This is a genomic window from Streptomyces sp. NPDC090077 (genome assembly GCF_044747545.1).
GTDB lineage: Bacteria > Actinomycetota > Actinomycetes > Streptomycetales > Streptomycetaceae > Streptomyces.
The window spans coordinates 167,269-224,939 of record NZ_JBIVEG010000004.1 but is presented as its reverse complement, the minus strand read 5'-3'; the positions used below and the strand labels follow the sequence as shown (position 1 = coordinate 224,939).

At 75.0% G+C, this 57,671-nt stretch carries 43 protein-coding genes and 1 pseudogene (1 of these 44 running past the window's edge); 26 read left to right on the top strand and 18 right to left on the bottom strand.

Annotation, left to right across the window (positions count from 1 at the left end):
• Positions 1-9: 9 nt before the first annotated feature.
• The gene (locus ACIPW5_RS09650; protein WP_401242704.1) at positions 10-1,779 is read right to left on the bottom strand and encodes an enoyl-CoA hydratase-related protein; all 1,770 of its coding nucleotides are present in this window, start codon (positions 1,777-1,779) and stop codon (positions 10-12) included.
• Positions 1,780-2,462: 683 nt separating this feature from the next.
• On the opposite strand from ACIPW5_RS09650, the gene ACIPW5_RS09645 reads away from it, so the two are divergent.
• From ACIPW5_RS09645 to ACIPW5_RS09575, 15 genes are all read left to right on the top strand, one after another.
• Positions 2,463-3,740 carry an MFS transporter gene (locus tag ACIPW5_RS09645; protein ID WP_401242703.1) on the top strand — a complete coding sequence of 426 codons (1,278 nt, stop codon included), beginning with the start codon at positions 2,463-2,465 and terminating at the stop codon, positions 3,738-3,740.
• Positions 3,741-4,012: 272 nt separating this feature from the next.
• On the top strand, positions 4,013-7,795 hold the full coding sequence (locus tag ACIPW5_RS09640; protein WP_401242700.1) for an amino acid adenylation domain-containing protein: 3,783 nt from the start codon (positions 4,013-4,015) through the stop codon (positions 7,793-7,795).
• Positions 7,792-9,087, top strand: a complete 1,296-nt coding sequence (locus ACIPW5_RS09635) for an ATP-grasp domain-containing protein (RefSeq protein WP_401242698.1) — start codon at positions 7,792-7,794, stop codon at positions 9,085-9,087. Before ACIPW5_RS09640 ends, ACIPW5_RS09635 begins: the two co-directional genes overlap by 4 nt.
• Before the next feature lie 11 nt (positions 9,088-9,098).
• Positions 9,099-10,067, top strand: coding sequence for a peptidase (locus tag ACIPW5_RS09630; protein ID WP_401242695.1), 969 nt, complete (start codon positions 9,099-9,101; stop codon positions 10,065-10,067).
• A gap of 3 nt (positions 10,068-10,070) precedes the next feature.
• Positions 10,071-11,891 (top strand): asparagine synthase (glutamine-hydrolyzing), encoded by a 1,821-nt coding sequence (gene asnB, locus ACIPW5_RS09625; RefSeq protein WP_401242693.1) that lies wholly within the window; start codon positions 10,071-10,073, stop codon positions 11,889-11,891.
• An 8-nt stretch (positions 11,892-11,899) separates the two neighbouring features.
• Positions 11,900-12,730, top strand: coding sequence for a hypothetical protein (locus ACIPW5_RS09620; protein ID WP_401242691.1), 831 nt, complete (start codon positions 11,900-11,902; stop codon positions 12,728-12,730).
• 12 nt (positions 12,731-12,742) lie between these two features.
• Positions 12,743-13,657, top strand: a complete 915-nt coding sequence (locus tag ACIPW5_RS09615) for an aminotransferase class IV (protein ID WP_401242688.1) — start codon at positions 12,743-12,745, stop codon at positions 13,655-13,657.
• A gap of 65 nt (positions 13,658-13,722) precedes the next feature.
• Positions 13,723-14,673, top strand: coding sequence for an AEC family transporter (locus ACIPW5_RS09610; protein ID WP_401242686.1), 951 nt, complete (start codon positions 13,723-13,725; stop codon positions 14,671-14,673).
• 40 nt (positions 14,674-14,713) lie between these two features.
• Entirely contained in the window at positions 14,714-15,676 is a 963-nt protein-coding gene (locus ACIPW5_RS09605) for a TauD/TfdA dioxygenase family protein (RefSeq protein ID WP_401242683.1), read from the top strand.
• A 60-nt stretch (positions 15,677-15,736) separates the two neighbouring features.
• The gene (locus tag ACIPW5_RS09600) at positions 15,737-16,705 is read left to right on the top strand and encodes a cyclase family protein (RefSeq protein WP_401242680.1); all 969 of its coding nucleotides are present in this window, start codon (positions 15,737-15,739) and stop codon (positions 16,703-16,705) included.
• A 123-nt stretch (positions 16,706-16,828) separates the two neighbouring features.
• Positions 16,829-19,582 (top strand): SpoIIE family protein phosphatase, encoded by a 2,754-nt coding sequence (locus ACIPW5_RS09595; RefSeq protein ID WP_401242678.1) that lies wholly within the window; start codon positions 16,829-16,831, stop codon positions 19,580-19,582.
• A 36-nt stretch (positions 19,583-19,618) separates the two neighbouring features.
• The gene (locus ACIPW5_RS09590) at positions 19,619-21,169 is read left to right on the top strand and encodes a sugar ABC transporter ATP-binding protein (protein WP_401242675.1); all 1,551 of its coding nucleotides are present in this window, start codon (positions 19,619-19,621) and stop codon (positions 21,167-21,169) included.
• Complete coding sequence (locus ACIPW5_RS09585; RefSeq protein ID WP_401242672.1) at positions 21,166-22,230, top strand: ABC transporter permease; 1,065 nt, start codon at positions 21,166-21,168, stop codon at positions 22,228-22,230. The genes ACIPW5_RS09590 and ACIPW5_RS09585 overlap by 4 nt, the downstream gene beginning before the upstream one ends.
• Before the next feature lie 41 nt (positions 22,231-22,271).
• Entirely contained in the window at positions 22,272-23,432 is a 1,161-nt protein-coding gene (locus tag ACIPW5_RS09580) for a substrate-binding domain-containing protein (protein WP_401242669.1), read from the top strand.
• Between the two features lie 133 nt (positions 23,433-23,565).
• A complete protein-coding gene (locus ACIPW5_RS09575) occupies positions 23,566-24,981 on the top strand; it encodes a hypothetical protein (RefSeq protein ID WP_401242668.1) in 1,416 nt (471 codons plus the stop codon).
• Between the two features lie 34 nt (positions 24,982-25,015).
• On the opposite strand, the gene ACIPW5_RS09570 is transcribed toward ACIPW5_RS09575, so the two are convergent.
• The 8 genes from ACIPW5_RS09570 to ACIPW5_RS09535 all read right to left on the bottom strand — a co-directional run bounded on the left by ACIPW5_RS09570 (position 25,016) and on the right by ACIPW5_RS09535 (position 38,644).
• Positions 25,016-26,359, bottom strand: coding sequence for a M1 family metallopeptidase (locus tag ACIPW5_RS09570; RefSeq protein ID WP_401242666.1), 1,344 nt, complete (start codon positions 26,357-26,359; stop codon positions 25,016-25,018).
• A 34-nt stretch (positions 26,360-26,393) separates the two neighbouring features.
• A complete protein-coding gene (locus ACIPW5_RS09565) occupies positions 26,394-30,350 on the bottom strand; it encodes a Pls/PosA family non-ribosomal peptide synthetase (RefSeq protein WP_401242664.1) in 3,957 nt (1,318 codons plus the stop codon).
• A 368-nt stretch (positions 30,351-30,718) separates the two neighbouring features.
• On the bottom strand, positions 30,719-32,842 hold the full coding sequence (locus ACIPW5_RS09560) for a prolyl oligopeptidase family protein (RefSeq protein WP_401242661.1): 2,124 nt from the start codon (positions 32,840-32,842) through the stop codon (positions 30,719-30,721).
• Positions 32,839-34,314, bottom strand: a complete 1,476-nt coding sequence (locus tag ACIPW5_RS09555; RefSeq protein ID WP_401242659.1) for an MFS transporter — start codon at positions 34,312-34,314, stop codon at positions 32,839-32,841. Before ACIPW5_RS09555 ends, ACIPW5_RS09560 begins: the two co-directional genes overlap by 4 nt.
• Entirely contained in the window at positions 34,311-35,225 is a 915-nt protein-coding gene (locus ACIPW5_RS09550) for a DUF6895 family protein (RefSeq protein WP_401242656.1), read from the bottom strand. Before ACIPW5_RS09550 ends, ACIPW5_RS09555 begins: the two co-directional genes overlap by 4 nt.
• Positions 35,226-35,227: 2 nt before the next feature.
• Positions 35,228-36,490 carry a radical SAM protein gene (locus ACIPW5_RS09545; RefSeq protein WP_401242655.1) on the bottom strand — a complete coding sequence of 421 codons (1,263 nt, stop codon included), beginning with the start codon at positions 36,488-36,490 and terminating at the stop codon, positions 35,228-35,230.
• A complete protein-coding gene (locus tag ACIPW5_RS09540) occupies positions 36,490-37,449 on the bottom strand; it encodes a DUF6895 family protein (RefSeq protein WP_401242652.1) in 960 nt (319 codons plus the stop codon). The genes ACIPW5_RS09545 and ACIPW5_RS09540 overlap by 1 nt, the downstream gene beginning before the upstream one ends.
• Entirely contained in the window at positions 37,421-38,644 is a 1,224-nt protein-coding gene (locus tag ACIPW5_RS09535) for a glycosyltransferase (RefSeq protein ID WP_401242650.1), read from the bottom strand. The genes ACIPW5_RS09540 and ACIPW5_RS09535 overlap by 29 nt, the downstream gene beginning before the upstream one ends.
• Positions 38,645-39,172: 528 nt before the next feature.
• Here ACIPW5_RS09535 and ACIPW5_RS09530 point away from each other — a divergent pair.
• From ACIPW5_RS09530 to ACIPW5_RS09505, 6 genes are read left to right on the top strand one after another with little or no spacing between them, the layout of a single operon-like run.
• The gene (locus ACIPW5_RS09530; protein WP_401242647.1) at positions 39,173-40,258 is read left to right on the top strand and encodes a radical SAM protein; all 1,086 of its coding nucleotides are present in this window, start codon (positions 39,173-39,175) and stop codon (positions 40,256-40,258) included.
• Positions 40,255-40,917, top strand: coding sequence for an iron-containing redox enzyme family protein (locus ACIPW5_RS09525; RefSeq protein ID WP_401242644.1), 663 nt, complete (start codon positions 40,255-40,257; stop codon positions 40,915-40,917). The genes ACIPW5_RS09530 and ACIPW5_RS09525 overlap by 4 nt, the downstream gene beginning before the upstream one ends.
• Positions 40,914-41,126, top strand: a complete 213-nt coding sequence (locus ACIPW5_RS09520; protein ID WP_401242642.1) for an aroma-sacti cluster domain-containing protein — start codon at positions 40,914-40,916, stop codon at positions 41,124-41,126. Before ACIPW5_RS09525 ends, ACIPW5_RS09520 begins: the two co-directional genes overlap by 4 nt.
• Before the next feature lie 40 nt (positions 41,127-41,166).
• Positions 41,167-44,325, top strand: a complete 3,159-nt coding sequence (locus ACIPW5_RS09515; protein WP_401242639.1) for an ATP-binding protein — start codon at positions 41,167-41,169, stop codon at positions 44,323-44,325.
• Positions 44,322-45,155, top strand: coding sequence for a S8 family peptidase (locus ACIPW5_RS09510; RefSeq protein ID WP_401242636.1), 834 nt, complete (start codon positions 44,322-44,324; stop codon positions 45,153-45,155). The genes ACIPW5_RS09515 and ACIPW5_RS09510 overlap by 4 nt, the downstream gene beginning before the upstream one ends.
• A gap of 25 nt (positions 45,156-45,180) precedes the next feature.
• A complete protein-coding gene (locus tag ACIPW5_RS09505; RefSeq protein ID WP_401242634.1) occupies positions 45,181-45,753 on the top strand; it encodes a GAF domain-containing protein in 573 nt (190 codons plus the stop codon).
• 30 nt (positions 45,754-45,783) lie between these two features.
• Here the strand turns inward: ACIPW5_RS09505 and rpsR are convergent, their stop codons facing one another.
• The 4 genes from rpsR to rpmG are packed head-to-tail and all read right to left on the bottom strand — an operon-like array spanning position 45,784 to position 47,659.
• Positions 45,784-46,020, bottom strand: coding sequence for a 30S ribosomal protein S18 (gene rpsR / locus ACIPW5_RS09500; protein ID WP_401242632.1), 237 nt, complete (start codon positions 46,018-46,020; stop codon positions 45,784-45,786).
• 51 nt (positions 46,021-46,071) lie between these two features.
• The gene (locus tag ACIPW5_RS09495; RefSeq protein WP_401242630.1) at positions 46,072-47,214 is read right to left on the bottom strand and encodes a CobW family GTP-binding protein; all 1,143 of its coding nucleotides are present in this window, start codon (positions 47,212-47,214) and stop codon (positions 46,072-46,074) included.
• The gene (locus tag ACIPW5_RS09490; protein WP_401242628.1) at positions 47,211-47,459 is read right to left on the bottom strand and encodes a type B 50S ribosomal protein L31; all 249 of its coding nucleotides are present in this window, start codon (positions 47,457-47,459) and stop codon (positions 47,211-47,213) included. Before ACIPW5_RS09490 ends, ACIPW5_RS09495 begins: the two co-directional genes overlap by 4 nt.
• 35 nt (positions 47,460-47,494) lie before the next feature.
• The gene (gene rpmG / locus ACIPW5_RS09485; RefSeq protein WP_133895600.1) at positions 47,495-47,659 is read right to left on the bottom strand and encodes a 50S ribosomal protein L33; all 165 of its coding nucleotides are present in this window, start codon (positions 47,657-47,659) and stop codon (positions 47,495-47,497) included.
• 69 nt (positions 47,660-47,728) lie between these two features.
• Here rpmG and rpmB point away from each other — a divergent pair, with 69 nt between their 5' ends.
• Both rpmB and rpsN read left to right on the top strand, forming a co-directional pair.
• Positions 47,729-47,965, top strand: a complete 237-nt coding sequence (rpmB, locus tag ACIPW5_RS09480) for a 50S ribosomal protein L28 (RefSeq protein WP_401242625.1) — start codon at positions 47,729-47,731, stop codon at positions 47,963-47,965.
• Complete coding sequence (gene rpsN, locus ACIPW5_RS09475; protein WP_401242624.1) at positions 47,965-48,270, top strand: 30S ribosomal protein S14; 306 nt, start codon at positions 47,965-47,967, stop codon at positions 48,268-48,270. Before rpmB ends, rpsN begins: the two co-directional genes overlap by 1 nt.
• Positions 48,271-48,492: 222 nt before the next feature.
• Here rpsN and ACIPW5_RS09470 read toward each other — a convergent pair whose 3' ends face one another.
• Both ACIPW5_RS09470 and ACIPW5_RS09465 read right to left on the bottom strand, forming a co-directional pair.
• On the bottom strand, positions 48,493-49,761 hold the full coding sequence (locus ACIPW5_RS09470) for a cation:proton antiporter (RefSeq protein WP_401242621.1): 1,269 nt from the start codon (positions 49,759-49,761) through the stop codon (positions 48,493-48,495).
• Positions 49,762-49,767: 6 nt separating this feature from the next.
• Positions 49,768-50,238: a cation:proton antiporter regulatory subunit gene (locus ACIPW5_RS09465; RefSeq protein ID WP_401242619.1), complete on the bottom strand. Its 471-nt coding sequence runs from the start codon at positions 50,236-50,238 to the stop codon at positions 49,768-49,770.
• A 257-nt stretch (positions 50,239-50,495) separates the two neighbouring features.
• On the opposite strand from ACIPW5_RS09465, the gene ACIPW5_RS09460 reads away from it, so the two are divergent.
• Positions 50,496-51,449, top strand: coding sequence for a HAMP domain-containing sensor histidine kinase (locus ACIPW5_RS09460; RefSeq protein ID WP_401242616.1), 954 nt, complete (start codon positions 50,496-50,498; stop codon positions 51,447-51,449).
• Positions 51,446-52,111, top strand: coding sequence for a response regulator (locus ACIPW5_RS09455; RefSeq protein ID WP_401242614.1), 666 nt, complete (start codon positions 51,446-51,448; stop codon positions 52,109-52,111). Before ACIPW5_RS09460 ends, ACIPW5_RS09455 begins: the two co-directional genes overlap by 4 nt.
• On the opposite strand, the pseudogene ACIPW5_RS09450 reads toward ACIPW5_RS09455, so the two are convergent.
• A pseudogene (locus ACIPW5_RS09450) lies at positions 52,078-54,224 on the bottom strand (SpoIIE family protein phosphatase). The gene ACIPW5_RS09455 and the pseudogene ACIPW5_RS09450 sit on opposite strands and share 34 nt — an antisense overlap.
• 199 nt (positions 54,225-54,423) lie before the next feature.
• On the opposite strand from ACIPW5_RS09450, the gene ACIPW5_RS09445 reads away from it, so the two are divergent.
• The gene (locus ACIPW5_RS09445) at positions 54,424-56,355 is read left to right on the top strand and encodes an ABC transporter permease (protein WP_401243135.1); all 1,932 of its coding nucleotides are present in this window, start codon (positions 54,424-54,426) and stop codon (positions 56,353-56,355) included.
• Positions 56,356-56,372: 17 nt separating this feature from the next.
• Here ACIPW5_RS09445 and ACIPW5_RS09440 read toward each other — a convergent pair whose 3' ends face one another.
• Entirely contained in the window at positions 56,373-57,140 is a 768-nt protein-coding gene (locus ACIPW5_RS09440; protein ID WP_401242612.1) for an HAD hydrolase family protein, read from the bottom strand.
• On the bottom strand, positions 57,140-57,671 hold the 3' end of the coding sequence (locus ACIPW5_RS09435; protein WP_401242609.1) for a type IV pilus twitching motility protein PilT. It continues 644 nt past the right edge of the window; only the last 532 of its 1,176 coding nucleotides appear in the window; its start codon lies off the right edge, out of view; its stop codon occupies positions 57,140-57,142. Before ACIPW5_RS09435 ends, ACIPW5_RS09440 begins: the two co-directional genes overlap by 1 nt.

The following is a 57,671-nucleotide window of genomic DNA, read 5'->3' as shown; positions in this document are numbered from 1 at the left end:
CCCTTCTTGCTAGCAGGGCCGCGGGCCGGGTGCCCTGTCGGAGGGGGCCGGTCCAGTGACGGGGGGACGGCGCGCGGGCAGGGGCGCCGTCTGCCGGCCGGGGACGGGGCGGGCCAGGTGCGGCGGCGTCCGGTCGGCGGGCTCCTTGCGCGCGAAGGCGCGGCGCAGCGCGTGGTAGGGCGCCGCCGGGTCGTCGAAGACGGCCCGCATCCGGGCCAGCTCCGCCTCCCGGTACGCGGCGAGCGGGGTGGCGGCCTCGTCCCGGTCGCGGCGGGCCTTCTTGCGGGCGATGGCGGACTGCGTGGCGGGCGAGGCGGCGAGGCGGACCGCGAGCCGGGCGGTCTCGTCCGCGAACTCCTGCGGGCCGCGGTCGAGGGTGCGGTCGGCCAGGCCGAGCCGACGGGCGGCGGCGGAGCCGATCGGCAGGGCGTCGGCCATGAGGCGTTCGGCCACGCCGGTGCCGGTGCGGCGGGGCAGGGTGTAGGTCCAGTACTCGGATCCGTACAGCCCCATGAGCCGGTAGTGCGGGTTCAGGACGGCGCCGGACCTGCACCAGACCTCGTCGGCGGCGAGGGCGAGCAGGGCCCCGCCGGCGGCGGCGTTGCCCGCGACGGCGGCGACGACGAGCCGGTCGGTGGTGGTCAGGACCGCCTCGACCAGGTCGTCCATGGCGTTGATGTTGGCCCAGGACTCCGCGGCGGGGTCGGCGGAGGCCTCGATGACGCCGAGGTGGATGCCGTTGGAGAAGAAGTCGCGGGTGCCGCCGAGGACGAGGACGGAGGTGGGGCGGGAGCAGGCCTCGCGGTAGGCGGCGAGCAGGCGGCGGCAGTGGCCGGTGCTCATGGCGCCGCCGGGGAAGGAGAAGGTCAGGAAGCCGGCCCCGCCCTGCTCGCGGTAGCGGATGTCGGTCCAGGTGCGGGTGCCGGGCGGTCCGTCGGGCGGAGCCGGGACCTCGGGGAGGGCGGGCAGCCGGTCGCCGAGGGCGAGGACGGCGGGGAGCTTGACGGGGGCGGGTTCGCCGGCGGCGCGCCTGGCCCGGAGTTCGGGGATCCAGACGGCGCCGTCGCGGGTGGCCCGGCAGACGGCTCCGGCGCGGGTGGCGAGCAGCCGGCCGGGGGTGCCGCGCAGGGTGTCCTCGGGGTGGCCGCCGTGCAGGAACCACTGGCCGCCGAGGAGGTCGTCGAGGACTCCGGGCCGGGAGTCGGCGGCGCGCAGGGCGCGTACGACGGCGTCGGTGGTGTCGTGCTCCCAGTCGATCCGGCGCTCCGGCTGGCGCAGGTAGGGGCGTGCGGTGGCGGCGCCCTGCGGGGCCGGGACGTGGGTGCCCGAGGCGAAGCGCTCCACGGCGAGCAGGACGGCGGCGAGGGCCGCGTCGGAGACCTCGCCGCGGTAGGCGTCGCTCTTGCCGACGGGCGGGAGCGCGCAGTCGGCCGTGGCCCAGACGTCGCCGGCGTCCATCTCCTCGTCGGCCTGGAGGACGGTGACGCCCCACCGGGTCCGTCCCTCGGTGACGGCCCGGTCCAGGGAGGAGGGGCCCCGGTCGCCCACGGGGCCGGGGTGCACGACGAGGCAGGTGTACGCGGACCAGACCTCGCGCGGGAGGGCCGTCTTCAGCATCGGTGCGAGGACGAGGTCCGGGTGGTGGCGGCGGACGCTCTCGGCGAGGTCCGTGCCGGGCAGGGCGAGTTCGACGGCCACGCTGTGTCCGTGGTCCCGCAGTTCGGCGTGGACCCGTTGGGTGAGGCTGTTGAAGGCGCTCGCGACGAGCAGGACGTGCACGTGATCTCCCAGGCGTCCGGAACCCCGCGATCGGCGGGCGGTGCGGGTACGGCCGGTGGCGATCGTGGGCCCGTGCCCGGCGTCGCGGGCCGAAGCCCGGCAGGGGTGTCACCCGGAAGGGGGTCCGGGCGCCGCCACCTGGTGGAGCGGCGGACCCTGCCGGGCGCCGCCGCGCGCCGCGTCGGTCGGGGTCCGGTCGGGACGGCGGGGGCGGTCCTGTTCCCCGCGCCCTGGGCCGCACCCGAACGAGCACGGACCGGCACGGCCGATGCCGGGCGACGACGGCGGAAACCAGCCAGGGCGCGCGCCTCCAGGGCCGCGAGCCGGTTCGACGGCCTCCTCCGCGCCGACCTCCCCGCCGGGCCCCGCGCCCGCCCGCCAGAAGGGCCCGCCCACCCCTCTTTAGGCGGAATCAAACCCTCCGGCCCTATACCCATACCGGCCGGTAGGGGTAGGGCGTCGACCGTATCTGCACATGATTTTTCTTCGGGCTTTACCCGATCCGGGGATTTCGCCCATGTGACCGGGGTCACAGGGATATTTCCTGGACAGCCCGATGTCGATCAAGTTTCGATATGGCCTGCGGCGCCGACGATCTCGGCCCGCGACCACGGGGAAATTCCCGAATCTTGTCGTTGGCAACGGCGCTTAACGAGGGGTGGGGGCGTGTCAGTGATCCTGGCGTGCGCACGAGGAAGAATCACGACGTCGGAACGCGGGGACCGCACAGCGGCAACACGATGCTGAGCCGGCTGCTCCCGCCCGCCGGCCCGGCCCGCGTCCTCACCGGCATCACCCTGGTGCACACCCTCGGGCAGGGCCTCTGGATGGCACTGAGCGCCATCTACGCGACCACCGTGCTCGGGCTGTCGCCCGGCCGCTTCGCCGTGGGCGTCGGCATCGCCGCCGGCATCGCGCTGCTGGTCAGCACGCCCACGGGGCACCTGGCCGACCGCATCGGACCGCGCTCGGTGCAGATCTGCTCCTTCCTCGCGCTCGGGCCGCTCACGGCCGCCCTGCTCGTGGTCGACGGCTTCGCCTCGTACCTGCTGGTCATCAGCGCCCAGGCGGTGGCCTACAGCGCCAGCCGCAGCGCCCGGATGGCCATGGTCGCCGGGCTGGTGCCGCCGCAGGACCGGGTCTCGGTCCGCGCCTACCTGCGGGCCACCAGCAACGTGAGCGTCTCCGTCGGAGCCGCCCTGGCGGGCCTGCTGCTCGCGGCGGACTCGGTGCGGGCGTACCAGGCGGCCGTCGTCTTCAACGCCTCCACCTACCTGGCGACGGGGCTGCTGACCCTGCTGCTGCCCGCCGTGGCGGCGCAGCCGGCCCGCCCCGGACCGGCCCTGACGGTCCTGCGGGACCGGCCCTACCTGGCCTTCGTGGTGCTGGACGGCCTGCTGTCCATGCACAACCTGCTGCTCGACGTCGTCCTGCCTCTGTGGGTGCTGCACCGCACCCACGCACCCCGCTGGATGATCGCGGCGATCCTGCTGACCAACACGGTCGCCGTGGTCCTCCTCCAGGTCAGGGCGGCGCGCGGGACGGACGAGCCGACGGCTGCGGCCAAGGCCTCGCGGTCCGGGGCGCTGTGCCTCGCGGCCGCGTGCGTGATCTTCTCCTTCAGCGGGGGAACCTCCGCGGCCGTCGCCGGGGCCCTGCTGTTCCTGGGCGCGCTGGCGCACGTCCTGGGCGAGATCCGGCAGTCCGCGGGCAGCTGGGGCATGTCGTTCGCACTGGCGCCCGAGCATGCCCAGGGCCAGTACCAGGGCACCTACGCCATGGGTTCCGACCTGGGCAAGATGATCGCCCCGGCGCTGCTGACCTGGCTCGCCGTCGACCACGGGGGCCCCGGCTGGCTGGTCATGGCCCTCGGGTTCGCGCTGGCCGGAGCCGCCATGCCGCGCATCGCGGCATGGGCGCGCCGGGAGCGGGAAGCCGCTCCGGACGCCGTCGCCGCGTGAGCCCGCACCCGGCCGGCACGGGCATCGGCCACTGACCGCCGTTTCCGTTCCGGTTTCTACTTTCCACCATTCACCATTCACTCACCTTTCCTTTCCCGCGTTTTCGCGCACCGCTCCGGACATGACCGATTTCGGGCCGGTGGATTCTCGGGATACGCAAACACCCCGCCACGGAGCATTCAATTGGGCGGGGCCGGATATCTGCGCGGCGTGTCCATTCGGCATGCCCGGCGCACGCCAGTCGAACGAAATGCAACGAGGGGACCATCACTGTGGGCGACATTTCCGCCGACTCACCTCAGGCCCTGCACCTGCCCGTCCGCGACTCCGGGCACGGCGCCCCGGACGGCGCGGGCCGGGGTACGCACTCCTGGTCCGGGGCCACGTGGCCGCCGGACGGGCCGACCGGAGCCGGGCCCGCCGACCTGTGGCACGCGGCGTTCGCGGTCCTCGTGCACCGCTACAGCGGTCAGGACGACGTCCTGCTGGGCCGGGCGGGCGGCGCGCACGGTGCGCCGGTCGCCGTCCGCTCCCGCCCCGCGCCGGAGCAGTCCCTGCCCGCCCTCGCCCGGGAGTTCGCCGCCGCCCACCACGAGGCCGTGCGGACGTCCGTGCCCGGCACCGCGGCCGACCTCGGCGGCGGCCTGCGGGCGGGCTTCCTGGAGTCGGACGGCACCACCCCCGTACCGGAGGGCTTCGCGCTCCTGCTGGAGGCCCGGCCGGCACCGGAGGGCCCGCTGTTCACCCTGCACTACGACCGGGCCCTGTTCCCCGGCACCCTGATCGCGCGGATGGCCGCGAACCTGGACACCCTGCTGGCGGACGCCGCCGCCCGCCCCGGGACACCCGCGGCCGAGCTGGCCCTGCTGTCCCCCGAGGAGTACCGCCGGGTCGTGCACGGGTTCAACGACACGGCCCTGCCCTACGACCGCGACACCCCGCTGCACGCCCTCGTGGCGGCCCAGGCCGCCCGCACCCCCGACGCGCCCGCCGTCGAATGGCGGGGCAGCACGCTCACGTACCGGGAGCTCGACCGCCAGGCCAACCGGCTGGCCCGGTCCCTGGCCTCCCACGGGATCGTCCCGGGCTCGCGGATCGGCCTCTCCCTGGGCCGTACGCACCACGCGGTCGCCCTGCTGCTCGCCGTCCACAAGGCGGGCTGCGCGTACGTGCCCCTCGACCCCGCCTACCCCGCGGACCGGCTGGCCGCCATCGCCTCCACCGCCGACCTGGCCGCCGTCGTCCACGACGGCGACGGGGCGCCCGGGTGGCTCGGCGCGGGGGGCGTGCGCGCACTGCCGTGGCAGGAGCTGCGGGAGAAGGCGGACTCGGAGGACGAACGGCCGCCGGCCGTCACGGTCGACCCGTCCGCCACCACCCACCTGATCCACACCTCCGGCTCCACCGGCCTCCCCAAGGGCGTGGTGATCAGTCACCGCAACGTGGTGGCCCTGCTGGCCTGGGCCCGGCAGACGTACGGGGCCGAGGACCTGCGACGCGTCCTCTTCTCCACCTCCCTCAACTTCGACCTGTCGGTGTACGAGCTGTGGGCCCCCCTCACCCGGGGCGGCTGCGTCGTCGTCGTGGACAACGTCCTCGCGCTCACCGAGGACGAAGGGCTGCGGCCGACCCTCGTCAACACCGTGCCCAGCGCCCTGAACGTGCTGCTCCAGCGCGGGGCGGTGCCCGCCTCCACCCGCGTGCTGAACGTGGCCGGCGAGCCGCTGTCCCGGGAGCTGGTGAACGGGGCCTTCGCCGCCACCGCCGTCGAGCGGCTCTACAACCTCTACGGGCCCTCCGAGGACACCACCTACTCCACCTGGAAGTGCTTCACCGGCCCCACCGACGGCGCACCCACCATCGGCGTGCCCGTCCACAACACCACCGCGTTCCTGCTGGACCCGCTCGGCCGGCCCGTCCCGCTGGGCGCCACCGGCGAACTCCACCTCGGCGGCGACGGCCTGGCCGCCGGCTACATCAACGACCCCGAACGCACGGCGGCCTCCTTCGTCGACGCCCCGGCGCACCTCGGGGAGGTGCAGGGCGGGCGGCTGTACCGGACCGGCGACCTGGCCCGGTGGACGGAGGAGGGCGAACTCCGCTTCCTGGGCCGCCGGGACAACCAGGTGAAGGTGCGCGGCTTCCGGATCGAGCTCGGCGAGCTGGAGGCGGCACTGCGCGGCGTCGTCGGGCTGCGGGACGTCGCGGCGCTGGCCGTGCGGAGCGGGGACGACACCCGGCTGGTCTGCTACGTGGGCCTGGAGGGCGACGAGGTCGCCGTCGAGGCCATGGCCGCCCACCTGCGGGCCAAGCTGCCGCACTACATGCAGCCCGCGAGGATCGTCGTCGAGGAGCGGCTGCCGCGGCTGCCCAACGGCAAGGTCGACCGCAAGGCCCTGGGCGCCCGGGACGTCGACTGGGGGCGGCCCGACACCGGCACGGACGTCTTCGACGACCCGGACGAGGCCGAGGTGGCCGCGGTCTGGTCCGATCTGCTCGGCCTGTCCCGGGTCTCCCCCGCCCTGGACTTCTTCTCCGTGGGCGGCCATTCGCTGCTCGCCACCCTGCTGGCGGCGCGCCTGTCCGACGCGGCCGGACGGCCCGTCCGGGTGGCCGAGATCTACCGCCACCGCACCCTCGCCGAGCAGGCCGCCCTGCTGCGCCGCACCCGCGCGGAAGCGGCCGCGGCCCCGGCCGAGGCGGGCCCGGCGCAGCGGCTGCGCGCCGTCGCCGAGACCCTGCGCGAGTCCGCGCACGGCCACGGGGTGCCGGGGGCCGGCGCCGCCGTGTTCCTGGACGGCACCCTGGAGCTCACCTACCACGGCGTCACCGACACCGTCTCCGGCGCCGCGTACGGGGCGGACACCCGCCAGCGCGTCACCTGCGTCACCAAGCCGATGCTGGCCTTCGTCGCGCTGCGCCTGGTGGACCGGGGCCTGCTGGGGCTGGACCAGCCGCTGGACGAACTGCTGCCGCAGGCGTTCCGGCGCCGCGACGGGGGCACCGTGAAGGTGACCCTGCGCCACCTCCTGTCCCACACCAGCGGGGTCGACGACTCGTACGAGGTCTGGCACGACACCGGCCTGCCGGACCTCGGTTCCTACATCGCCACCCTGCCCGCCTACGGCCAGCTGTTCGAGCCGGGCGAGGTGTTCGCGTACTCGGCGGTGGGCACCTCGATCGTCGCCGCGCTGATCGAGGAGCTGCTCGGGGTGCCCTGGCGGCGCGCCGTCACCGAGCTGCTGCTCGCCCCGCTCGGGATCCGGGAGGTCCCCGAGACCCTCACGGAGGGCGGCCACTACGGGGGCGCCGTCTCCGTCGGCTACGTGTGGACCGAGAAGGAGAAGGGCTACCTGCGCCACGACCCGCCGCCGCAGACCATCGCCGACGACGCGGCCGGCTCGTTCTCCGTCTGCCTCACCCTGGAGGAGCTGGCGCGGATCGCGATGCTGGCCGTCGACGACGGGGTGGCCCCGGGCGGGGAGCGCCTGCTCTCGGCCGGGCTGGCGCGGGAGATGCGCACGCCGCAGGTGCCCGTCCCCGGCCACCACTTCATGCACGCCTGGGGCCTGGGCTGGCTGATGTTCGGGCCGTCCGCCTTCGGCTTCAACTCCAACGGCAGCGGCCACCACAACTTCATCCAGATCTTCCCCGAGGAGCGCTCCTTCCTGCTGCTGCTCGCCAACGCCTACCCGGCCTTCGGCCTCTACGAGGACCTGCTGCGCTCCCTCACCGGCGAGGGCCTCATCCGCACCGGCCGCCCGTTCGAGATGGAACTCGCCGACTGCGCCGGGCTGTACGCCTCCGACGGGTACCGGCTGGAGGTCCTGCACGGCGAGGCGGAGCACCTGCGGTACGCGTACGCGGAGCGGCAGCCGGACGCCTCGTGGCTGTGCCTGGACGAGGGCGACCTGGTGCTGTCCGGCGCCGGGGGCTTCAGTTCCATGTCCGAGAGGAACGTCCTCGCCGGTTCGATCTCCTTCATCCCCACCCCCGGTACCGCCGTCCCGGGATTCGTCCGCATCGGCCAGCGCTTCGCGAGGAAGACACGATGACCGACCCGAACCACCCCCCGCACCCGTCCGCACCCGCCGCCCGGCACGTGGTCTTCGTGACCTGGAAGACGGGGAACGCCCCGGCGTTCGAGGCCGCCAAGCGGCTCGGCCACCACGTGACGCTCATCCGCTCGCTGCTGATGGAGCAGGCGCAGAACGTCGACTTCGACGCCTCCCCGTACGCGCGTTTCGTCGACCGGGTCCACGTGCTGAAGGACGCCACCGACTTCGCGGCGCTGCGCTCCTGCGTCCTGGACGTCCACCGGGAGCGGCCGGTGGACGCCTTCGTCGCCACCGTCGACGCCCTGGTGGTGCCCGTCGCGCGGATCGCCGAGGAGATCGGGGTGCCCTTCACCGACGCGGGCGCCGCCGAGGCGGCCAAGCAGAAGAACCGCTGCCGGGAGATCCTCGCGGCCGCCGGGGTGGACACCACCCGGCACGCGCTGGTGGGCGGTTTCGAGGAGGCCGCCGCCTTCGCGGACGCCGCGGGCTACCCCGTCGTCGTCAAGCCCGCCCGCGGTTCGGGGAGCGAGGGCGCCCACGTCGTCGCGGACGCGGACCGGCTGGCCGGGGTCCTGGCGGAGGCCGCGGACGACGCGTACGCGGCCGGGATCCTCGTCGAGGAGTACCTGGAGGGACGCTTCCTGTCCGCCGAGATCGGACTCGTGCACGGGCGGTTCCTGCGGCTCGCGGTGAGCGAGCGCTCCACCTGGGACCGGCACGAGGCCCTGGAGACGGGGACGACGATCCCGGCGGGCATCTCCGCCGAGGAGCACGACCGGGTGATGCGCTTCGCGGAGGAGGTGGTCTCCGCGGTCGGGCTGCGGCTGGGGATCTTCCACGTGGAGGTCATGCTGGGCACGGACGGCACGCCCCGGCTGATCGAGCTCAACCCCCGCATCATGGGCTCCTGCCTGCCCAACCTGTTCCGGCTCGCGGGCGGCGGGGACATCTTCGAGCTGCTCGTGCGGATCCATCTGAACGAGCCGATCGAGCGCGGCCCGACGGTCTTCGACAGGTACGCGACCGTCCGCTGGTTCGGCGCCGCCGACCGGGTGCCCGCCCCCGAGCGGGTCCCGGACCTCGGCTGGGCCGCCGAGGAGTACGGCGACAGCCTGCACGCGCTGACGGTCCGCTTCCCCGAGGGGGACACCCTGCCGCCCTGCCGGGGCAACCTCGGCAACTTCGGCGAGGTGCAGGTGGTCCACCCCGACCGCGCGACGTCCATACGCATCGCCGAGGAGGTCGTCGGGGGCATGGCCGACCGGCTCGGCATCGAGGTGACGAGGTGAGGACGACGACCATGACGACCACGACCGCCTTCTTCGACCAGACCCGCCGGCAGCTCGCCCGGCTGGGCCTCCCGGACGGGGACCCGCAGCTCGCGCCGGACTCGGACGCCGTCTTCGCGGACGGCGGGCACTTCCGCATCGAGGTGCCGACGGTGAACTCGGTGCAGGCCGCGGAGCGGCTGCTGCGCGAGAGCCGCCGCCGCGGCTTCACCGTCAACCGCATCACCGAGACCCGGGGCATGTACCGGCACACGGCCCGGGAGATCGGCGAGTACGTCGCGCTCGGCGAGGAGTTCGGGGCCGAGGTCCTGATGTCGGTCGGCCCGCGCGCCACCAACGACATCGGCGCCGGGGCGCAGACCCCCGAGGGCGCCCGGATCGGCTACCGGCTGCGCGGCCAGGAGCAGATCGTGCGCGCCGTCGAGGACGTCAAGCGCGGGATCGGGCTGGGCGTGCGCGGGTTCGTCGTCTACGACGAGGGCCTGCTGTGGGTGCTGGGGCGGCTGCGGACCGCCGGCGAGCTGCCGGCCGGGATCCACCTGAAGGTGTCCGCGCACTGCGGGCAGGGCAACCCGGCGTCGGCGCAGATGCTGGAGATGCTCGGCGCGAACAGCTTCAACCCGGTGCGCGACCTGACGCTGCCGATGATCGCGGCCCTGCGGCAGGCGGTGACGGTCCCGCTGGACCTGCACGTGGACAACCCGCGCAGCTCGGGCGGGTTCATCCGCACCTACGAGGCCCCCGACATCGTCCGGGTGGCGGCGCCGGTGTACCTGAAGACGGGCAACAGCGCCCTGGAGGGCCACGGCGTCAGCCCGACGCCCGCGCAGCTGGACGACATCCTGCGGCAGGTCGAGCTGGTCACCGAGTTCGTCGGCCGCCACCACCCCGGGGCCCGGCAGAGCCGCGCCGGAACCGCCGCCCGCTCCTTCGAGGCGGCCGGGAGCGTCCCCGCCCCCGGCCGCCGGACGGAGGGCTGAGGGATGTGCCGCATCCACGGCTGCTTCGGCGGGGAGCCCGCCGGGCGGGAAGTGCTCGACGCCGTCGCGGCGGCGATGGTCGAGGGCGGGCCGGACGCGCAGACCGTCCGGCGCGGTGACGGCTGGGCGCTCGGCAACAACCGGCTCGCCATCCAGGGCATCGCCGCCGGCGACCAGCCGTTCGTACGCGGGGCGCTGTGCTGCGTGTTCAACGGCGAGATCTACAACCACCGGCAGCTGCGCGCCGAGCTGACCGCGCACGGATATTCCTTCGAGGGCGACTGCGACGGCGACGTGCTGCTGCCGCTGTACGAGCTGTACGGCGACGCCTTCACCGGGCGGCTGGAGGGCATGTTCGCCATCGCGGTGGTCGACGAGCGCGAGGAGCCGTGCCTGAAGCTCTTCACCGACCACGCGGGCATGAAGTCGCTGTACTACTACGTGTCCGACGACGGCCGCCGGCTGTGCTTCGCCTCCGAGCTGCGGGCGCTGGCCCGCTTCCCGGACTTCCCCGACGCCCTCGACCCGCTCGCGGTCGACCGCTACCTCGGCGGGAAGGCGGTCTGGGGCCCGGGCACCGTGTACACCCGGGTCCGCACCCTGGAGCCCGGCTCGGTGCTGCGCTTCGCGAACGGCCGCGAGACCCTCACCCGTACGGCCCTGGAGCCCGCGGAGATCGACTGGCCGGGCGGCGCGCCGTCCGTCGACGCGGCGGCGGAGCTGCTGGACGGGCTGCTGCGCACCGAGATGGGCCGGATGCTCGACGCGGACGTCCCGGTGTGCGTGATCACCAGCGGCGGGCTCGACTCCAGCTACACCACCGCGCTCGCCGCCCACCTGGTGTCGGACGTGGCCTCGTTCAACATCGCCTACCGGGGCGACTGGCCGGCGGACGAGCGCCACTTCGCGGCGGAGGTGGCCCGCCACTGCGGGACCGAGCACCACCAGGTGCTCCTCGACCCCGCCTCCTTCCCCGCGCTGGTCGAGCGGTTCACCCGCCACCTCGACCAGCCGAACAACGCCCCGCACAGCCTGAGCACCTTCGCCCTGTTCGAGGCCGTGCACGACGCCGGGTTCAAGGTGGCCCTGACGGGCGACGGGGCGGACGAGCTGTTCGCCGGGTACGCACGCTTCACCAAGGCCGCCCGGGACGGCGATTCCGCCTGGCACCGCGCCTACCAGGACACCATGGCCGTCGCCGGCCCGGCCGCGCTCGGGCGGCTGTACACGCCCGGCTACCTGGAGCACGTACGGGCGGCCGGGGGCCACTTCGGGGACCTCGGCGGCGACGAGCTGGCGCGCCGGGTCCGCTCCGGCCCGCACGGGAAGCTGGAGACACTGCTGCGCTACGACCAGGCAGAGCGGTTCCCCTACTACATCCTGCGCCGGGTGGACCACCTGAGCATGGCGCACTCGGTGGAGGCCCGGATCCCGTTCCTCCAGCCGTCGGTGGTGCGCCTGGCGCACGCGCTGCCCGCCGCCGTGAAGGTGGCCGGTGACACCGTGAAGGCGCCGGTGGCGCGGGCGGCCCGCAGCTGGGTGCCGCGCAGCGTGATCGACCGGCCCAAGCAGCCGTTCACCCTGCCGGTGGCGGCGATGATCCGCCCGGGCGAGGCGCTGTACGACATGATCGGCGACCTCCTCCTGGGCCCCGGCGCCCGCTGCGGCGACTACGTCCGCCGGGACGCCGTCCACGAGCTCTTCCGCACCCAGACCGAGAGCCCGGGGGCGCACGCCGCCGAGCTGCTCTGGTCCCTCCTGATCCTGGAGACCTGGCTCTCCTGCCGCGGTCTGAACCCTTCCCCGCTCCCCGCCCAGAAATGAGACCGGAAATGACCGAAACGCCCGGGTCCCGGCCCGCCGTCACCTCCCTGCTCGCCGGCGTCACCAAGGCGGACATCCGCCGGGACCCGTTCCCGCACGTGGTGATCAGCGACGCGCTGCCGCAGGAGCTGTACGAAGCGCTGGCGAAGTCCATGCCGACCGCGGAGTACATCGGCGAGCGGATCGGCAAGCCGATCACCTCGAACGAGCGCTACAACTACATGTCCGAGATGGTGCTGGCCGACGGCACGATGGCGCAGGTGTGGAAGGACTTCGTGACCTACCACTCCTCCCCGGCCTTCTACGAGGAGTTCCTCGACCTCTTCCAGGAGGACCTGCTGGCCAACCTCCCGGACGCCGAGGAGCAGGTGGGCCCGCTGCGCGAGCTGCGGGTGGGCCGCCGCAACCGGGACTCCTTCGAGACGCACGACATCCTGCTGGACTGCACGGCCGTCATCAACTCGGCGGTCACCGGCCGCCCCTCGGCCTACCGGGGCCCGCACGTGGACAAGCCGCACAAGCTCTTCGGCGGGCTGTTCTACATGCGGCTGCCCGAGGACGACGCGACCGGCGGCGACCTGGTGCTCTACAAGTACCGGCCCGGCGCGCACAAGTTCCACACCAGCGCCTCCGAGTACGGTGACAACCGCTTCGACATCGACCCGCAGTACGTCGAGGAGGTCACGACCGTCCCCTACCGGAGCAACACCCTGGTGCTGTACCCGATCAACCCGCTCGCCCTGCACGGGGTGTCGGTGCGCAGCCTGACGCAGCACCAGCGGCGTTTCATCGCCCTCGTCGGGGACCTGCCGCGGCAGCTCTTCGACCTGGCGCTCTGAGGAGGGGCAGTCGTGATCCCCTTCGACCAGCGCACCGGCAAGATCTGGTACGACGGCGCCCTCGTGGACTGGGGCGACGCCCGGCTCCACGTGCTCAGCCACGGACTGCACTACGCCTCCAGCATCTTCGAGGGCATCCGCGTCTACGACGGCGAGCCCTTCATGCTGGAGGAGCACGTCGCGCGCCTCGGTGCCTCGGCGCGCATCCTCGACTTCGAGCTGGAGTACGCCGAGGAGGTGCTGTGCGCGGCCACCCGCGCGGTGGTCGCCGAGGCGGGCATCACCGAGGGCTACGTACGGATGAACGCCTGGCGCGGTTCGGAGATCATCCAGACCGCGGCGCTGAAGACGTCCGTGCACAGTTCGGTGGCGGCCTGGGAACTCCCGGCCGGCTACTACGCGGCGGAGGACGCCGTGGACCGGGGGATCTCCCTGGTCACGGGCCGCTACCGCAGGCCTTCGCCGGAGTACGCCCCGGTCAAGAGCAAGGCCGCCGGGAACTACATGATCGGCACGGTCAGCAAGAACGAGGCGCTGCGGGCGGGCTTCGACGACGCCCTGCTCCTCGACGACCGCGGGAACTTCGTCGAGGCGACCGGGGCGCACCTGTTCTTCACCAGGAACGGGGCGCTGTACACCCCGACGACCCGCTGCACCATCGACGGGATCACCCGGGCGTGCGTGCTGGCCATCGCCGCACGGGAGGGGATCGAGTGCGTGGTCACCGACCTGGCCCCGGCGTTCGCGGGCGAGGCCGACGGCGCGTTCCTGTGCGGAACCGCGTGTGAGATCCTCCCGGTCGGCCGCCTCGATGATCATCACTACGACGTCGCCGGCAACGCGGTGACGGGCAAGATCGTCACGGCTTACCGGGACCTGGTCCGGGGGCGCGCCGAGGTGCGCTTCCCCGGCGCCGGGGCCCGGTAGGAAGCCGTCGCGACAGGGAATCAGGCCTGCTCCCCGGAGGGGGCCGCAAGAGCAAGGGCACGTGCATGGGAGCGGTTGATGCTCTGGAAAAACTCGCACCGGTGGTGCTGGCCTTCGGCTGCGGGGTCGTCCTGGCGCGGCGGAAGGTGGTGCCGGCCGAGAGCTCGAAGGTGTTCGCGGACTACGCGTTCCTCTTCGCCGTGCCCTGCTTCCTCTTCGGGAACATCTACCGCAGCGACCTCGGGGCCCTGTTCAACTGGCGGGCCATCGGCGGTTACGCGGCCGCGGCCTGCGCCGCGGCCGCGCTGATCGGGGCACTGGCCTGGTTCCTGGGCGTACGCGACCCGCGCGGCGTGGCGCTGCGCATCATGGCGGCCGTCCAGGTGAACACGGCCTACTTCGCCGTGCCGGTGTTCATCATGCTGTTCGGGAACGCGGCGCCGATCTTCCCGGTGCTGCTGTTCCAGGTCTGCGTGCTGTCCCTGATCATCATCTCGATCATGGAGCTGGGGCGTCCGGACCGGGTCGGGAGTCCGGCCCGGCGGCTCGGGTCCGCCGTCGCCGCCTCGCTGATGACCCCCGTCGTGATCGCCTGCAACGCGGGCATCGTGCTCAACCTGCTGCCCGTCACGGTGCCCGGGGTCGTGCTCGACAGCTTCACCTTCGTCGGCGACAGCGCCTCGCCCGTCGCGCTGTTCGCCCTCGGCCTGCACCTGGGCGGAAGCGGGATCAAGATCCGCGGCACCACCGCGGAGGAGGTCTGGATCACCGGCTTCAAGTGTGTGGCACTGCCGCTGATCACCTACGCGGTGTGCCGGTTCGTCTTCGGGGTGGAGGGCGAGTGGCTGAGCTACCTCGTCCTGATCGCGGCGATGCCGGCGCCCCAGAACCTGTTCATCTTCGCCCAGCGCTACGACGTCGGGGTCGACATGTCGGCCTCCCTCGTCATCAAGAGCTCGGTGGTCGCGCTGCTGTTGCTCCCGCTGTGGACGCAGCTGGTGGCCCATCCGTCCTGAGACGGCCCGAGCCGTACCGATCTTCCAGAAAGGCACAACCGTGACGCAGACCGTGCAGCACTCCAGGATCTCCGTCGAGCAGGTCGCCGGCCGCATCGGGGCCGAGATCTCCGGGGTCGACCTGGGCCAGGAGCTCGACGAGGCCGTGGTGGCGGAGATCCGCCGGGCCGTCCTCGCCCACCGGGTCGTCTTCTTCCGGGGCCAGGACATCACCCACGCCCAGCACATAGCCTTCGGCCGCCGCTTCGGCGCGCTGACCCGCCGCGAGGGCAAGAAGCACGGCGTGCACCCCGAGGGGCACCCGGAGATCCTCACCGTCGACCCGAAGGCGGACACCGAGCGCTACGGGGCCGACTTCGAGGAGCACTACCGCCGCAAGTGGTCCTCCCCGCTGGCCGGCTGGCACAGCGACCTCACCCAGGCCGTGAACCCGCCCAGCCTCTCCATCCTGCGGGCCGAGCGGACCCCCGCCTTCGGCGGCGACACCCAGTGGACCAACACGGTCGCCGCGTACGAGGGCCTGTCGGCGCCGCTGCGCGAGTTCGTGGACGGGCTGACGGCCGAGCACGCCTTCTTCACGGCCGTGCACCTGCGCCACTCCGACGAGCGGGACCGCGAGATCCTGGGGATCTACTGCGAGGACCCGCAGGTGGCCGTCCACCCGGTGGTGCGGGTCCACCCGGAGACCGGCGAGAAGGCCCTGTTCGTCAGCCCCGGCTCGACCACCCGGATCACCGGGTTCACCGAGCTGGAGAGCCGCCACCTGCTGGAGCTGCTGTTCCAGCACCTGACCAGCGCCGAGTACACCGTCCGCTTCCGCTGGGAGCCGGGCAGCATCGCCCTCTGGGACAACCGCAGCACCTGCCACTTCGCGCCGACCGACTTCGCCCACCTCGACGTCGACCGGGTGATGCACCGCGTGACGGTCCTGGGGGAGCCGGCGCAGGGGCCGCGGGGGTTCGTCTCGCAGCTCGTGGAGGGGGAGCCGATGCGGGCCTGGTAGACGGCGGGCCCCGGCGGGCATAGAGGTCGGGCCACGGACGTACGGACCCCGGAGTGCCCCATGAGCCCCAGTGCCGCCGCTGCCCCCGCTCCCCCGCCGCAGGGCCCTCCGGGGGCGGCGGCCGTCTCCCGCCGGGAGTTCGACGCCCTGTTCGAGGCGGTCCGCACCTGGGGCCGCTGGGAGGAGGCCGGGCGCGGCGCCTGGAACCGGGTGACCGCCGACCACGTGCGCGGGGCCGCCGCGCTGGTCCGCTCGGGGACGGTCGTGCCCCTGGGGCGGCCCTGGGACACCGCCCCCGGGCCGGACAACGCGCGGCCGGCCCTGCACCACATGACCGACCTCGGCGACGTGGAGGAGCCGGAGCCGTCCGCGTACAAGGACTTCCTCGGCGCGGACTACCACGGCAAGTCGGTCAGCCACCTCGACGCGCTGTCGCACATCGGCTACCGGGGGCGACTCTACGACGGCCGGGCGGCTCACGAGGAGGCCGGTGCCGGGGGCGTGCGGTTCGGCTCCGTGGCGGACCTCGGCCCGCTGGTCGCCCGGGGCCTGCTGCTGGACCTGCCCGCCGTCCTCGGGGTGCCCTGGCTGGAGCCGGGGCACGCGGTCCGGGCGCGGGACGTCCTGGCCGCGGAGGAGGCCCTCGGCGTGCGGATCGGGGAGGGCGACGCGGTCCTGCTGCGCTCCGGACGGTTCCGCCGCCGCCGGGAGCTGGGCCCCTGGGACCCGGCGACGGGCAGCGCCGGCTGGCACGTGGACGCGGTGGCGCTGCTGGCGGAGCGGGCCGTGGCGCTGCTCGGGGCCGACGGGGACAGCGACGTACGGCCCTCGCCGGTGGAGGGTCTGCACTCGCCCGTGCACACCCTCGCCCTCACGGCGATGGGGGTGCCGCTGCTGGACAACCTCGACCTGGAGGCGCTCTCCGCCGCCTGCGCCGGGGCGGGACGGCACGCGTTCCTGCTCGTGGTGAGCCCGCTGAACGTGCCGGGCGGTACGGGTTCGCCCGTCAACCCGGTCGCCGTGCTGTGACCGGCTCCCGCACGGGCGGCCCGGCTCCCGCACGGCCGTCCCGGCCCCCACGCCCCGACAAAACCTGAGGAATATACTCAAAACCGGGCCATCGAGACTGCTCCGACGAGGGATGTGGTGCACATGGGCGTCGTCGACGACCGCACCGGCCCCGTGCAGTCCCGCGACCGCTTCCTGCACGGCGGCTCGGCCGAGTCGGTCGTGCGGAGCGTGCGCAGTCCGATCCTGAGTTCGTGGCAGCGCAGCATGCTGCTGGGGCTGTCCCCGGACCAGACCGAGCTGCCGTTCACCGAGGACTTCGACGCCGACGGCCCCGTCGTCCGTGCCGCCTCACCGGTGCTCGACCGGCTGGCGTCGCTCTTCGCCGGCAGCCGGATGAACATCTGCCTCGCCGACGGCCACGGCACCGTGCTCGAACGCCGCTTCGGCGACAAGTCGCTGGCCGGCCGGCTCCCGGCCATCCAGACCCAGCCCGGCTTCGTGTTCGCCGAGCGGGTCGCGGGGACGAACGGGATCGGCCTGACCCTCGCGGAGCGCCAGCTCGTCCAGGTCAACGGCGCCGAGCACTTCGCCGAGCGCTCCCAGTCCAGCGCCTGCACGGCGGCCCCCATCCGCGACCAGCTCAGCGGGCACATCGAGGGCGTCCTGTGCCTCGGCTACCCCTACACCGACGCCGACCCGGCCCTGGCCGCCATCGTCCGCCGGGCCGCCGAGGCCATCGAACGGAGGCTGATGGAGCAGAGTTCGGCGCGCGAGCGCGGGCTGCTCCAGGCCTACCTGGAGGCCGGGCTCCGGGTCCGGGCGCACGGGGACGCCCTCGACGGGCATCCGGTGGCCCTGGCCGAGCTGCTGCTGAGCGAGCTGGAGCAGAGCGACCACACGACCCTCAAGGAGAAGGCCACCGAGCTGCTGTCCGCCGCGCGCCGGGCGGCCGAGGAGGTGTCCCTGTCCCACGGCCGCCGGGTCACCCTCGTCAGCCGGCCCGTGACCGGCCCGGACGGGGTGGAGGGGATGGTCGTCGAGGCGCTGCTGCCCGACGAGGAGGAGCACCACGCCCCCGCCCCCGCACCCCTGCACGCCCACGCCGCCCCGCCTCCGGCCGGGAGCCCGCCCGCCGGCGCCCCGGCCTCCCGCTCCGGTACCGGAGGGGTCCGGGGGCTGGTGCTGGTCGGCGAGCCGGAGGTGGGCAAGTACGCCGTCGCGGCCCGCCGGCGCCTGGAGCTGCTCGCCGAGGCCAGCACCCGGATCGGCACCACCCTCGACGTGGGCCGCACCGCCCGGGAGCTGGCCGAGACCGCGGTCCCGAGACTGGCGGACTTCGTCACCGTCGACGTGCCCGAGTCGGTGCTGCGCGGCGAGGAGTCCGGCGACCCGACCGGGGAGCTGCACCGCACGGTGGTCCACGGCATCCGCGACGACTGCCCCTTCTACCCGGTCGGGATGCGGCTGGAGCTGCGCCCGACCACGCCCCACATGCGCTCCCTGGCCACCGGCCAGCCGGTGCTGGAGCCCGAACTGAAGGCGGCCTTCGGCTGGATCGCCCAGGACCCCGAGCACTCCGAGCTGCTCCTCGCCCACAACGTCCACTCGCTGATCACCGTGCCGCTGCTCGCGCGGGGCGTCGTCCTCGGCGTCGCCTGCTTCTACCGCTCCCGCAACCCCGCCCCGTACGGGGACGACGACCGCTCCCTCGCCCAGGAACTCGCCGCACGCGCCGCCCTGTGCATCGACAACGCCCGCCGCTACACCCGCGAGCACACCCTGGCCCTGAGCCTCCAGCGCAGCCTGCTCCCGCACGGGCTGCCCGAGCAGAGCGCCGTCGAGGTGGCCCACCGCTACCTGCCCGCCGAATCCGGGGTGGGCGGCGACTGGTTCGACGTCATCCCGCTGTCCGGTACCCGCGTCGCCCTCCTCGTCGGCGACGTGGTCGGGCACGGACTGCACGCGGCGGCGACCATGGGCCGGCTGCGCACCGCCGCCCGCAACTTCGCCGAGCTGGAGCTCGCCCCCGACGAACTGCTCACCCACCTGGACAACCTGATGGTGCGCCTGGACCGCGAGGAGGGCGGGGACGACCCGGCCCTCGGCAGCAGCGCGATCGTCGGCGCCACCTGCCTGTACGCGGTCTACGACCCGACCACGCAGCTGTGCACGATGGCCCGCGCCGGGCACCCGCCGCCCGCCCTGCTGCTGCCCGACGGCAGCGTGACCTTCCCCGACCTGCCCGCAGGGCCCCCGCTGGGCCTGGGCGGCCTGCCGTTCGAGTCCGCCGAGGTCCACCTCCCGGAGAACAGCCGGCTGATCCTCTACACGGACGGGCTCATCGAGGACCGCCACCGCGACATCGACCTCGCCCTCGAAGAGCTGCACCGCACCCTGGCGGCCGACCCCGGCCGCTCCCCCGAGGACACCTGCCGGGCGGTCCTGGACGCCCTCGCGCCCGAGCACCCCGCCGACGACATCGCGCTGCTGGTCGCCCGTACCCACGCCACTCCCCCGGACCGGATCGCCGCCTGGGAGCTGCCGGCCGACCCGGCCCGCGTCGGCGAGGTCCGGGCCGCGGCCGTGGAGCAGCTGGCCCGGTGGGGCCTGGAGGAGTCGGCCTTCGCCGCGGAGCTGCTGCTGAGCGAGCTGGTCACCAACGGGATCCGGTACGGCGGCGGTGAGCCCGTGCGGGTGCGCCTGATCCACGACCGCACGCTGATCTGCGAGGTGTACGACTCCAGCAACACCGCCCCGCGCATGCGCCAGGCGGCCAACACCGACGAGGGCGGCCGGGGCCTGTTCCTCGTGGCGCAGCTCGCCCAGGCCTGGGGCACCCGCTACACGCCCGACGGAAAGGTCATCTGGGCGGAGTTCGCCCTCGACGCGGCGTGACCGGGTCCGGGCGGCAAGGTCATCTAGAGTCGGAGGATGAGCCCACCTCCGCGTTCCGGTGGAGAACCCCCCGTCGGTGGAGAACCCCTCGTCCGCGTGCGCGGCCTGCGCAAACGGTTCGGCGGCACCCTCGCGCTGGACTCGGTCGACCTCGACCTGTACCGCGGTGGCGTCCTGGCCCTGCTCGGCCCCAACGGCGCCGGGAAGTCCACCCTCATCAAGGTGCTCGCCGGGGTCCACCGGGCCGACGCGGGCGAGGTGACCGTGGCCGGCCGGCCGCTCGGCTCCCACGGGGCCGCCCGGCAGATGTCCTTCATCCACCAGGACCCCGGCCTGGTCGAGTGGATGACGGTGGCCGAGAACGTCGCCCTGGGCACGGGCTACCCGCGGCGGGCCGGCCTGATCTCCTGGCGGCGGACCCGGGAGCGGTGCGAGGAGGTCCTGGGGATCGTCGCCGGGCACCTCGACCCCGATGCCCGGATCGCCGACCTCGCCCCGGCGGAGCGTGCGCTCGTCGCCATCGCCCGCGCCCTGGCCTCGCGGGCCGGTGCCCTCGTCCTCGACGAGCCGACCGCCACCCTGCCCGCCGCCGACTGCGACCGGCTGTTCGGCGTCCTGCACGCCCTGCGCGACCGGGGGCACGGCATCCTCTACGTCACCCACCGGCTCGACGAGGTGTACCGGGTCGCCGACGCGTTCGCCGTCCTGCGCGACGGCCGCGTGGTGGAGCACGGCCCGCTCGCCGGGTACTCCCCCGGACGGCTGGTCCGCGCCGTCGCCGGGCACGAGCCGGCCGTCCGCCGCCCCGCCGCCCCCGCGGTCCGCGCCGCCGGTCCGCCCCTGCTGCGGCTGGAGGGGGTGCGGACCGGGCACGCCGGGCCGGTCGGCCTGGAGCTGCGCGCCGGCGAGATCCTCGGGATGGTCGGGCTGACCGGCGCGGGACACCGGGAGCTCGGCCGCGCACTGGCCGGGGTCCGGCCGCCGCGCGGCGGGCGGGTGCTGCTGGACGGCCGCCCGTACCGGCCGCGTACGGTGCGGGAGGCCGTCGCCGCCGGTGTCGGCTTCGTGGCCGGGGACCGCCAGGCGGAGGGCTGCGCCCCGGACCTGACGGTGCGGGAGAACTTCCTGGCCAACCCGGGGGCCGCGGGGGTGCCCGCGTGGCGCTGGACCTCCCCCCGGCGCGAGCGGGCCGAGGCGGCCGCGCTGATCGACCGGTTCTCCGTACGGCCCCGGGACGGCGAGGTGCCGGTCGCCACGCTGTCCGGCGGCAACCAGCAGAAGGTGATGGTCGGCCGGTGGCTGCGGGGCGGGCTGCGGCTGCTGGTCCTGGAGGAGCCGACGGCCAGTGTGGACGTGGGGGCCAAGGCGGTGGTCCACCGGCTGCTCGACGAGGCCGCCGGGGCCGGCCTGGGGGTGCTGCTCGTCTCCACCGACTTCGAGGAGGTCGCGGACCTCTGCCACCGCGCGCTGGTCTTCGTCCGCGGAGCGGTGGGCGCCGAACTCTCCGGCCGGGACCTGACCGTGGCCGAGCTGACCCGGACGGCCTCGGACCTGCCGCCCGTCACCGGAACCGCGACCGGCCCGTGACCGCCGCCCCGCCGTCCCGGCCGTCCCCGGTGCGCCCGCACGGGCACCACATCGGCAGCTACGGCCTGCCGGTCCTGGGGGTGCTGCTCTTCCTGGTCTTCTCGCTCCTGCTGCCGCAGACCTTCCCCACCCGGGAGAACGTCTCCGCGATCCTGTCGAACCAGGCGGTCCCGGCCGTCCTCGCGCTGGGGGCGACGCTCCCCATCGCCACCGGCCGGTTCGACCTGTCCATCGGCTACGGGCTGGGCCTCGCGCACGTCATGGTGATGCGGCTGCTCGTCACGGAGGGCTGGCCCTGGCCCCTGGCCTGCCTGGTGGTGGTGTGCGGGGGCGCGGTGGCGGGCGCGCTGACCGGGGTGATCGTCGAGTTCGGGCAGATCGACTCCTTCATCGCCACCCTGGGCACCGGCAGCATGATGTACGCGGCCACCGGCTGGATCACCGGTGGCGCCCGGATCGTGCCCGGCCCGGAGGGTCTGCCGGCGTCCTTCACCGCCCTGTACGACTCCCGGTTCCTCGGGCTGCCGCTGCCGGCCTTCTACGTGCTGGCCGTCGCGGGGGTCCTGTGGGTGCTGCTGGAGCGGCTTCCGGCCGGCCGGTACCTGTACGTGATCGGCTCGAACCCGCGCGCCGCCGCCGTGCTGGGCATCCCCACGCGGGCCTACTGCGTGGCCGCGTTCGCCGGATCAGGCCTGGTCACCGGCTTCGCCGGGGTGCTGCTGGCCGCCCAGCAGCAGACCGGCAACCCGAGCACCGGGCTGGACTACCTGCTGCCGGCCTTCGTCGGCGCCCTCCTCGGGTCCACCACGATCAGGCCGGGTCGCGCCAACGCCCTCGGCACGCTCGTGGCCGTCGCCGTGCTCGCCGTCGGGCTCGCCGGGATCGGCCAGCTCGGGGCCCAGTTCTGGGCCACTCCGCTGTTCAACGGCGGGACCCTGCTCGTCGCCGTCGGCCTGGCCGGGTACGCGGCGCGCCGCCGGCTGCGCGCCGGTGCCGCCGCCTCGGGCCGGCCGCCCGCCGGAGAGGAGCCGCCCCCGGCGGGCCGGGACGGCCCGTCGTAGCACCCCGCACGCCCCGTACGCGCACCGACGCCAGGAGCACCGTGTTCCCGAAGCACCCGAACCCGAGAACGCCCTTCACGACCGCGGTCCTGGCCGCGGCGGCCGCCGCGCTCCTGGCCGGCTGCGGCGGCGGCCCGCCGTCCGGCAGCGGGCCGTCGAAGGCCGGCTGTCCGGGGGCACTCCCCCGGGCCGAGGCGGCGGTCCGGCGGGCCGAGACCGCCGACGCCACCTGGAACGGCCCGTCCTCCGGGCCTGCGGCCGTGCCCGGCAAGAACATCGTGTACGTCGCGCAGACGATGACCAACCCGGGCGTCGCGGGGGTGGCCGAGGGGGTCCGGGAGGCGGCGAAGGCCATCGGCTGGCAACTCCGGGTGATCGACGGGGACGGCACCCCGGCCGGCATCCAGGCGGCGCTCAGCCAGGCGGTCGCCCTGAAGCCCTCGGGCATCGTCATCGGCGGGTTCGACCCCCGCCAGGCCTCGCGGCAGATGGCGGCGGCCCGCGCCGCGGGCATCCCGGTGGTGGGCTGGCACGCCGTGGACACCCCCGGGCCCAGCCGGGAGCCCGCGCTCTTCACCAACGTCACCACCAGGGTGGAGGACGTGGCGAGGATCAGCGCGGACTGGATCATCGCCCGGTCGGGGGGTGACGCGGGGACCGTCCTGTTCACCGACGACTCGATCCCCTTCGCGCGCAACAAGGCCGACCTGATCGAGCGGGAGCTGGCCACCTGTGCCGGCGTACGGCTCCTGGCGTACGAGAACATCCCCATCCCGGACGCGAGCAGCCGCACCCCGCAGGCGGTCTCCTCGCTGCTCGCCCGCTTCGGGAAGGAGTGGACCCACTCGGTCGCCATCAACGACCTGTACTTCGCCGACGCCGCCCCGGCCCTGCGGGCGGCCGGGCGCCCGGGTGCGGGGCCGCCGCTGAACATCGGTGCGGGCGACGGGGACCCGTCCGCCTTCCAGCGGGTGAACAGCGGGCAGTTCCAGGCGGCCACGGTCCCCGAGCCGCTGTCCCAGCAGGGCTGGCAGATCGTCGACGAGTTCAACCGGGCCTTCGCCGGGCAGCCCGCCAGCGGCTACGTCGCCCCGGTCCACATCGCCACGGCGGGCAACAGCCGGGGGGCGTCCTCCTGGGACCCGCCGGGCTACCGCGAGGCGTACCGGGGGATCTGGCAGGCCGGGGAGACCCATGAGTGAAGCTTCAACCACCTTGTTCCGCAGGAGAGTTGACCCGCACCCGAGATGACCGGCGCCGGGCGCGCGTGACATGATCGACCTTCACGTTACCTACCAGTAACGGCACTTCCCCCCGATTCGAAGGTCACACCACGTGCGTACGCTCGCCAGACGCCTCCTGCTGCCCGGACTGACCGCCCTCGCGCTCACCACCGCCGGATGCGCCTCCCCCACCCCCACGAGCGCGGCCGGACCGGGCAGCCCGGCCGCGCTCCCCGCCGCCTCCGACGGTACCCAGCGGCTGGACGTGGACGCCGCTCCCCAGGGCGCGGGCGCGCCCTCCGCCATCGCCCGCACCCGCGCCGGGCAGGGCCCGGAGAAGGCCCCGCTGAAGGTCGCCTCCTACGACAAGGCCAGCGGACGCGCCGTCATATCCGCGGCCGCGCAGGGCGGAGGCACGTCGCCGAACCGCTCCGCCGCCCCTTCCGCCGGCTCCTCCGCGGCGGCCCCCAAGCCCGTCGCGGTGGGCGACGTCATCGCCAGCGCCCCCGCTCCCGGCGCCCCCGACGGCCTCCTCGCGAAGGTCACCGAGGTCGTCGGCAAGACCGACCGCGGCACCGAGGTCAAGACCGCCCCCACGACGCTGGCCGCCGCGCTCGGCGACGACAAGGCCGACGGCAAGGTGCCCGTCGACCCGGCCTCGGTGGTCGTCGAGCCCCTGATGAAGGGCGTCACCTTCTCCTGGGCCAAGGGCAAGGGCGTCACCTTCGGACCCCAGGGCGCCAAGCTGCCGCTCGGCAGCCTGCGCCTCGACGTGGACGCCGCCGTGGACACCGCCAAGGACGCCCCCGCGTCGGCCGGCGCCTCGGTCTCCGGCTTCGTACAGCTCGCCCCCCAGGTCGAGTTCGGCTACGACGGCACCAAGAGCGGCGGCCACGGCCCGGACGGGGCCTTCCTCGGCATGAGCGGCGACTGGTCCTCCCAGTGGGCCCTGAAGGGCCGCGCCGCCGCGAGCACGGGCGCCCCCAAGCGGATCCCGTTCGCCAAGCTGCGCAGCAACCCCGTCCTCCAGGTCGGCCCGGTCCCCGTCGTCGTCAACCTCGAACTGACCTGCTACGTACAGGTGGAGGCCGACGGCAAGGTCACCCTCGACGTGCAGCAGGACGTCAAGGGCGACTTCCGCGTCGGCGGCAGCTACGCGACCGGCAAGGGCTGGACCCCGGTCAGCACCTCGGCCGTGCACAGCACCCCGGTGAAGGCGGCCGTCACCGCCGCCGGCCGGGTCAAGGGCGCCCTCGGCGCCGAGGCCTCCGTGGGCCTCTACGGGGCCGTCGGCGTCACCGCCGACTTCGCGCCCTACCTGCGCGGCGAGGCGGACGCCTCGGCGAGCGCCGCCACCGACGGGAAGACCTCGGCGACCGGCTCCTGGGCGCTGTACGGCGGCTTCGACCTGAGCGGGCAGCTCCAGCTCCAGCTGTCGGTGTTCGGCACCCCGGTCGTCGAGCGGCGCGTCCCCCTGGGCGCCCTGCACCGCGAATGGCCCCTGGTGAGCGGCCGCGCCGGGCAGTGACGCAGCCGCCCGGCCGGGCCCCGCACGGGCCCGGTCAGGCGGCGGGGTCCGCGCCCGGCGGCGGGGGCAGCGGCGGCAGGGCCGGCCCGTGCACCCAGGCCGCGAACAGGCCGTCCAGCGGCCCGGCGGCGTAACCCGCCGCATGGGCGGCGAAGGCGGCCGTGGTCACCACCCCGTACCGGTACAGGGCCGCCCAGTCGCGGAGCATCCGGAAGAAGGCCCCGTCGCCCAGGGCGCAGCGGACGGCGTGCACGGCGAGGCCGCCCCGCTGGTAGAGGCGGTCGTCGAACATCAGCCGGCGGCCCGGGTCGGACGGCCGCAGGTCCTGCGGCAGTGCGGCCAGCAGCCGGTGCGCGGCGGCCGCGTGCCCGTGCGCGGTGCGCCCCCCGGAGCGCTCGGACCAGAGCCATTCGGCGTACTTGGCGAAGCCCTCGTTGAGCCAGATGTGGCGCCAGTCGGCGATGCCCACGCTGTTGCCGAACCACTGGTGGGCCAGCTCGTGGGCGACGAGCCGCTCGGAGCCGCGCGCGCCGTCCACGTGGTTCAGGCCGAACAGGGACAGGCCCTGGGCCTCCACCGGGACGTCCAGCTCCTCGTCGGCCACGACCACCGTGTACTCGCCGAACGGGTAGGGGCCGAAGAGCTCCTCGAAGAGCCGCATCATGGCGGGCTGCCGGGCGAAGTCCCGGGAGAAGCGCGGCAGCACGTGGGCGGGCACGTGGGCGGTCTGCGGCACCCCGACCGGGCCCGGGTCGCCGAGCAGCACCGTCTGGTACTGGCCAATGGCCAGGCCGACGAGGTAGCTGGCGGTGGGCGCGGACTGCTCGTACACCCAGGTGGTGGTGCTGGCCCTGGTGGTCCGGGTGAGGAGGCGGCCGACGGCCGCCACCGTGTACGCGGACGGGACGTTCAGGGAGATGTGGTAGGCGGCCTTGTCCGCGGGCCGGTCGTTGCACGGGTACCAGGAGGGTGCGCCGACGGGCTGGCTGGCCACGAGCGCCCCGTCGGTCAGCTCCTCCCAGCCGATGCCGCCCCACGGGCTGCGCACCGGTCTGGGGTTGCCCGACCAGTGGACCTCGACGGTGAAGGCGGCGCCGGGGCGCAGGGGCTTGGCCAGCCGGATGCGGAGCCGTCCGGCCCGGTGGGCGTAGTGCGGGGCGCGTCCGTCCACCAGGACCCGGCCGATCCGGAAGGCGGCCAGGTTCAGGTGGAACTCGGCCAGCGGGGCCGGCCCGGCGATGGCGCTGAGCCGGGCGGTGCCGGCCAGCCGGTTGGGGCCGGGCCGGTACTCCAGGGCGAGCTCGTAGCGGTGCACCCGGTAGCGGGGGTCGCCGTTGTCCGGGAAGTAGGGGTCCGCCGCCGCTGTCTGGCCACTCATCGCCGGTTCCGCTCCCCGCTCTGTGCCCCGGTCCTCAGGACCGCCACGCCTCGATCGGATTGCCCAGCCAGCGGGTGTCGGCGGGGACGGACTCCCCGGCCATCACGAGGGAGGCGGGACCCAGGGTGCTGCGCGCCCCGACCGTGCTCCCGGGCAGGACGATTCCGCCGGGGCCCAGGGTGGCGCCCTCGCGGAGGACCACAGTATCCGTCCGCAAGATCCGGTCGTGGAAGAGGTGCGTCTGCAACACGCAGCCCCGGTTGACGCTGACGGCGTCCCCGAGGGTCACCAGGTCCGTCTCGGGCAGCCAGTAGCTCTCGCACCACACGCCCCGGCCGATCCGGGCCCCGAGCCCGCGCAGGAACAGGGAGAGCAGCGGGGTTCCGGGGACGGATCCGGCGAGCCAGGGCACGGCCAGGACCTCGACGAAGGTGTCGGCGAGCTCGTTGCGCCAGACGAACCCGCTCCACAGCGGGTGCTCGGCCCGCCGGTGCCGGCCGACCAGCAGCCACTTGGCCGCCACGGTGACGGCGCAGGCCGCCGCGCCCGCCGTGAGCAGGACCGCACCGGACAGCAGGGCGGCGCCCGCGACGCCCGGCGCGTCCGTCGCGGCCAGCGCGCACAGGGCCGCGAGGGTGAGGACGGCGAGGGCGGCCGAGCAGAAGACGGGCACGAGCCGGCACGCCTCGACCAGGCCGCGGGCCCACAGCAGCCGGGCGGGCGGGTCGTAGGTGCGGCTGCGGTCGGCGGCCGCGGCGGACCGGGGCAGCCGCACCGGCGGCAGGCCCAGGTAGGAGCTGCCCTTCTTGGCCTTCTTCGGCGTGGCGGACAGGACGCCGACCAGCCCGCCGTCGGGCACGCTGCGGCCGGGCGCGGTCATCCCGGAGTTGCCGAGGAAGGCCCGGCGGCCGATCTCGGAGCGGCCGATCCGGATCCAGCCGCCGCCCCGCTCGCAGGGGGCGGTCAGGGTGTCGTCGGCCAGGAAGGCGCCGTCGCCCACGGTGGTCAGGCTGGGCAGGGCGAGCACGGTGGACACCTCGGCGCCCCGGCCGACCCGCATGCCGAGCAGCCTCAGCCACACGGGGGTGACCAGGCCGGCGTACAGCGGGAAGAGCGTCCCTCGGGCCAGGTCCATCAGCTGGACGACCGCCCAGGCCTGCCAGCCGACCCGGCTGTGGGTGGGGTGGTTGCCGGTGCGCAGCCCGAGGCTGAGCAGGCGTACGGCGGCCAGCACGAGCAGCGCGTACGCCAGGGCGAAGGCGAGCGCGCCCGGCACGACGGCGAGCAGCGCCCCGCGCAGGGCCTCGGCGGGTCCGGCGCCGGCGGGTACGAACCGGCCGGCGACGAGCAGCGCGGGCAGGGCGGCGAGCAGCGGCAGGGCCGTGAGGCAGAAGCCGGTGGCCCCGTACATGGCCCGCCAGTGCGGGGCCCGCGGCGGACGTTCCCCGGGCCAGTTGTGCTTGGCCCGGCCGATCCTGGCGGCGGGGGCGCCGCCCCAGCGCTGGCCGGTGGGGACCTGTCCGGCCACGGCGGAGCCCGGTGCCACCTCGGCCCGCTTGCCGACGCGGGCGCCGGGGAAGAGCATGCTGCGGGTGCCGACGACGGCGCCCGCGCCGATCCGGACGGGCCCGATCTCCAGCCGGTCGCCGTCCAGCCAGTGGCCGCTGAGGTCCACCTCCGATTCCACGGCGCAGCCGCGGCCGAGCCGGAGCATGCCGGTGACCGGGGGCAGGGAGTGCAGGTCCACGTCGGGGCCGACGCGGGCGCCGAGGGCGCGGGCGTAGCGCTGGAGCCAGGGGCCGGTGAGGGCGGTGGCGCCCGAGCATTCGGCGAGCCGTTCGGCCGTCCACAGCCGCAGGTGCACGCTGCCGCCGCGCGGGTGGTGTCCGGCCCGCACCCCGCGCAGTAGCAGGCGGGCGCCGCCGGCCGCGATGGCGAGGCGGCCGGGCGGGCTGAACAGCAGGGCCGCGCCGGCGGCCACGTACCACCAGGAGGCGGTGGGCGCCCACGGGTACGGTCCGAGGCGGTGCAGCAGGTTGCCGAGGGCCAGCAGGGCGACGGTCCAGCGCAGCCCGACCAGGGTGAACAGCGGCAGCAGCAGGAGGCACTGGGCGACCCTGGCGCGGGCCGGGACCGGTGCGACGGCGCGGGCGGCGCCGTCCTCGCGCACGGACCGCTCCAGCCGCCGGGCCAGTTTGCGCAGGGTCGGGTTCTGGTAGACGTCGAGGACGGCCACCCCGGGGTAGCGGGTGCGCAGCCGGGTGGTGAGCTGGGCGGCGGCGAGGCTGTTGCCGCCGGTGGCGAAGAAGTCGTCGCCGGGGCCGGTCACGGGCACGCCCAGGGTCTCGCTCCACTGTTCGGCGAGCCAGGCCTCGGTGCCGTGGAGGGGCTCGGCGGGGCCGGCGGTCTCCAGGCCGGGCAGGGGCCAGGGCAGGGCGTCGCGGTCGACCTTGCCGGAGGTGCGGGTGGGCAGGGCGTCGACCTGTGCGAGCAGCGGCACGAGGGCGGCGGGCAGTGCGGCGCGGAGCCGGTCGACGGAGGCGGTGCGGTCCCAGCCGTCCTGGGTGACGAGGTAGCCGACGAGCAGCTGGTTGCCGCCGCGGGCGGTGCGTACGGCGGCGGCCGCGCCGGCGACGCCGGGCAGGGCCTGGAGCGCGGCGTCGACCTCGCCGAGTTCGATGCGGCGGCCGCCGAGTTTGACCTGCTCGTCGGCGCGGCCGAGGAAGACCAGGCCCTCCGGTTCGGCGCGGACCAGGTCGCCGCTGCGGTAGGCGCGCGGCCAGCCGAGGGAGGCGAGGGGGGCGTACTTCTCGGCGTCCTTGGCGGGGTCGAGGTAGCGGGCGAGGCCGACGCCGCCGATGACGAGTTCGCCGCTGCCGCCCATGGGGACGGGCTCGCCGGACCCGTCGACCACGGCGAGTTCCCAGCCGGCGAGCGGGAGGCCGATCCTGATGGGCTCCTCGCCGGTCAGCGGGCAGGCGCAGGCGACGACGGTGGCCTCGGTGGGGCCGTACGTGTTCCAGACCTGGCGGCCCTCGGTGACCAGGCGGGCGGCCAGTTCGGGCGGGCAGGCCTCGCCGCCGAAGACCAGCAGCCGGACCTCGTCGAGGGCGGCGGGTTCCCAGAGCGCGGCCAGGGTGGGGACGGTGGAGACGACGGTGATCTCCTGTTCCGCCAGCCAGGGGCCGAGGTCGGCGCCGCTGCGGACCCGGTGGCGGGGTACGGGGACCAGGCAGGCGCCGTGGCGCCAGGCCAGCCACATCTCCTCGCAGGAGGCGTCGAAGGCGACGGAGAGCCCGGCCATGACCCGGTCGCCGGGGCCGATCGGCTCGTCGGCGAGGAACAGGGCGGCCTCGGCGTCGACGAAGGCGGCGGCGCTGCGGTGGCTCACGGCGACGCCCTTGGGCCGGCCCGTGGAGCCGGAGGTGAAGATGATCCACGCGTCGTCCCCGGGGCCGGGCCGGGCGGGGGGCGCGGGGGCGCGGGCGGGGAGGCCGGCGGGGTCGATGCGCCGGCCGGGGCCCAGGACGGCCCGGACGCCGGCTTCGCCGAAGACCAGCCGGGCCCGCTCGTCGGGGTCCTCGGCGTCGACCGGCACGTAGGCGGCGCCCGCGGCGAGGACCGCGAGGACGGACACGTAGAGCTCGTTGGTGCCGGAGGGGACGCGTACGCCGACCCGGTCGCCGTGTCCCACCCCGGCGGCCGCGAGGGCCCGCCGGCGGCGTTCGACGCGGGCGGCCAGGGCCCGGTAGGTGAGCCGGGAGGTGCCGTCGTCCAGGGCGGGCTCGTCGGGGTGGGCCCGGACGGTGGCCTCGAAGACGTCGAGGAGGGTCCGGGCGGGGGCGGCGGGCCCGGCGGAGAACCGGGCGGACTTGCCGGGCTCGCCGGATGGATCCGCCTCGTCGGACACGGCGTCGTCGGACGTCGGCTCGTCGGGCCGGGCCCCGTCGGCCGTCAGGGTGAGTTCGCCGCGGTCGGGTGTGGCTGCCATAGGCCCTCGCGTCTCGCGCCCGGACACGTCCGGGGTGCCGGTGGAGCCCGGGTCTGCCCGGGTTGTTCCGGTCCGGCGGAGAACAACCCACCAGCCTAGTTCGCCGCCGGCGATTTGCCCGGCGAAGCCCCGGGCCTGGCCGGAAGGAGTACCCGGTCGGACGGCCCCGGACCGCCTAGGCCGTCTCTTTCGGATCTTGCCGGTTGAGCCCGCGTCGTCCGGTGCCGTGCATCGGCGCGTTGGCGGGGCGCCCTTGTACTGGACGTACTCGGGTGCTCCGCCAACGCGGCGAGGTGCGGTGCCGGGCGGCGCGGGTCTGGGGGCACCTCCCAGCGGTAGCTGGGGGAGCTAGATCCGGAAGAGACGGCCTAACGGGACCGCGGGGCGGGGAGGCCCGCGTGCCGGGCCAGGAAGGCGAGGCACTCGGCCTGCAGGGCCACCGCCCGGGACGCGGACCGGTCGCCGTGGCCGACGCCGCGCTCCAGCCGCAGCAGCACCGGACCCGTGCCGGACGAGGCGTGCTGGAGCGCGGCGCACATCTTGCGGGCGTGCAGCGGATCGGTGCGGGTGTCCCCGTCGGCGGCGACCAGCAGCACCGCCGGGTAGGCGGTCCCCGGCACGACCCGGTGGTAGGGCGAGTAGCCGAACAGGACCGGCAGCAGGGCGGGGTCCTGCGCGCTGCCGTACTCGGGCGTCCAGCTGGGCCCGAGGCCGGACCGCTCGTAGCGGACCATGTCCAGCAGGGGGGCCGCGCACACCACGGCGGCGTACTTCTCCGGCTCCCGGGTCAGTGCGGCGCCCACCAGCAGCCCGCCGTTGGAGCCGCCCATGACCGAGAGCCGGCCCGGCTCCGTCCAGCCCTCCTCGACCAGGCGGTCGCCGGCCGCGGCGAAGTCGTCGAAGGTGTTCTCCTTGTTCTTCCCGCTGCCCGCCAGGTGCCAGGCCTCGCCTTCCTCGCCGCCGCCGCGCAGGCCCGCCCAGGCGAACACCCCGCCGGCCCTGACCCAGGCGAGGACCTGGGCCCGGTACCGCGGCGACATCGTCTTGCCGAAGCCGCCGTAGCCGGTGAGCAGCGCGGGGCGCGGCACGTCCGGACGGCCGGTCGGGGAGATCACGAACATGCGCACCGTCGTGCCGTCCCGCGAGGGGAAGGCGATCTGGCGGGTGACCGCGCCGCCGGCGTCCGGGGCGTCCGCGGTGTCGCGCTCCCAGCGCGTAGCCCGGCCCGTGAGGGCGTCGAAGCGGAGCACCTGCGGCGGGGTGACGAAGTCGGTGTAGGCGAAGTACGCCTCGTGGCCGCCGGGCGGGCCGGCCGAGAAGTCCCCGACCGCGCCCGTGCCGGGCAGCGGGACCGTGCCGATCAGCCGCCCCTCGACGAGGTCGTGCACGGTCACCTCGGCCACCGTGTTCCGGGTCCAGGCGGCCAGGCCCAGCGGGTGCTCCAGCCGCGGACCGGACAGCACGACGAGGTGGGTCAGCACCGCGTCGGGCCGCTCGGGGACCACCTCGCGCCAGGCGCTGGGGCCCAGCGGCAGTTCGTCCGGCAGGCAGGCGACGACGCGCCCCCGGGCGGCGCCGCGGTCGGTGCGCAGCCACACCGGGTCCCGCGGACCGGTGCCGGGCACCGCGTGCAGGCGGGTGGCGGCGTCCATGCCCTCCTGGACGGGCCGCAGTCCGGGGCGCTCCGGCGGCCCGGCCGACAGGTCGGCCAGGTAGAGGTCGGTGCCGCGGCCGGTGCCGAGCGTGGCCGTGACGCCGAGCCAGCGGCCGTCCGCGGTCACGGAGACGCTGTAGAACTGGGTCCGGTCCCGGCCCTCGCCGAAGACCAGGGCGTCCGTCTCGGGGTCCGTGCCGACCCGGTGCAGCCACACCCGGCGGTGGTAGCGCCCCTCGCCGGGGTGCAGCCGCGGGTCGAGGTTCCTGACGTAGTAGAACGCCCCGCCGCCGGGCAGCCAGCCGATCGACGACCTCCGGACCCGGTCCACCGGCCCGTCGACGACCTGCCCGGTGGCCACGTCGAGCACCCGCAGCAGCGAGTCCTCCGTGCCGTTGCGGGACACCTGGAAGGCCAGCAGGGAGCCCTCCACCGAGGGCTCCCAGGCGTCGAGGACGGTGCGTCCGGACGGGTCGAGGGAACCGGGGTCCAGCAGCACCCGCCCCGCCGGGTCCGTCCCGGCCTCCGCGACCATGAGCACGGGATGCTCCCGGCCGGCGTCCTGCCGCAGCCAGAAGACCCTGCTGCCGCGGACCTTGGGCGACCGGGTGCGGTCCACGGCGTCGATCGCCGCCACCTCGGCCCGCCACCGCTCCAGGTCGGCCCAGGAGGCCCGTTCGGCCTCGTAGAGCGCTTCCTGCTGCGCGCCCCAGTGCAGCGTCCCGGGGGACTCGGCGTCCTCCAGGAGGCGGTACGGGTCGGGTACGCGCAGGCCGTGCAGCTCCTCGACGAGGTCCAGGCGTTCGGCGTGGGGATAGCGGCGGGGCTGCGGGTTCACTCTCTGCTCCCTGGTGGTCCGTCGGCGGGTCTCCCGGGCGCGGGGCGTCCGCCGCGCGGTCCGGGTACGAGGGCACCGGCCTCCGGCCGCGGGACGCCGTCGGTGTCGTCGGTGTCGTCGGTGTCGTCGGGGGAGCCCCCGGTGGGCTTCCCGGCGGACCGCTCCGCATCGGGCGGCAGGGCGGCCACCGCGTAGCAGCCGGCCAGCAGGACGATCAGCCCCGCCGCGGCGATGATCGTGTCGACGGGGCCGAAGCGGATCCCGCCGACCGTGCCCCCGGCGTCCCGCAGCACGGACCCGGCCAGCCAGCCGGACAGGGCCGCCGACAGCATCGAGGCAAGCCTGGTCACCGGGTAGAAGACCGCCATGACCCGGCCCCGGTAGTCCGGCGGCGCCGCCGCCAGCAGCAGCGGCGACATCGCGGTGTTCAACACGGTGAGCGGAACGGTGAACACGAAGAGCAGCGCCACGCCGCCGACGAAGCCGCTCTGCCGGGAGTAGGCGACCAGCAGCACCCCGCTCACCAGCAGGGCGGCCCAGGTGGTCCGGCGCGCCCCGAGCCACTGCACCACCCGGCCCCCGCACAGCGCTCCCGCGATGCCGCCCGCGCCCATGGCCATGCCGAGGTAGCCGTAGAGGCGGGCGTCCGCGTGGAGGTTGTCGGTGGCGAAGAAGACGTTCAGGGTGCCCAGGGCGCCGACGCCGAACTGCCCTATGACGGAGAGCAGGAGCAGTGCCACCAGGAACCTGCTGCCCGCGAAGAAGCGCAGCCCGTCGGTGAACTCCCGCCGCAGCCCGGCCCCCTGCCGTCCGGCGGGCCGTGCGGCGCCGCCCGCTCCGGCGGAGCGCGCACCGGCCCCGGGGACCCGCAGGGACCGGATCGCCACCCAGGACACCGCGTACGTGAGGCCGTTGAAGAGCAGGGCCCACTGCAGACCGGCGGTGAACAGCAGCGGCGCGGCGAGGGGCGGCCCGATGATCCAGGCCGTCTCGCCGGTGGCCTGCGCGATGCCGGCCGCCCGCGCGCGGTCGGCGTCCCCGGTGACCAGGTCCGCGAGGACCGCGAAGCGCGCCGGGGAGAAGAACTGGCCGGCCGCGTGGAGCAGGAGCACGGTCACGTAGACCAGGCCGAGCCAGACCCCGGCCGGCAGGGCGCCGGCCGGCAGGAAGGCGACGGCCGTCAGCACGGCCACCAGCCCGCCGCGGAGCACCTCGGTGCGCAGCATCGTGGCCCGCTTGTCCCAGCGGTCGACGAACACCCCCGCGAGCGGCCCGATGACCAGCACGGAGACGCTCGACGCCGCCACGATGCCGCTGACCGCCAACGGCGCCCACGGCTCGTCCTTCGCCAGCACGGTGGCCACCCACAGCACCAGCGTCGTGCTGAAGACGGCGTCCCCGACGGACGAGACGGCCTGGCCGAACCAGAGCCGGGTGTAGTCGCGGTTGATCAGGGTCAGCCGCGGTCTCACGACGGCCTCGGCGACGAGACGACCAGGGCCGTCAGAGCGGTGACCAGGGTCGTGTGGTACGCCTTCCGGAAGAACTCCCCGGCCGGGGCCGACGGGTGCGCGCGCTGCGCCGCCGACCGCCCGGGGAGCGCCCCGTCGGGCCGCTGGGCCCGCACCAGGCAGTCCACGGCGGCGGCTCCCGGGGGCGTGTCCAGCGGATCGGTCCCCAGGACGAACCGGGTCAGGACCAGCTCCGCGGCCAGGTCCCACAGGTCGTGCTCGACGCTGTGCCACAGCAGCCGGTCGACGAGGTCCAGGGCGTGCGCGAGGGCGTCCCCGGCCAGCCCGGGGGAGGTCCGGCCGAAGTCGCCGAGGTAGAAGGCGGTGTGCGTCACGGCGTACGCCTGCGGGAGGGTGAGCGGCGCGCCGTCCGCCGGCCCGGCGGCCCGGAAGGCGAGGAGCGGGCTCCGCGGCAGGAGTTCGGCGTACGGCTCGACGGTGTGCGGGACCCCGGCCTTGTCCGCGTAGTGGCGGAGCTCGATGCGCTGGTAGGGGGACTTCCCCCGGGGCGAGAGGTACGCGGGGTCGAGCCGGGCGAGCACCGCCCGGACCTGGGCGGTGTCGATGCCGTCCGGGGCGAGCGCGGCGAAGACCAGCCCGTACGCGTCCGCGTACTGCGGGACGCCGGCGAGCAGCCGCGGCAGCTCCGGGTCCTGCCAGAGCTTGCCGACCAGGGCCTCCGCCCCGCCCAGTGCTTCCGCGGGGCGGGGGAGGCGGGCCGCGCAGTGGCGGAGCAGCGCCAGTTCCAGCACCGCCTTCGCCCGTGCGTGGCCCGCCGGCCGGGCGCCCGCCGAGAACGGGTCGAAGTGGTCCAGGTTCCCGTCCAGCCAGCCGAGCGCGCCGGCGGAGAGCCGCTCCAGGGGTGAGGACATGGCTACAGGCGCCCCGTCTCGTGCAGGTAGTCGAGCAGGGCCGTGTCGACGGAGTCGCGGAACCGCGCGAGGGTCCGCGCGTCCTCGTCGTAGCGGTAGAGGTCCTGGCAGGCGATCCAGCGGTCGCGGGTCCGCTCGCCGGGGAGGTACCCGTCGGCGACCGTGCCGACCTCCCAGTCGGGTTTGCCCGCGGTCTCCCAGCAGCTGGCCAGGGTGCCGTCCGCGCTCACCACCGCGCCGTAGCGGCCGTCGGTGTGGCCGCAGGTGACGCAGGTCTTGCGGGCGCCGGGGCGGCTCACGGTGAAGCCGAGGTCGAGCGCCCGGCGCTGCCACCGGCTGAACGCGGCCGGGAGTTCGCCCGTGTGCAGCAGGCTGTTGGCGTAGCCGACCCCGACGTCGCCGATCCGGGCGAAGTACAGGGTGCACCGGGCGGGGTCGAGCGCGGCGGCGAGCCGCTCGATCAGGGCGTCCACGCCGTGGAAGGTCTCCTGGGAGACGTTCACCCGCAGCGTCCACTGGAGCCCGGTGGCCTCGGAGGCCTTGGCGATGTTGCCGACGATCTTGTCGAAGGTGGCGCCGCCGTCCGCCCGGCCGACCCGGATCCGGTCGTGGTCGGCGCGGTCGCCGTCGAAGGTGACCTGGACGGACGTCAGCCCCAGGGCGGAGAGCCGGCGGGCGAGGGACGGGGTGAGCAGCGTGGCGTTGGAGATCATCCACGCCGAGGTCGGTGCGAGCTCCGCGGCCCGTTCCAGCAGTTCCAGACAGCCGCGCGGGTTGAGCAGGGGCTCCCCTCCGAAGAGCAGGATCCTGAGCCGGTCCAGGCCGGCGGAGGTCATCTGCCGCCGGGTGAAGCCGAGGATCTGGGTGATGGTCTGCGAGGTGAGGCGGGTCTGCGCGATCCGGGGCGGCCGGCTGCCGCCCGCCTGGTCCTGGGCGGTGTTCTGGAAGCAGTACCCGCAGCCCAGGTTGCAGTGGGTGCTGGTGAGGACGGTCAGCGCGTAGGCGCCGATCCGGCCGGGGGTGAACATGCCGCTCTCGTGCAGCCGCCGCTCCGCGTCGGGGCGCAGGGCCCCGTCGGCGGTGACGTGCCGGTCGCGGAGCCGGGCCACCCCGCCCGGGCCCAGGAACCACCAGTTCCGCTCGCCCTTCAGGAGGCGGGCCCCGGCGGGCAGCGGATCGGGGGTCCCGTCGGCCGTCGCCGCCGGGCCCGCAGCCGGGCTGATGTTCACGGGCATGCCGATGCCCACCGCTTGGTCGATGCTCACTAGTTCTCCCGCTGGGCCGTTGCCGCTGTCAGGGCAGGCTCGCCGGTCCGGCCGCCGGTGACGACGAGCGTCATCAGCGCCACGACGAGGGTCACTTTGTAGGACTTCCGGAAGCGCTCCACGGGCGTGGCGTCCGCCGCGGCCCGCTCGGCGGCGGAGCGTCCCGGGACCGCTCCGTCGGGGGCCTGGGCCGCGCAGAGCATCCGCAGGCCGGCCGCGCCGGAGGGGGTGCGCAGGGGATCCGCGCCCAGGCAGTACTGGGCGAGCAGCAGCTTCGCCGTGACGTCCCAGTCGCCGAGCGCCACGCAGTGCTCCGTCAGCCGTTCCACGACGCGCAGCGCCCGCCCCCGTTCGTCCTCGGGCAGCGGCAGGCCGCGCAGGCCGAAGTCGCCGAGGTAGCAGAGGGTGTGCGCGACCTGGCAGCCGTCCAGGTCGGCCGCGGGCAGCGTGGCGGCGCGGGGGAGCGGGCTCGCCGCGTACAGCTCCTCGTACGGGGCGAACCGGTGCGCGACGCCCGCGACATCGGCGTAGAACCTGGCCTCCAGGTGCAGGAACGGCGGCTTGCGGCCCGGTGCCAGGTAGCTGCCGGCCGCCAGCCGGTCCCGTACGGCACGGGGAGCGCCGGTGACCGCCCCGGCAGGATCCAGGGCCGCGTACATGAGCTCGAACTGCCGCGCGTGCCTGCCCTCCAGGGTGAGCAGCCGGGGGAAGTCGGGGTCGCGCCAGACCTGTTCGACCACCTCGGTCACCCGGGCCAGGTACGGGTCCCCGGGCGCGCACCTCTCCCAGGAGCGGCGGAGCATCGCGAGCTGCAGGAGGGCCTTCACCCGGGGGAGCACCGGTAGTTCGGCGCGGCCCGCGGGGGAGTCGAGGAAGGCGGCGTGCACCCCCGTCCAGCGCCGTGCGCCCGCCGACAGGCGGGCCACGGCCTCATCCAGGCCTGCTGATCGCGTACTCATGCTTCTCCTTCGGGGGAACGGACGGCCCGGCCGGGCCGGCGGCGGGCACCCCGGCCGTCCGCTCGACGACGTCGGCCGCGCGGGCGGCGCCGTCCGCCGCGGCCAGCCGGCCGCCGAGCTCCTGGGCGCGGGCCCGCAGGCCGTCGTCCCGCCACGCGGACTCCAGCAGGGCCGCAGCGGCCACGGAGGGGCTCTTCGGGAAGTGCGAGGCCACGCCGGCCCGCAGGCAGGCGCCGGTGAGCAGGGGCTGCTCGGAGCCGTTGGGGGCGAGCGCGAGGGGCCGGCCGCGCAGCAGCGCGGCCAGTACGGGTGCGGAGGTGCCGCTGCTCAGCACGAGGCCGGCGCGGTCGACGAGCGGTCCCATCCACCGTTTGCGGACCAGCAGGACGTCCGCGTCCGGGGCGGGCTGCGGGTCCGTCGACCGGCCCTGCTCCACCACGGCCTGGAACCGGCCTCCGGTGAAGGCCTCGTTGAGCCGCGGCCACAGGCTCCTGCCCTCGAAGAAGCGGCCGAGGTGGACGTAGACGACGGGCTTGCCGTTGCGCGACAGGCGGTCCCCGATCGCCTCGACCTCCGCCGGGTCGGGCGTCGGCTCCCAGGACAGCGGACCCACGTGCCGGACCCGCTCCGGCAGCAGCGCGCCCGGGTACTCCAGCTCCGGATCCCCGCGCAGCAGCAGCGCGTCGCCGAGCAGCGGTTCGTCCCCCCACCGGGGCGCGCGCCCCGCCAGGCCGGTCTCCTCCCGGAGACCGGTGTGGATCCGCAGGCAGTCCAGGGTCCGGCTCCGCCGGGTCCGCCCCAGGTGCGGTTCGTCCTCGCCGCCGGCCCGGTAGTCCCACAGGTGCACCGAGAGCCCGACCACCACCACGGGGACGTCCAGGGTCTCGGCGGCGAGCAGGGCGCCGTTGCAGAGCACGGAGGTGAGCAGCAGGTCGGCCCCCGTCTCCCGGGCCGCGCGCAGGGTCGCGCGGTACTGCGCGGCGCCGCCCGGCCCCCACCACGTGGCGGAGAACGCGCGGTGGCCGCCGTAGTCCTCGGCCGCGGCGAAGGGCAGTCCGGCGTCGTCGGCGGCGGCCGCGGCGGTGGAGCGGCCCAGCACGCTGACGTCATGGCCCCGCCGCCGCAGTTCCCGGCCGGCCGCGATCGCCGGATAGAGGTAGCCGCCGTCACTGAGCGGACAGAGAAGGACCTTCACGACGTGCCGCTCCCCACGGTGTGGCGGTTCCGGTGCCAAGGTGGCCGCGGGCCCCCGGCTCCGGCAGGGTCTGCCGGGAGCCGGGGGGCCCGCGCGGTGCTCAAGCGAGATGAAGAAACGTCACATCTCGTGGGAGTGGTTCACGATGCAGCCGGCCTCGGCCTCTTCGTCCTCGCTGTGGGCGACGACCTCGATGTCCTCGTTCTCGGTCTCGGGGTTCGTGTTCTCGGGCATGTCCGTCTCCTTTGGTTGTCGGCGTCGCTGCGCCGGCTGAGAAGAAACGTACGGACGCCCGGTACGGGAACGCCTGGCCACCGGTTCGGCACCGGTATGCGCCGAGCACACGGACGCGGTACGGCCCCGGAACCCCGCCGCACGCCCCGCCGCGCCCCGCCGCACGACCCCTGCGACCTGCGGACCAACCGATCACCAGGCGTTCGTGAACCGGAAGCCAGCCGCGCACGGGCACGATCCGGTCCACCATCCGCGCGCGACACGGGCGCGCGGCCCGCACCCGGAGGAGGAGACGTGGAGCTGGCAGAGCTCATCGGCCTGCGGCCGGTGCCCTGCGGCGGCCTGCTGGTGGCACTCACCCGCCGCTGCCCCATGAGCTGCGCACACTGCTCCACCAGCTCCTCCATGGCGGCCACGGAGGAACCCGACCCGGGCCACCTGCTGCGCTTCCTCGGCTCCTTCGGCGCCGAGGACCGCCCCGAGGTGGTCATGCTGACCGGCGGCGAACCGCTGCTGCTGCCGGAACTCGCCGCCCGCCTGGCCGGTCTCGCCCGCGCCGCGGGCTCCCGCACGGCGCTGCTCAGCGGCATGTTCTTCGCCCGCGACGGACGCGTCCCCGACCGGATCATGCGGGCGATCACGGCCCTCGACCACTTCTCCGCCAGCATGGACGTCCACCACGAACGGGAAGTCCCGCGCGCCGGGGTCCTGCGCGCCCTGCGCACCGTGCTCGACGCCGGGATCCCCGTCAGCGTCCACCTCACCGGCACCGGACCCGACGACCCCTACCTCGCGGACGCCGTCGCGGACGTCCGCCGCACCTTCGCCGGCCGGGTGCCCCTGCTCGTCAACGAGGTCCGGCCGCTCGGCCGCGCCACGGGCCTCGCCCCGGCCACACCGCCCGGACCGGACGCCTCCAGGGCCGCCCCGTGCACCCTCGCGGCCTGGCCCGTGGTCGCCTTCGACGGCACCGTGGCCGCCTGCTGCAACCAGTGGACCGTGGACCGCCGCCCCGTCCCCCCGCACCTGAGGCTCGGCCACATCGCCGACGACGACTGGCCGGCCGTCCGCGCACGCTCCCTCGGCTCCCCCGTACTGCGGATGCTGCGCACCGTCGGCCCCCGGCGGCTGCACGCCCGCTACGCGGACTCGCCCGCCCCGGCCGGCTACTGCCGCAGCTGCCACGCCCTCGCCGACCGCCCCGACGTCCTCGCCGGCGCGGCCCGCGACGCCGGCGGCAGGGTCGGCGAACTCCTCGACCGGATCACCGCGCAGCAGCAGCGCGCCGCCGGACCCGCCGCCCTGGTCGGCCGGATGGGCTGCGCCCGCTACGCCCACCTGGTCGAGCCGACGCCCGCGCAGGAGGAGAGCCGCCGATGACCGCCACCGCGTCCCTCGCGCTCAGGACCAAGCTCATGCCCACCACCACCGCCCTGCGGGCCGCGACCGCCCTCCTGTGGCGGCCGGACGGACTGCGCCGGCGGTACCCCCGCTACCTGGCGGCCATGCACCCCCTCGTACGGGCCTCCGTGCCACTGCTGGAACGGGCCGCCGAGCGGTGCACCGCACTGGACGGCCCGGCCGCCGGGCCCCTCGCGGCCTACTACACCCGCCACGCCGGAGAGGAACGCGACCACGACGCCTGGCTGCTCGACGACCTCGCCGCCGCCGGTGCCCGCCCGGCCGCCGTACCGCACCCCGTCGCCGTCGAACTCGCCGGGGCGCAGTACTACCGGATCGAGCACGAGCACCCCGTCACCCTGCTCGGGTACGTCGCCGTCCTGGAGGGCAACGCCCCCGGACCCCGGCTCGCCGACCGCCTCGCCGAAGCCACCGGACTCCCCGACGGCGCCTTCCGCACCCTCAGGGAACACGCCGAACTCGACGGCGGCCACCTCGACGACCTCCACCGGGTGCTCGACGGCCTCGACCTGCCCCCGGACCTGCAGACCGCCGTCTCCGTCAGCGCCCTGCACACGGCGAACCTGCTCACCCGCCTCTTCCTCTCCCTCGCCGCCGACCCCGGAGGACACCCGTGACCGAGGACACCGCTCCGCACGAACCCACCCTGGAGGCGCTGACCGCCGCGGGGTTCGACCTCGCCGCCCTCAGCGAAGAGCAGCACGAGGTGCTGCGCGCGCTGGCCCCGGAGGAACTCGCCCTGCTCGTCGACATCAGGGGACGGCTCGACGCGGCCGCCCCCGAAGTGCAGGCCCACGCCGACGTGGCGGGCGGCGCCCTCTTCTGATCCCGGCCGCCCCGCCGTCCCGCGTCCACCGGAGGAAACCATGCCGTGCCCCTCGTGCCGGAGCGCACTGCCGCCCGACGCCCGGTTCTGCCCCTCCTGCGGCAGTCCGTGCGCCCCCGGCCCGGTCACGGCCCAGCCGACCGGCCGCAAGGTGGTGACCGTCCTCTTCTGCGACCTCGTGGGCTCCACGGCCCTCTCCGGGGCACTGGACGCGGAGACCCTCCGCTCGGTGACGCTCCGCTGGTTCGACCTGATGAGGCTGCGGATCGAGGAACAGGGCGGCACCGTCGAGAAGTTCATCGGGGACGCGGTGATGGCCGTCTTCGGCGTGCCTGCCGTGCGGGAGGACGACGCCCGCCGGGCGGTCGCCGCCGCCCTGGCCATGCGGGAGGCCCTCGCCGGACTGAACGACCGGCTGGAACAGGGCGTCGGCGTACGGCTGGAGATGCGCATCGGCCTCAACACGGGTCAGGCCGTGACGGGTTCGGCGACCCTGCGGCAGGCCATGGTCTCCGGCGAGGTCGTCAACATCGCCGCCCGCCTGGAACAGAACGCCGCCGCCGGGGAGATCCTCGTCGGACCGGACACCCTGGCGGCCGCCGGTCCGGGCGTCCGCACGACGGAGACCGGCCCGCTGCTGCTCAAGGGCAAGGCCGACCGGGTCGGCGCCCACCGCCTGCTCGGCCTCGACGAGGAGGAGGGCCCGGAGGCGCTGCGCCGCTTCGACCTCGCGTTCGTCGGCCGCACCCGCGAACTCGCCCTGATCGACGCGGCGCTGGAGCGCGTGGTCCGCACCCGCCGGGCCGGCCGCCTGGTGATCGGCGGCGAGGCCGGCCAGGGCAAGACCCGGCTGCTGCGGGAATGGCTCCGCCGGGCCGCCACCGCGCCCCGCGGCCCGCGGCACGGCGCCGGGCGCTGCCGGGCCCGCGGCGAACAGCCCAGCCTCGGACCGCTCGCCGACGCCGTCGCCGGGCTGCTGAGGACCGCCGGAACACCGGCCCCGGCACCCGAACTGGACCTGCTCCACCAGGGCCTGCTCCTGGACGGCACCCCCAACCCGTCACCGGCGGACACCTGCGCCGCGCTCGCCAAGGTCCTCGCCGGGCTCGCCGCGGCGGAGCCCGTGGTGCTGGTGATCGACGACTGCCACTGGGCCGCGCAGCCGCTCTTCGACGTCCTCGACCGGCTGCTGGGGGCCCTCACCGACGCCGCCGTCCTGATCGTCCTGCTCACCCGCCCCCAGCTCTTCGACGTACGCCCCGGGCTGGCCCCGGACGCCGTGCCGCTCGGCGGGCTCTCCGACGCCGAGGCACAGCTCCTCGCGGCCGAGCTGACCGGGGACACCGCGGCCGGCCGGCCGCTCGGCCCCCGGGTCCTGGCACGGGTGGGCGGCAACCCGCTCCACCTGGAACAGCTGCTGGCCGCCGTCGACCCGGTCGACGCGGAGAGCGTCCCGCTCCCGCTCCAGGCCCTGATCGGCGCCCGCATCGACGCGCTCGACCCGCCCGAACACCAGGCCCTGGGCCTGGCGTCCGTCCTCGGCGGCGACTTCACCGCCGGCGAACTGACGGCACTCGCCGGACACCCCGCACCGCAGTGGACCGGCACCGAGCTCGGGCCCGTGCTGCACCGGCTGGTCCGGCACCGCCTGATCCGGCCGGACGGCGACGCCTTCCGCTTCGCCGGAGGGCTGATCCAGGAGGTCGTCTACGCCAGCCAGTCCAAGCAGGACCGGGCCGACCGGCACGAACGCGCGGCCCGGCTCGACTCCGTCCGCGGGCGGGGCAGTGCGGCGGTCGGGGGCCACCTGGAACAGGCGTACCGCTACCGGGCCGAACTCGGCGCCCAGGACGCCCACACCGACGGGCTGCGCCGGCGCGCCGCCGACACCCTCGCCGAAGCCGGCCGCCTGGCACTGGCCCACGCCGACCCCGTATGGGCGGCCGACGTGCTCTCCCGGGCCACGGCCCGGTACGCACCCGGCGAGCCCGGCAGCACGGCGGCACGCCGCCGGCTCGGCCAGACCCTGCTGGACCTGGGGCGCGGCACGGAGGGCCGGGCGCTCCTCGAAGAGGTGCTGGCCGAGTCCCGGGCCGGCGCCGGCGAGGCGGTGGAGACCGCGCACGCCCGCCTCGCCCTGGCCTCCGCCGGCCGGTCCACCGGACCGGCCGGGACGGGGCCGGACGAGTCCCCGGCGGAGGCCGCCGGCGCGACCCTGCCGGTCTTCGCGGCCGCCGGCGACCACCTCGGCCAGGCCAGGGCCTGCCTGCGGCTCGCCCAGCGCGCCCAGGAACAGGGCCTCCACCGGGAGGCCGAACGGCTGCTCGCCTCCGCCCTGGACCACGCGGTGCGCGCCGACGCCGAACCGGAACGCGCCGCGGCCCTCGGCGCGACCGGGGTCTCGCTCTGGCGCGGCCCCCAGCCGGTCCCGGACGCGGTGGCCCGCTGCCGCGCACTCCTCGCCGACCAGGGGGCCGGCCGCCGGGCCGTCCGGCTGACGCTCAACTGCCCGCTGGCGGTGGTACTGGCCCTCCACGACGACCGCGACGGGGCCCTGGCCTGCCTCGCGGAGGCCGAGCACCTCGCGCAGCGGCTCGGATACGCCGAGGCCGACGCCTTCCTGCCGCTCTTCACCGCCACCGTGGCCGACCTGACCGGCCACCGGGAGGAGGCGCTCCTGAGCCTGGAGCGGGCCACCGCCGCCGCCCGGGAACTGGGCGCCACGGGGCTGCTGCGCAGCGCCCTGCTGGACACCGCCCGCATCCGGCTGGACCTCGGCGACTGGCGCGCCGCCCGCGACACCCTCGCCGCACTGGAGGGGAAGCGGCGGGAACCGGGCCGGCCCCGGGCCGAGTCGGCGGACCTCGACGGACTGCGCGCCCGGATCGCCGCCGCCCAGGGGCAGGCCTCGACCGCCACCCGGCTGGCCGCCAGGGCACTGGCCACCGCCGCCCGCACCGACTCGCCCGTCGTCCGGGGCACCGCCGCCCTCGACCTCGCCCGTACCGATCTCGCACTGGACCGCCCGGCCGACGCGGCCGCGTCGGCGACGCGCGCCCGCCGGTGCTTCGCGGCGAAGGGCCACCTGCCCGCCGTACGCCGGGCCGAGGCCGTGCTCTCCCGCTGCCACAGCCTCTCGCCCTGGCACGGCCAGGACGCCGGGCGGGCCGCCGGAGCCGGAACGGAGGCCGCGCGATGACCGACGGGCAGCCATCGGGACCCGCACTCACCTGGGGCCTGCGCGGGCGGGGCGCCGCGGACGTGCCGGTGGAGGCCGACGGCCCGCCGGACCCGCCCGAGGCGGGCCTCCTCGGCGGCACCGGGCGCGGCGTACGCGTCTGCGTGGTCGATTCGGGCGTCGAACGCGACCACCCCATGGTCGGCCCCGTCGACCGCTCCTGGCGCGTCGTCAAGGACGGCGACGGGGTCCGTGTCGAGGAGACGGAGGAGGGGGACGCCTGCGGGCACGGCACCGCGTGCGCCGGGATCATCCGCCGCACCGCGCCGGACTGCGAGCTGTCCAGCATCAGGGTGCTCGGCGACCGGTTCTCCGGCAGCGGGGACGTCCTGCTCGAAGGGATCCGGTGGGCCGTGCGCCAGCGGTTCGACGTGGTCAACCTGAGCCTGTCCACCACCCACGACCGCTTCGTGGAGGAGCTGCGCCGGCTGGCCGACGAGGCGTACTTCCAGCAGACGGTGATCGTCGCCGCCGCGCACAACACGCGCGTGGAGAGCTTCCCCTGGCGCTTCTCCTCGGTGATCTCCGTCGGCAGCCACCAGGAGGACGACCCGGACCTCCACCTCTACAACCCCGAGCCCCCGGTGGAGTTCTTCGCCCCCGGCCAGAAGGTCCAGGTGGCCTGGCTCGGCGGCACCTCGATCCGCAGCTCCGGGAACAGCTTCGCCACCCCGTTCATCTCGGGGCTCTGCGCCCGGATCCTGTCGAGCGGCCCCCGGCTGACGCCGTTCCAGCTGAAGAACGCCCTGTACCTGTCCGCAGCCAACGTCCGTGTCCACGGCCGCCGGTAACGACCGGCGCCGGAAGGGGAGCCCCATGGCCCAGACGATCGCCCCCGCCGTCCCCGCGGCACCACGGCCCGACCCGGCCGTGGCGGAACTCCTGCAGTCGGTGGTGGACACCGCGCGCGCCATCTTCGGTGCGCAGGCGAGCTCCATCATGCTCCTGGACACCGGGGCGGACGAGCTCGCCTTCGCGGCGGTGTCCGGGCAGGGACAGGAGTTCCTGGTGGGCCGGAGGTTCCCGGCGGGCCGGGGGATCGCCGGGTGGGTCGCCGCCTCGGGGGAGCCGATGGTGGTCGACGACCTCCGCGCCAGCGTGTCCTTCGACCGGGACATCGCCGAGTCCACCGGCTACGTCCCGGACGCGCTGATGGCCGCCCCGCTGGTCCGCGGGGACCGGGTCCTCGGCGTCCTGGAGGTGCTCGACCCCTCCCCGCAGGCCCGCTCGGGCCTGCCGGAGCTCGACCTGCTGGGCCTCTTCGCCCGTCAGGCCGCCGTGGCCCTGCACGTCCTCACCGCCCGCACGCCCCCGCCGGACCCGGAGGACCCCCCGCGCACCGAACTCCTGCGCCTCCTCACGGAAGCCCGCCGCCTCCTCGGTGAGTGAGCGGGGCACCCCCGCCGGCTCCGCCCGGGACTACCGGGTCCCGTACGGGAGCAGGGCCATCTCGCGGGCATTCTTCACGGCGGCGGCGAGCTGCCGCTGCTGCCGGGCCGTGACGCGGGTGACCCGGCGGCTGCGGATCTTGCCGCGGTCGGAGACGAACTTCCGCAGCAGGTCGGTGTCCTTGTAGTCGACGTAGGCGATCCCCGCCGCGTCCAGCGGGTTGGGGCGGGCCTTGAGCGGCTTGTACGGGGTCTGACGGCGGGCCATGCGCGTTCCTTGAGGTCGTCGGGTCGTCGGGTCGTACGGGTCTTGCAGGTCCTACGGGACGGGGTCGAGCAGGGCGTCGAAGGCGGCGGGGAGGGACTTCCACGCCTCGGGTCCCGCCGCGTACTCGGCATCGGTGAGCAGGCAGGACTCCAACAGCCGCTCCAGGCCGTCCCGGTCGAGGCCGGGGGAGGTGAAGACGAGGTGCTGGCAGCAGTCGCCGTGGTCGGAGTGCCAGTCCAGGGAGGCCGCCGCCCTGCGCACCGGCGGGACCAGTTCCCAGGCGGCGTCCGGCAGGGACGCCAGCCAGGGCCCGGCGTTCTCCACGCACAGGGCGCCGCCCGCGGCGTCCCAGGCGAGGAGGGTGTCGGGCCGGTCGGCGAGCCAGAAGCGGCCGCGGCTCCGGGCGGCCGCGCAGCAGAGGTCCTCCAGGGCCCGGTACAGGCGCTCGGGGTGGAAGGGGCGGCGGCGGTGCCAGACCAGGGTGCTCACCCCGGCCTCCTCCGCCTCCTGGGGCAGCAGGGCGCAGGCCGGGTGCTGGGCGGCGGCCGCAGCCTCCACGTCGAACCCGGTGAAGGCCAGGGCCGCCAGCTCGCCGGACCCGCAGTCCACCCGCCGGGCGGTCGGGTGGAGCTGGGCCAGCAGGGCCAGGTCCTCCTCGTCCGCCCCACCGCCGTCGACGAGGGCCAGTACGGGTGCGTACTCCAGCTGCCGCGCCCAGGTGTCCCCGACGGTCCGCCGGTCCGTGGCGGCCGCCGCGAGGCCCGCGTCGGCCAGGTCGTCGCCGTTGGCCAGGTAGGGCAGCACCAGCGCCGGGTCCACCGCGGTCATCACGCAGGTGAGGTCGAGCAGGCCGGCGCCGTGCGCGGCGACCACCTCGGCCATCGCCCTCGGCTCGACGGAGTCCCACAGTTCGACGACGGCCAGCCGGGTCAGGCCCCCGTGGGCCAGCCGTTCCAGCTCGGGGACCAGGTCCTCGCGGAGCGCGCAGCAGGCGCAGTCGTTGACGAGGGGCGTCTCGCCCCGGGACAGCTCGCCCGAGGCGTCGCGCACCACGCGCCGCACGGTGCCCCGGGCGGCCGGGGCCAGGTCGTGGTGGAGGGCGACGCTGCCCGGGACGGTGTGCAGCAGGCGGTCCACGACCTCCTTGCGGGCGTCGGAGTGGAGTCCGCCGACGATCACGACGGGCAGGGTCACGCCGTGCTCCCGTAGCGGCGCTGGAAGCGTTCGACGCGTCCGGCGGTGTCCAGGACGCGGGCGGTGCCGGTGTAGAAGGGGTGGCTCTGCGAGGAGATCTCCACGTCGATGACGGGGTAGGTGTGGCCGTCCTCCCACTCCACCGTCTTGTCGCTGGTGGCGGTCGAGCGGGTGAGGAAGGCGAAGTCGGCGGCCTTGTCGCGGAAGACGACGGGGCCGTAGGCGGGGTGGATCCCGGGCTTCATGGCGGTGTCCTTGGGTCGGTGGGGGAGGGCGGGGGTCAGCGTTCTTCGCGGAAGTCGACGTGCCGGCGGACCACCGGGTCGAACTTGCGCAGCACCATGCGGTCCGGGTCGCTGCGCCGGTTCTTGCGGGTGACGTACGTGTAGCCGGTGCCGGCCGTGGAGCGGAGCTTGACGATCGGGCGTACTTCGTTGCGTGCCATGCCGCTACTATACGGGAATGGAAATCATTTCCAATAACCGCTTCCGTTCAGAGAGGGGCAGGTAGCACCATGTCCGCCCACTGCCAGCTGACCGGCGCCCGTCCGGGCTTCGGCAACAACGTCTCCCACTCGCACCGGCGCACCTCCCGCCGCTTCGACCCCAACGTCCAGCGCAAGCGCTACTGGCTGCCGAGCGAGGGCCGGCACGTCCGCCTGACCCTGAGCGCGAAGGCGGTCAAGACCGTCGACGTCATCGGCATCGAGGCCGCAGTGGCCCGGATCCGCGGCCGGGGGGTGAAGGTCTGATGGCCAAGAAGAGCAAGATCGCGCAGAACGAGAGGCGCAAGGCGGTCGTCGCGCGGTACGCGGCCCGGCGCGCCGAGCTGAAGGAGGTCCTGCGCAGGCCCTCCTCCACGGAGGCCGAGCGCGGCGCGGCGCGGGCGGAACTGCGCGGGCAGCCCCGCGACGCGAGCGCCACCCGGGTGCGCAACCGGGACGCCGTGGACGGCCGGCCCCGCGGACACCTGCGGAAGTTCGGCCTCTCGCGGGTCCGGATGCGCGAGCAGGCCCACGCCGGCCTCCTGCCTGGGGTCACCAAGTCGTCCTGGTGACGGGAGCGCGCGGGCCCGCGTCTCCCGTGGGGGGACGCGGGCCCGCGCGGGTACCGCCTAGGCCGTCTCTTTCGGATTTTGCCGGTTGAGCCCGCGTCGTCCGGTGCCGTGCATCGGCGCGTTGGCGGGGCGCCCTTGTACTGGACGTACTCGGGTGCTCCGCCAACGCGGCGAGGTGCGGTGCCGGGCGGCGCGGGTCAGGCTAGATCCGGAAGAGACGGCCTAAGCGCGGCCGGCCGGATCCTGGGCCTGGGCCCGGTCGTCGAGCTCCTCCGGGGACTCCGGGGACTCCGTCCGGGACGGCGCCGCGGCCGGGGCCGGACCCGTCCGGGAGCGGCGGCGGGCGCCCGCCCAGGCGGCCACGGGTTCGGTGTAGCGGGCGGTCAGCGGGCCGACCACCACGAGGATCAGCACGTACGCGGTCGCGAGCGGGCCCAGCGCGGGCTCGATGCCCGCCGTCACCGCGAGGCCCGCGATGACGATCGAGAACTCCCCGCGGGCCACCAGGGTGCCCCCGGCCCGCCAGCGCCCCCGGACCCCGACGCCGGCCCGCTTCGCCGCCCAGTACCCGGTGGCGATCTTCGTGCCCGCCGTGACCACCGCGAGGGCGAGCGCGGGCAGCAGCACGGGCGGGATGCTCGCGGGATCGGTGTGCAGGCCGAAGAAGACGAAGAACACGGCGGCGAACAGGTCCCGCAGCGGGCTCAGCAGCGTGTGAGTGCCTTCGGCGACCTCCCCGGAGAGGGCGATGCCGACGAGGAACGCGCCGACCGCGGCGGAGACCTGGAGCTGCTGGGCGATACCTGCGACCAGCAGGGTCAGGCCGAGGACGACCAGGAGGAGCTTCTCGGGGTCGTCGCTGGAGACGAAGCGGGAGATGTGGCGTCCGTAGCGGACCGCGACGAACAGCACTGCTCCGGCGACGCCGAGGGCGATGGCCAGGGTCGCGCTGCCGGCGGCGAGGCCGACCCCGGCCAGCAGGGCGGTGACAATCGGCAGGTAGACCGCCATCGCCAGGTCTTCGAGCACCAGGACGGACAGGATCACGGGGGTCTCGCGGTTGCCGACCCGGCCCAGGTCGCCCATCACCTTGGCGATGACCCCGGAGGAGGAGATCCAGGTGACCCCCGCCAGCACCACGGCGGCGACCGGACCCCAGCCCATCAGCAGCGCCGCCACCGCGCCGGGCACGGCGTTCAGCGCGAAGTCGACCAGCCCGGCCGGGTACTGGGTTTTCAGGTTGGAGACCAGGTCACTGGCCGTGTACTCCAGACCCAGCATCAGCAGGAGCAGGATCACGCCGATCTCGGCGCCGATCGCGACGAACTCCTCGCTCGCCCCCATGGGCAGCAGCCCGCCGGTGCCGAACGCCAGCCCGGCCAGCAGGTAGAGCGGTATCGGCGAGAAGTGGAAGCGGCCGGCGAGCCTGCCCAGCAGACCCAGGCCCAGGATGATCGCACCGAACTCGATCAGGAAGAGGGCGGAATGCACGGGCGGTCACTCCCGTCCGAGTATGGAGGCGGCGGCCTCGACGCCCTCGCGGGTGCCGATGACGATGAGGGTGTCCCCGCCCGCCAGGCGGAAGTCCGGCGCCGGCGAGGGGCGGGCCTCCGCCCGGCGCAGCACGGCCACGACCGAGACGCCCGTCTCGGTCCGCATCCGGGTCTCGCCCAGCACCCGGCCGTTCCAGTACGAGTGCGCCGACAGCTCGACCCGCTCGGCCACCAGCCCGAGATCCGTGGTGTGCAGGAGGTTCGGGCTGTGGTGGGCGGGCATCAGGGCGTCGATCAGCGAGGTGGTCTCCGCCGCGGTCAGGTGCAGCGACTGCGCGCACGCGTCGGGGTCGTCCGCCCGGTACAGGTTCACCGTCCGGGTGCCGTCCCGGTGCGCGACCACGGACAGGTGGCGGTGTTCGCGGGTGGTGAGGTCGTACTGGACCCCGATGCCGGGCAGTGGCGTGGTGCTCATCCGTGGAGCAGGCACAACTGTCCCCCCTCGTCTTCGTTCCGTACGTGACGCCGCTGCGGCGGACCCGCGGTCTCGGGCAGGAGACGGCCGCTCGGCGCGGCCCATCGTGCCACTTTTCCGTTGCCCGAAATATGGGTGCCGGCACGGATGGACAGCGGCCTTCCGCTGGCGTGAGGATCAACCGGGGAAGTAGGTTCTGTCGCAGGTCAGAGCAGTCGGCGGCAAGGCCGGGGGACCGGTGGGAAAGGCGTGTGGCCGTGTCGTTGTACTGGCGGATCTTCCTGCTGAACGCCTGTGTCCTGGCCGTCGCGGTGGCCCTGCTGCTGGGCCCGGTCACCGTCTCCACACCGGTCCTGTTCGGCGAGGCGCTCGTGCTCCTCGGCGGGCTGGCCGCGATGCTGGTCGCCAACGCGGTCCTCCTCAGGGTCGGCCTGGCCCCGCTCGCCCGCCTGAACCGGGCCATGGCCACCGCCGACCTCCTCAAGCCCGGCACCCGCCCGGCCGTGACCGGCGGCGGGGAGACCGCCGCGCTCACCCGGACGTTCAACGCCATGCTCGACCGGCTCGAAGCCGAACGGGCGGCCAGCACCGGCCGGGTGCTGACCGCGCTGGAGGCCGAACGCCGGCGCATCGCCCAAGAGCTCCACGACGAGATCGGCCAGACCCTCACGGCCGTCCTCCTCCAGCTCAAGTACGCCGCCGACCGTGCCCCCGAACCCGTCCGCACCGACCTGCACCAGGCCCAGGAGACCACCCGCGCCAGCCTGGACGAGATCCGCCGCATCGCCCGCCGCCTGCGCCCCGGCGTCCTGGAGGAACTCGGCCTCCACAGCGCGCTGCGCTCCCTGGCCGCCGAGTTCACCACCCCGGGCCTCGGCGTGACCGCGCACATCACCCCCGGCCTGCCCCACCTGGACCCGGCGACCGAGCTCGTCCTCTACCGCGTCGCACAGGAGGGCCTGACCAACGCCGCCCGCCACTCGGGTGCCACCCGCGTCGAGGTCCACCTGCGGCGACTGCCGCACGGCGGCGTCGGCCTGCTGGTCCGCGACGACGGCACCGGCACCGGCGGCGCCCCCGAAGGCGCCGGCATCCAGGGCATGCGCGAACGCGCCCTGCTCATCGGCGCCGAACTCTCCGTCGGCCCCGGCCCGCACGGCGGCACCCAGGTCCGGCTCGAAACCCCCGACACCCCGAAGGCCGCCCCATGACCCAGCCGCAGGCCGGACCGGCCCGCATCCTGCTCGCCGACGACCACACCCTCGTCCGCCGCGGCGTACGCCTCATCCTCGACGCCGAACCCGACCTGACCGTCGTCGCCGAAGCCGCCGACGGCGCCGAAGCCGTCGCCCAGGCACGCAGCCTCGACATCGACCTGGCCGTCCTCGACATCGCGATGCCCCGCCAGACCGGCTTGCAGGCCGCCCGGGAACTCGCCCGGATCCGGCCCGGACTGCGGATCCTGATGCTCACCATGTACGACAACGAGCAGTACTTCTTCGAGGCCCTGCGGGCCGGGGCCTCGGGCTACGTCCTCAAGTCCGTGGCCGACCGCGACCTCGTCGAAGCCTGCCGCGCAGCCCTGCGGGACGAACCCTTCATCTACCCCGGCGCGGAGACCACCCTCATCCGCACCTACCTCGACCGGGCCCGGTCCGGCGGCCCGATCCCGGAGCGGCCCATCACCGAGCGCGAGGAGGAGATCCTCAAACTCGTCGCCGAAGGGCACAGCTCCAAGGAGATCGGCGACCTCCTCGTCATCAGCCCCAAGACCGTCGAGCGCCACCGCGCCAACCTCCTGCAGAAACTCGGCCTGCGCGACCGCCTCGAACTCACCCGCTACGCGATCCGCGCCGGACTGATCGAGCCGTAGCCGTCCCCGTCGCCGCGGGCGGGCGGGCAGGGCCGTACCTCGGCGATCACGAGGGCGACGTCGTCGGCCGCGTCACGGTGCCGCAGGGCCGCCAGGAGCCGGTCGCAGGTCTCCTCCGGCGGGAGGAGCGGATCGGCGAGGAGGCGCAGGAGCAGGTCGAGGCGGTCGTCCAGGGCGTCGTCGCGGGTTTCGACGAGGCCATCGGTGTACAGGACCAGCCGGTCGCCGGGGAGCAGGTCGAGGACGGTGTTCTCGAAGCCGGCGCCGCCGAGGCCGCCCGTGCCCAGCGGTACGCCGGCGGGCAGGTCGACCAGCGAGGGGGCCCGCCCGGACCGGACGACCACGGGCGGCGGGTGGCCGGCGAGGGCAACGCGGCAGCGGGACAGCCGGGGGTCCCAGGTGGCGTACACGCAGGTCGCCATGGTCCCGTCGAGTTCGGCGGTGATGTGGTCGAGGTGGCGCAGCACCCGGGCCGGGTCGAGGCCGAGGTCCGCGAGGGTGCGGGTGGCGGTGCGCAGCTGTCCCATGGTGGCGGCGGCGTGGACCCCGTGCCCCATGACGTCGCCGACCACGAGCGCGGTCCGGTCGTCCGGCTGCGGGATCGCGTCGAACCAGTCGCCGCCGATCCCGCTGGCGGCCGCCGCCGGCTGGTAGCGGTAGGCGATCCGCAGGCCCGCCGCCCGGGGCGGCGGATGCGGGAGCAGGTGGCGCTGGAGGGCCAGGGCGGTGTCGGCGGCGTGCTGGTACCAGCGGGCGTTGTCGATGGCGACGGCGGCACGGGTGGCCAGCTCGCGGGCCAGGGCGACGTCGTCGTCGCCGAACGGCTGCGGATTGCGGGTGCGCAGGAGGCCGAGGGCGCCGAGGACCTGGCCCCGGGCGGTGAGGGGAACGGCCAGGTAGGAGTGCGTCCCCTCCGCCGCGAGGACGCCCGCGGCGTCCGCGTTCCGTGCGATGTGCTCCAGGTCCGGCCCGGCGACGTGCGCGACCAGGGCGGGACGCCGGGTGCTCACGCAGCGGGTGACCAGGCGCTCGGCCGGATACGTGATGCGCTCGCCCACCGGGTCCGCGGCGCGGACCGCGTCCGTCTCGTAGGACGCGGCCACCGCGAGGGCCACGAAGAGCGCCGGCTCCGCACGGGAGCCGGGGGCCGTCGCCACGCTGCCCTCCAGGACGGAGTCGAGGACGTCGACCGAGGCGATGTCGGCCAGGTCCTCCACCACGAGTTCGGCGAGCTCGCGGGCCGTGCGCCCCACATCCAGGGTGGTCCCGACCGTCACCGACGCCCGGGCGACGAGGTCCAGGCGGCGGCGGGCCGCGGCGGCCTCCCGGGCCGCGCGGTGACTGTCGGTGACGTCCACGACCACCAGGGCCACGCCGATCACCCGCCCGCCGGGGTCCTCCAGCCGGTAGTACGAGCCCGACCAGGCGTGCTCCTCGTGCGGATCGGCCGGGGTGCGGCCGACGCCGTACTGGTCGAGCAGCGGTACGCCGGTGTCCAGGACCTGGCGCATGGAGGCTTCGATCGTGTCCGTGTCGAGGAAGGGCAGGGCCTCGCGGGGCGTGCGGCCCAGGTGCTCCCCGGCGGTCAGGCCGTTGATCCGTTCCAGCGTCGGGTTGACCAGGACGTACCTCAGGCCGGTGTCCAGCACCGCCAGCCCGAGCGGGGACTGGGCCACCAGCGGCACCGACAGGGCCAGATCCCGTTCCACGCCCCGCAGGACCGCTTCGTCGCAGGCGATCCCAGGGCGTACACGCCGCCGCCCGCGTCCTGCAGCCGCATGTTGCGGAACTCGGCGAGCCGGGTGGAGCCGTCCTTGTGGCGCACCGGGAACACGCCCGCCCAGGCCCCGCCACCGGCCATGACCTTGGCGAACAGCTCCAGCACGAGGCCGACGTACTCGTCGGAGACCAGCAGTTCGGCGGCGTAGCGGCCCAGCGCCTCCTCGGCCGGCCAGCCGAACAGCTCCTGCGCCTGGGGGCTCCACAGGGTGATCCGGCCCTCGGCGTCCAGCACCACCGCGGCCACGCTCAGGACGTCCAGCAGGCCGCCGGCCTCGGCGGGGACCATGCCGACGGGACCGGCTCCGGCCCGGAACGTCTCGGACGCGACCATGACCGGACCTCCTTCGCCCCGGCGACGCGAGCGCGTTCCCTCCAGAATCGCACCTGCGGCCCACCGGGTCGATGTGACGGGCAGGCGCGGCCGCCACGGCATGCCACGTGCTGCCGATGTGCGAGGACATGGTCACATGGCAGTGGACCTGACCGGGGCGGTCACCGCCCCGCCCGATTCCAGCCGAGGACCGTCCCCCATGCTCCGTGGCCGCCGCATCTCCGGCACACGTCCCTCCATCGCGCTGGCCCTGCCCGCGCTGCTGGCCATCGCGTTCCTGCTGCTGCCGCTCCTCGGCATCCTGGTCCGCACCCGGTGGAGCGAGCTCGGCACCCACCTGACCAGCCCGGGCGTCGTCGAAGCGCTCAGGCTGTCGCTGCTGGTGTCCTTCGCGGCACTCGGCCTGTCCCTGGTCCTCGGCGTGCCGCTGGCGTGGCTGCTGGCCCGGGTGGACTTCCCCGGGAAGACGCTCGTACGGTCCCTGGTCCTGCTGCCGATGGTGCTGCCCCCGACCGTCGGGGGCGTCGCCCTGCTCCTCGGATTCGGCCGGCGCGGACTGCTCGGCCCGTGGCTGGAGGACACCTTCGGGATCGTCTTCCCCTTCCACACCTCCGGTGCGGTGCTCGCCGCGACCTTCGTGGCGATGCCGTTCCTGATCATCAGCCTGGAAGGCACCCTCGCGGGCCTCAGACCCGCCTACGAGGAGACGGCCTCCTCCCTGGGCGCCTCCCCGGTCCGGGTGTTCTTCACCGTCACCCTTCCGATGGTCGCCCCCGGGCTCGCCGCCGGGGCGGCCCTCGCGTGGGCCCGTGCGCTCGGCGAGTTCGGCGCCACGATCACCTTCGCCGGGAACCTGCCGGGCGAGACCCAGACCCTGCCGCTCCAGGTGTACCTGCTCCTCCAGGACGCCCCCGAGGCCGCCACCTCCGTCTCCCTGCTCCTGCTGGCCATCGCCATGGGCGTGCTGATCGCGCTCCGGGGCCGCTGGACGGGCTCGGCCGGCCGTCCCCGCGCCGCCACCGCCACCGCCAAGCCGGAGCCGGCCGCCGCCGTCCTGGCCACCACCGAACCGCAGGCGCCGCCGCCCGCGACCGAGCCCTGGCCGCTGCACGCGGAGGTGACCGGCTTCAACGAGCTGACCCTGGACGCCGAGCCGGGCACCACCATCGCCGTCGTCGGCGAGAACGGCGCGGGGAAGACCACCCTGCTCCGGGCCCTCCTGGGCCTGACCCCGCGCGCCCACGCGGAACTCCGGCTCGGCGACCTCGACGTCACCGCCCTGCCCCCGCACAGGCGGCAGGTCGCCTGGGTCCCGCAGGACGGCGCCCTCTTCCCGCACCTGAACGCCCTCGCCAACACCGCCTACGGGCTCCGCGCCCACGGCATGGCGAAGGCCGAGGCCCGCACGGAGGCCCACCGCTGGCTGGACCGGCTCGGCGTCGGCCACCTCGCCCACCGCAGACCCGCCGAACTCTCCGGCGGCCAGGCCCAGCGCGTCGCCCTCGCCCGCGCCCTCGCCGCCCGGCCGCGCCTGCTCCTCCTGGACGAACCCCTCGCCGCCCTCGACCAGACCACCCGCGCCCACGTACGCCACACCCTGCGCCGGCACCTCGCCGGCTTCGGCGGCGTCTGCCTCATCGTCACCCACGACCCGGTCGAAGCGGTCTCGCTCGCCGACCGGGTCCTCGTCCTCGCCGACGGCCGCACCCTCCAGGACGCCCCGCCGTCCGAGGTCACCCGGCACCCGCGCTCCCCCTGGGTGGCCCGCATGCTCGGCCGCAACGCCTGGCCCTGCACCGCCACCCGTACGGGTCTCACCCTGGCGACCGGCGGGATCCTGGTCGCCGCCGACCCGCTCCCCGAAGGGGCCGAGGGGCTGGCGATCATCGCCCCCGAGTCGGTGTCCCTGCACCGGGACCGGCCCACGGGCAGCCCGCGCAACGTCTGGCCCGGCACCGTCCGGGAGATCACGGTCCTCGGCAGCCGCCTGCGGGTCCTGATCACCTCCGACCGGGTCCCCGACCTCGTCGCCGAGATCACCCCCCAGGCCGCCGCCGACCTCGCCCTCTCCGAAGGCGCCGAGATCTGGGCCGGCCTGAAGGCCACCGAGATCACCCTCGTCGCCCTCTGACCGCGGGCCGCGGACCGTCAGGCGACGGCCGTGCGCGCCAGCAGGGCTATCTCGGCCGCCACGGCCTCCGGGTCCGCAGCGACGGTGACGTGGGCGACGCCGTCCAGGGCGGGGTGCGTGCCCACGCGCACCCCCAGCTCCGCGTCCCGCAGGAGATCGAGGTCGTTGACGTCGTTGCCGAAGGCCACGTACGCGTCGATCCCGAGCGCCGCCAGGGCCTCCCGCTTCGTCGTCGAACCGGGGGCGAAGTCGACGATCCCCTCGTCGAGGTGGTGGTTGACCGTCAGCCCGAGCCGCCGGCCGGCCTCGGCGAGCGCCGCCATGTCCGACGCACCGACGACCAGGAACTTCGCGACGTCGGGCAGCTCGGCGAGGTCGACCCGGCGCGCGAGGTTCCCCTGGTCGACACGGCTCAGGATCGGATGGTCGTCGGGTCCGGTGTAGGCGTAGTCCCACGGCCCGTCCGCCAGGTAGGCCGCCCGGTACAGCCCGACCGCCTCCATCAGCGCGCCGAGCACGGCGGGCTCGAAGACGGCCCGTGCCCGCACCCGGCCGTCGACCGACAGGAGGCTGCCGTTGCCGCCGATCAGCGTGGCCGACGGAAAGGATCCGCCGAGTACGGGCAGGAGGTCCCGGACGGGCCGGGCGGACGCGAAGACCACGTGGTAGCCCACGCGTTGGCACTCGCCGACCGCCGCGAGGATGCGGTCGTCCACCGTCGTTCCGTCGAAGCAGAGCGTGCCGTCGATGTCGAACACCACGGTACGGGCAGCAGGATTGATCATCATCCGATCGTATCCGCGCCGAACGGTCGGACGCGGCCCGCCGGGACGGCCGGGACGGGCGGCCGGTGGAGCTCCGCCGGGTGGGCCGTGTGCAGCACGGCTTCCTCGTAGGAGACCGTGCCCGCCCAGACGAGGGCGTTGATGCCGGTCTCCAGGGTCTGCATGCCGTCCCGTTGGCCGGTCGCGATCAGGTTGCGGATCTGGCGGGTCTTGCCCTCGCGGATCAGGTTGCGGACCGCCGACGTGCCCACCAGCACCTCGAAGGCGGCCACCCGGCCCCCGCCGGTCCGGGGGATGAGCGTCTGGTTGAGGACGCCGACCAGGGTGTGCGCCAACTGCAGCCGGACCTGCGGCTGCTGCTCGGCCGGGAACACGTCGACGATGCGGTCCAGCGTCTGCGACGTGTCGTTGGTGTGCAGGGTGGCGAACACCAGGTGTCCGGTCTCGGCGATGGTCAGGGCCGCGGAGATGCTCTCCGGGTCGCGCATCTCGCCCAGGAGCAGGACGTCGGGATCCTCGCGCAGGGCCGAG

Bases quoted from the DNA above. Each gene is read 5' to 3' on its own strand.
- ACIPW5_RS09635 (WP_401242698.1), top strand. From the start codon at position 7,792: ATGACCGACCCGAACCACCCCCCGCACCCGTCCGCACCCGCCGCCCGG.
- ACIPW5_RS09630 (WP_401242695.1), top strand. From the start codon at position 9,099: ATGACGACCACGACCGCCTTCTTCGACCAGACCCGCCGGCAGCTCGCC.
- asnB (WP_401242693.1), top strand. From the start codon at position 10,071: ATGTGCCGCATCCACGGCTGCTTCGGCGGGGAGCCCGCCGGGCGGGAA.
- ACIPW5_RS09620 (WP_401242691.1), top strand. From the start codon at position 11,900: ATGACCGAAACGCCCGGGTCCCGGCCCGCCGTCACCTCCCTGCTCGCC.
- ACIPW5_RS09610 (WP_401242686.1), top strand. From the start codon at position 13,723: ATGGGAGCGGTTGATGCTCTGGAAAAACTCGCACCGGTGGTGCTGGCC.
- ACIPW5_RS09600 (WP_401242680.1), top strand. From the start codon at position 15,737: ATGAGCCCCAGTGCCGCCGCTGCCCCCGCTCCCCCGCCGCAGGGCCCT.
- ACIPW5_RS09595 (WP_401242678.1), top strand. From the start codon at position 16,829: ATGGGCGTCGTCGACGACCGCACCGGCCCCGTGCAGTCCCGCGACCGC.
- ACIPW5_RS09590 (WP_401242675.1), top strand. From the start codon at position 19,619: ATGAGCCCACCTCCGCGTTCCGGTGGAGAACCCCCCGTCGGTGGAGAA.
- ACIPW5_RS09570 (WP_401242666.1), bottom strand. From the start codon at position 26,359: ATGAGTGGCCAGACAGCGGCGGCGGACCCCTACTTCCCGGACAACGGC.
- ACIPW5_RS09565 (WP_401242664.1), bottom strand. From the start codon at position 30,350: ATGGCAGCCACACCCGACCGCGGCGAACTCACCCTGACGGCCGACGGG.
- ACIPW5_RS09550 (WP_401242656.1), bottom strand. From the start codon at position 35,225: ATGTCCTCACCCCTGGAGCGGCTCTCCGCCGGCGCGCTCGGCTGGCTG.
- ACIPW5_RS09540 (WP_401242652.1), bottom strand. From the start codon at position 37,449: ATGAGTACGCGATCAGCAGGCCTGGATGAGGCCGTGGCCCGCCTGTCG.
- ACIPW5_RS09525 (WP_401242644.1), top strand. From the start codon at position 40,255: ATGACCGCCACCGCGTCCCTCGCGCTCAGGACCAAGCTCATGCCCACC.
- ACIPW5_RS09515 (WP_401242639.1), top strand. From the start codon at position 41,167: ATGCCGTGCCCCTCGTGCCGGAGCGCACTGCCGCCCGACGCCCGGTTC.
- ACIPW5_RS09510 (WP_401242636.1), top strand. From the start codon at position 44,322: ATGACCGACGGGCAGCCATCGGGACCCGCACTCACCTGGGGCCTGCGC.
- ACIPW5_RS09505 (WP_401242634.1), top strand. From the start codon at position 45,181: ATGGCCCAGACGATCGCCCCCGCCGTCCCCGCGGCACCACGGCCCGAC.
- rpsR (WP_401242632.1), bottom strand. From the start codon at position 46,020: ATGGCCCGCCGTCAGACCCCGTACAAGCCGCTCAAGGCCCGCCCCAAC.
- ACIPW5_RS09490 (WP_401242628.1), bottom strand. From the start codon at position 47,459: ATGAAGCCCGGGATCCACCCCGCCTACGGCCCCGTCGTCTTCCGCGAC.
- rpmG (WP_133895600.1), bottom strand. From the start codon at position 47,659: ATGGCACGCAACGAAGTACGCCCGATCGTCAAGCTCCGCTCCACGGCC.
- rpmB (WP_401242625.1), top strand. From the start codon at position 47,729: ATGTCCGCCCACTGCCAGCTGACCGGCGCCCGTCCGGGCTTCGGCAAC.
- rpsN (WP_401242624.1), top strand. From the start codon at position 47,965: ATGGCCAAGAAGAGCAAGATCGCGCAGAACGAGAGGCGCAAGGCGGTC.
- ACIPW5_RS09465 (WP_401242619.1), bottom strand. From the start codon at position 50,238: ATGAGCACCACGCCACTGCCCGGCATCGGGGTCCAGTACGACCTCACC.
- ACIPW5_RS09455 (WP_401242614.1), top strand. From the start codon at position 51,446: ATGACCCAGCCGCAGGCCGGACCGGCCCGCATCCTGCTCGCCGACGAC.
- ACIPW5_RS09445 (WP_401243135.1), top strand. From the start codon at position 54,424: ATGCTCCGTGGCCGCCGCATCTCCGGCACACGTCCCTCCATCGCGCTG.
- ACIPW5_RS09440 (WP_401242612.1), bottom strand. From the start codon at position 57,140: ATGATCAATCCTGCTGCCCGTACCGTGGTGTTCGACATCGACGGCACG.